General features: G+C 38.3%; 53 protein-coding genes (2 of these 53 only partly in view). 49 read left to right on the forward strand and 4 right to left on the reverse strand.

Going from position 1 to position 57,671, the window contains the following annotated elements; translation table 11 throughout:
• The 36 genes from flhB to MHB42_RS05345 form a co-directional block, all read left to right on the forward strand.
• A protein-coding gene (gene flhB, locus MHB42_RS05170) for a flagellar biosynthesis protein FlhB (protein ID WP_340804749.1) crosses the window boundary here: on the forward strand, positions 1–573 show its 3' portion. 516 nt of this gene lie to the left of the window's left edge; the window shows 573 of its 1,089 coding nt (coding positions 517–1,089); its start codon lies off the left edge, out of view; the stop codon is at positions 571–573.
• A gap of 24 nt (positions 574–597) precedes the next feature.
• Entirely contained in the window at positions 598–2,631 is a 2,034-nt protein-coding gene (gene flhA, locus MHB42_RS05175) for a flagellar biosynthesis protein FlhA (RefSeq protein ID WP_340804750.1), read from the forward strand.
• A complete protein-coding gene (flhF, locus tag MHB42_RS05180) occupies positions 2,628–3,803 on the forward strand; it encodes a flagellar biosynthesis protein FlhF (RefSeq protein ID WP_340804751.1) in 1,176 nt (391 codons plus the stop codon). The genes flhA and flhF overlap by 4 nt, the downstream gene beginning before the upstream one ends.
• Positions 3,800–4,675, forward strand: coding sequence for a MinD/ParA family protein (locus MHB42_RS05185; RefSeq protein WP_340804752.1), 876 nt, complete (start codon positions 3,800–3,802; stop codon positions 4,673–4,675). The genes flhF and MHB42_RS05185 overlap by 4 nt, the downstream gene beginning before the upstream one ends.
• On the forward strand, positions 4,676–5,827 hold the full coding sequence (locus tag MHB42_RS05190; RefSeq protein WP_340804753.1) for a protein-glutamate methylesterase/protein-glutamine glutaminase: 1,152 nt from the start codon (positions 4,676–4,678) through the stop codon (positions 5,825–5,827). It abuts the gene before it with no gap.
• Between the two features lie 15 nt (positions 5,828–5,842).
• Positions 5,843–7,891, forward strand: coding sequence for a chemotaxis protein CheA (locus tag MHB42_RS05195; protein WP_340804754.1), 2,049 nt, complete (start codon positions 5,843–5,845; stop codon positions 7,889–7,891).
• Between the two features lie 26 nt (positions 7,892–7,917).
• Positions 7,918–8,364, forward strand: coding sequence for a chemotaxis protein CheW (locus tag MHB42_RS05200; RefSeq protein WP_340804755.1), 447 nt, complete (start codon positions 7,918–7,920; stop codon positions 8,362–8,364).
• 9 nt (positions 8,365–8,373) lie between these two features.
• Positions 8,374–9,006 (forward strand): chemotaxis protein CheC, encoded by a 633-nt coding sequence (locus MHB42_RS05205; protein ID WP_340804756.1) that lies wholly within the window; start codon positions 8,374–8,376, stop codon positions 9,004–9,006.
• On the forward strand, positions 9,006–9,509 hold the full coding sequence (locus MHB42_RS05210) for a chemotaxis protein CheD (protein WP_340804757.1): 504 nt from the start codon (positions 9,006–9,008) through the stop codon (positions 9,507–9,509). Before MHB42_RS05205 ends, MHB42_RS05210 begins: the two co-directional genes overlap by 1 nt.
• Positions 9,509–9,877 (forward strand): hypothetical protein, encoded by a 369-nt coding sequence (locus MHB42_RS05215; protein WP_340804758.1) that lies wholly within the window; start codon positions 9,509–9,511, stop codon positions 9,875–9,877. Before MHB42_RS05210 ends, MHB42_RS05215 begins: the two co-directional genes overlap by 1 nt.
• 651 nt (positions 9,878–10,528) lie before the next feature.
• Complete coding sequence (locus MHB42_RS05220) at positions 10,529–11,305, forward strand: FliA/WhiG family RNA polymerase sigma factor (RefSeq protein WP_340804759.1); 777 nt, start codon at positions 10,529–10,531, stop codon at positions 11,303–11,305.
• Between the two features lie 23 nt (positions 11,306–11,328).
• Entirely contained in the window at positions 11,329–11,631 is a 303-nt protein-coding gene (locus MHB42_RS05225; protein ID WP_340804760.1) for an RNA polymerase subunit sigma, read from the forward strand.
• A gap of 9 nt (positions 11,632–11,640) precedes the next feature.
• Entirely contained in the window at positions 11,641–12,216 is a 576-nt protein-coding gene (locus MHB42_RS05230; protein ID WP_340804761.1) for a hypothetical protein, read from the forward strand.
• A gap of 159 nt (positions 12,217–12,375) precedes the next feature.
• On the forward strand, positions 12,376–13,098 hold the full coding sequence (gene rpsB / locus MHB42_RS05235; RefSeq protein ID WP_340804762.1) for a 30S ribosomal protein S2: 723 nt from the start codon (positions 12,376–12,378) through the stop codon (positions 13,096–13,098).
• A 103-nt stretch (positions 13,099–13,201) separates the two neighbouring features.
• On the forward strand, positions 13,202–14,089 hold the full coding sequence (tsf, locus tag MHB42_RS05240) for a translation elongation factor Ts (protein WP_340804763.1): 888 nt from the start codon (positions 13,202–13,204) through the stop codon (positions 14,087–14,089).
• 249 nt (positions 14,090–14,338) lie between these two features.
• The gene (pyrH, locus tag MHB42_RS05245; protein ID WP_340804764.1) at positions 14,339–15,064 is read left to right on the forward strand and encodes a UMP kinase; all 726 of its coding nucleotides are present in this window, start codon (positions 14,339–14,341) and stop codon (positions 15,062–15,064) included.
• Entirely contained in the window at positions 15,064–15,621 is a 558-nt protein-coding gene (frr, locus tag MHB42_RS05250) for a ribosome recycling factor (RefSeq protein WP_340804765.1), read from the forward strand. The genes pyrH and frr overlap by 1 nt, the downstream gene beginning before the upstream one ends.
• Positions 15,622–15,845: 224 nt before the next feature.
• Positions 15,846–16,640 (forward strand): isoprenyl transferase, encoded by a 795-nt coding sequence (locus MHB42_RS05255; protein WP_340804766.1) that lies wholly within the window; start codon positions 15,846–15,848, stop codon positions 16,638–16,640.
• Entirely contained in the window at positions 16,637–17,437 is an 801-nt protein-coding gene (locus tag MHB42_RS05260; RefSeq protein ID WP_340804767.1) for a phosphatidate cytidylyltransferase, read from the forward strand. The genes MHB42_RS05255 and MHB42_RS05260 overlap by 4 nt, the downstream gene beginning before the upstream one ends.
• A gap of 61 nt (positions 17,438–17,498) precedes the next feature.
• Positions 17,499–18,644, forward strand: a complete 1,146-nt coding sequence (gene dxr, locus MHB42_RS05265) for a 1-deoxy-D-xylulose-5-phosphate reductoisomerase (RefSeq protein ID WP_340804768.1) — start codon at positions 17,499–17,501, stop codon at positions 18,642–18,644.
• A gap of 46 nt (positions 18,645–18,690) precedes the next feature.
• Positions 18,691–19,953: an RIP metalloprotease RseP gene (rseP, locus tag MHB42_RS05270; protein WP_340804769.1), complete on the forward strand. Its 1,263-nt coding sequence runs from the start codon at positions 18,691–18,693 to the stop codon at positions 19,951–19,953.
• A gap of 121 nt (positions 19,954–20,074) precedes the next feature.
• Positions 20,075–21,781, forward strand: coding sequence for a proline--tRNA ligase (locus tag MHB42_RS05275; RefSeq protein WP_340804770.1), 1,707 nt, complete (start codon positions 20,075–20,077; stop codon positions 21,779–21,781).
• 258 nt (positions 21,782–22,039) lie between these two features.
• Positions 22,040–26,371: a PolC-type DNA polymerase III gene (locus MHB42_RS05280; protein WP_340804771.1), complete on the forward strand. Its 4,332-nt coding sequence runs from the start codon at positions 22,040–22,042 to the stop codon at positions 26,369–26,371.
• Positions 26,372–26,648: 277 nt separating this feature from the next.
• A complete protein-coding gene (gene rimP / locus MHB42_RS05285) occupies positions 26,649–27,125 on the forward strand; it encodes a ribosome maturation factor RimP (RefSeq protein ID WP_340804772.1) in 477 nt (158 codons plus the stop codon).
• Between the two features lie 24 nt (positions 27,126–27,149).
• On the forward strand, positions 27,150–28,289 hold the full coding sequence (gene nusA / locus MHB42_RS05290; RefSeq protein WP_340804773.1) for a transcription termination factor NusA: 1,140 nt from the start codon (positions 27,150–27,152) through the stop codon (positions 28,287–28,289).
• A gap of 136 nt (positions 28,290–28,425) precedes the next feature.
• The gene (gene rnpM / locus MHB42_RS05295) at positions 28,426–28,704 is read left to right on the forward strand and encodes an RNase P modulator RnpM (protein ID WP_340804774.1); all 279 of its coding nucleotides are present in this window, start codon (positions 28,426–28,428) and stop codon (positions 28,702–28,704) included.
• Positions 28,701–29,009, forward strand: a complete 309-nt coding sequence (locus MHB42_RS05300; RefSeq protein WP_340804775.1) for a YlxQ family RNA-binding protein — start codon at positions 28,701–28,703, stop codon at positions 29,007–29,009. The genes rnpM and MHB42_RS05300 overlap by 4 nt, the downstream gene beginning before the upstream one ends.
• A gap of 14 nt (positions 29,010–29,023) precedes the next feature.
• Entirely contained in the window at positions 29,024–31,285 is a 2,262-nt protein-coding gene (gene infB, locus MHB42_RS05305; RefSeq protein WP_340804776.1) for a translation initiation factor IF-2, read from the forward strand.
• Complete coding sequence (locus MHB42_RS05310) at positions 31,285–31,563, forward strand: DUF503 domain-containing protein (RefSeq protein WP_340804777.1); 279 nt, start codon at positions 31,285–31,287, stop codon at positions 31,561–31,563. Before infB ends, MHB42_RS05310 begins: the two co-directional genes overlap by 1 nt.
• A gap of 77 nt (positions 31,564–31,640) precedes the next feature.
• The gene (rbfA, locus tag MHB42_RS05315) at positions 31,641–31,982 is read left to right on the forward strand and encodes a 30S ribosome-binding factor RbfA (RefSeq protein ID WP_004225003.1); all 342 of its coding nucleotides are present in this window, start codon (positions 31,641–31,643) and stop codon (positions 31,980–31,982) included.
• Between the two features lie 77 nt (positions 31,983–32,059).
• Positions 32,060–32,971, forward strand: coding sequence for a tRNA pseudouridine(55) synthase TruB (gene truB / locus MHB42_RS05320; RefSeq protein ID WP_340804780.1), 912 nt, complete (start codon positions 32,060–32,062; stop codon positions 32,969–32,971).
• Positions 32,972–32,983: 12 nt separating this feature from the next.
• Positions 32,984–33,934 carry a riboflavin biosynthesis protein RibF gene (gene ribF / locus MHB42_RS05325; RefSeq protein WP_340804782.1) on the forward strand — a complete coding sequence of 317 codons (951 nt, stop codon included), beginning with the start codon at positions 32,984–32,986 and terminating at the stop codon, positions 33,932–33,934.
• A 159-nt stretch (positions 33,935–34,093) separates the two neighbouring features.
• Positions 34,094–34,363 (forward strand): 30S ribosomal protein S15, encoded by a 270-nt coding sequence (rpsO, locus tag MHB42_RS05330; protein ID WP_053993966.1) that lies wholly within the window; start codon positions 34,094–34,096, stop codon positions 34,361–34,363.
• 263 nt (positions 34,364–34,626) lie between these two features.
• On the forward strand, positions 34,627–35,157 hold the full coding sequence (locus tag MHB42_RS05335; protein ID WP_340804784.1) for a DoxX family protein: 531 nt from the start codon (positions 34,627–34,629) through the stop codon (positions 35,155–35,157).
• 455 nt (positions 35,158–35,612) lie between these two features.
• Complete coding sequence (gene pnp, locus MHB42_RS05340) at positions 35,613–37,727, forward strand: polyribonucleotide nucleotidyltransferase (protein WP_340804786.1); 2,115 nt, start codon at positions 35,613–35,615, stop codon at positions 37,725–37,727.
• Positions 37,728–37,826: 99 nt separating this feature from the next.
• Positions 37,827–39,050: a M16 family metallopeptidase gene (locus tag MHB42_RS05345; RefSeq protein ID WP_340804788.1), complete on the forward strand. Its 1,224-nt coding sequence runs from the start codon at positions 37,827–37,829 to the stop codon at positions 39,048–39,050.
• Positions 39,051–39,390: 340 nt separating this feature from the next.
• Here MHB42_RS05345 and MHB42_RS05350 read toward each other — a convergent pair whose 3' ends face one another.
• From MHB42_RS05350 to MHB42_RS05365, 4 genes are read right to left on the reverse strand one after another with little or no spacing between them, the layout of a single operon-like run.
• A complete protein-coding gene (locus MHB42_RS05350; RefSeq protein WP_340804790.1) occupies positions 39,391–40,005 on the reverse strand; it encodes an ABC-2 transporter permease in 615 nt (204 codons plus the stop codon).
• A gap of 10 nt (positions 40,006–40,015) precedes the next feature.
• Complete coding sequence (locus MHB42_RS05355; RefSeq protein WP_340804791.1) at positions 40,016–40,642, reverse strand: ABC-2 transporter permease; 627 nt, start codon at positions 40,640–40,642, stop codon at positions 40,016–40,018.
• Between the two features lie 2 nt (positions 40,643–40,644).
• The gene (locus MHB42_RS05360) at positions 40,645–41,487 is read right to left on the reverse strand and encodes an ABC transporter ATP-binding protein (RefSeq protein ID WP_340804793.1); all 843 of its coding nucleotides are present in this window, start codon (positions 41,485–41,487) and stop codon (positions 40,645–40,647) included.
• 1 nt (position 41,488) lies between these two features.
• Positions 41,489–41,866 (reverse strand): GntR family transcriptional regulator, encoded by a 378-nt coding sequence (locus MHB42_RS05365; RefSeq protein ID WP_004224968.1) that lies wholly within the window; start codon positions 41,864–41,866, stop codon positions 41,489–41,491.
• A gap of 142 nt (positions 41,867–42,008) precedes the next feature.
• Between MHB42_RS05365 and MHB42_RS05370 the strand changes: the two genes are divergently transcribed.
• The 13 genes from MHB42_RS05370 to yfmF form a co-directional block, all read left to right on the forward strand.
• Positions 42,009–42,272 carry a hypothetical protein gene (locus MHB42_RS05370; RefSeq protein WP_004224966.1) on the forward strand — a complete coding sequence of 88 codons (264 nt, stop codon included), beginning with the start codon at positions 42,009–42,011 and terminating at the stop codon, positions 42,270–42,272.
• 9 nt (positions 42,273–42,281) lie between these two features.
• On the forward strand, positions 42,282–43,061 hold the full coding sequence (locus tag MHB42_RS05375; protein WP_340804796.1) for a dipicolinate synthase: 780 nt from the start codon (positions 42,282–42,284) through the stop codon (positions 43,059–43,061).
• Positions 43,055–43,645: a dipicolinate synthase subunit B gene (locus tag MHB42_RS05380; protein ID WP_340804797.1), complete on the forward strand. Its 591-nt coding sequence runs from the start codon at positions 43,055–43,057 to the stop codon at positions 43,643–43,645. Before MHB42_RS05375 ends, MHB42_RS05380 begins: the two co-directional genes overlap by 7 nt.
• Before the next feature lie 82 nt (positions 43,646–43,727).
• Complete coding sequence (locus MHB42_RS05385) at positions 43,728–44,765, forward strand: aspartate-semialdehyde dehydrogenase (RefSeq protein WP_340804798.1); 1,038 nt, start codon at positions 43,728–43,730, stop codon at positions 44,763–44,765.
• A 20-nt stretch (positions 44,766–44,785) separates the two neighbouring features.
• Complete coding sequence (gene dapA, locus MHB42_RS05390) at positions 44,786–45,685, forward strand: 4-hydroxy-tetrahydrodipicolinate synthase (protein ID WP_340804799.1); 900 nt, start codon at positions 44,786–44,788, stop codon at positions 45,683–45,685.
• Positions 45,686–46,068: 383 nt separating this feature from the next.
• On the forward strand, positions 46,069–47,736 hold the full coding sequence (locus MHB42_RS05395) for a ribonuclease J (RefSeq protein ID WP_340804801.1): 1,668 nt from the start codon (positions 46,069–46,071) through the stop codon (positions 47,734–47,736).
• A 278-nt stretch (positions 47,737–48,014) separates the two neighbouring features.
• On the forward strand, positions 48,015–50,249 hold the full coding sequence (locus MHB42_RS05400) for an FtsK/SpoIIIE family DNA translocase (RefSeq protein ID WP_340808537.1): 2,235 nt from the start codon (positions 48,015–48,017) through the stop codon (positions 50,247–50,249).
• Positions 50,250–50,447: 198 nt separating this feature from the next.
• The gene (locus MHB42_RS05405; RefSeq protein WP_340804802.1) at positions 50,448–51,176 is read left to right on the forward strand and encodes a GntR family transcriptional regulator; all 729 of its coding nucleotides are present in this window, start codon (positions 50,448–50,450) and stop codon (positions 51,174–51,176) included.
• A 53-nt stretch (positions 51,177–51,229) separates the two neighbouring features.
• Positions 51,230–52,315, forward strand: a complete 1,086-nt coding sequence (locus MHB42_RS05410) for a BMP family lipoprotein (RefSeq protein WP_340804803.1) — start codon at positions 51,230–51,232, stop codon at positions 52,313–52,315.
• Positions 52,316–52,752: 437 nt separating this feature from the next.
• On the forward strand, positions 52,753–54,300 hold the full coding sequence (locus MHB42_RS05415) for an ABC transporter ATP-binding protein (protein ID WP_340808538.1): 1,548 nt from the start codon (positions 52,753–52,755) through the stop codon (positions 54,298–54,300).
• Positions 54,300–55,346, forward strand: a complete 1,047-nt coding sequence (locus MHB42_RS05420) for an ABC transporter permease (RefSeq protein WP_340804804.1) — start codon at positions 54,300–54,302, stop codon at positions 55,344–55,346. Before MHB42_RS05415 ends, MHB42_RS05420 begins: the two co-directional genes overlap by 1 nt.
• 1 nt (position 55,347) lies before the next feature.
• Positions 55,348–56,307, forward strand: coding sequence for an ABC transporter permease (locus MHB42_RS05425; RefSeq protein ID WP_340804806.1), 960 nt, complete (start codon positions 55,348–55,350; stop codon positions 56,305–56,307).
• Between the two features lie 179 nt (positions 56,308–56,486).
• Positions 56,487–57,671, forward strand: the 5' portion of a protein-coding gene (gene yfmF, locus MHB42_RS05430; protein WP_340804807.1) for an EF-P 5-aminopentanol modification-associated protein YfmF. Its footprint extends 87 nt past the window's final position; 1,185 of the gene's 1,272 nt are visible here — the first part of the coding sequence; it begins with the start codon at positions 56,487–56,489; its stop codon lies off the right edge, out of view.

Raw genomic sequence — 57,671 nt, forward strand, 5'->3', positions numbered from 1 at the left:
TGGACAAACTTGCCAGAGGTTTTAGCGCTTTCTTTTAAAAGTCCATGGATGACACTGCTAACAGTAGGGAAGCTTGTTGGTATTATGGGAATAGCGGCTTCGTTAGTGTTACTATGTGTTTCCGTTTTAGACTGGATGTATCAAAAACATGACTATGAAAAAAATCTTAAAATGTCTAAGCAGGATATTAAAGATGAATATAAAAATAGTGAGGGTGACCCACTGATTAAATCGAAAATCAAGCAGCGTCAACGTGAAATGGCAATGCGGCGTATGATGTCAGAGGTGCCAAATGCAGATGTTGTGATTACGAACCCTACTCACTATGCGATTGCTCTTAAATACGATGAGGACAGTATGGATGCTCCCCGTGTCGTTGCAAAGGGTACAGACTTTATCGCTCAAAAAATTAAACTGATTGCTAAAGAGCATGATGTCATTATGGTAGAAAATAGACCATTAGCGCGTGCTATGTATGATCAGGTAGAAATCGGCGATCAAGTACCAGAAGAATTTTTTAAAGCCGTAGCAGAGGTACTCGCTTATGTTTATCGCATGAAGCGAAAAATTTAAAGCTTTTAAGTAGGAGGGACACAAATGAAAGTTCGCGATATCGGGGTTTTAGGTGCGGTTATTTTAATCGTTGCGATGCTCATCATCCCTCTTCCTCCATGGATGTTAAGTTTCTTAATTGTCATGAATATTACATTTGGCATAATTGTACTGTTAACAGCAATGAGTATGAAGGAAGCATTGGATTTTTCCATTTTCCCTTCAGTAATTTTACTATTAACCTTGTTCCGATTAGGCTTAAGTGTTTCGACAACCCGTGCTATTTTGGCAAATGGCGATGCAGGAGCGGTTGTTGAAACCTTTGGTGACTTTGTAGTTGGAGGAAATGTTCTTGTTGGTCTAGTTGTCTTTTTAATTCTTGTACTCATTCAGTTTATTGTTATTACAAAAGGTTCGGAGCGTGTGGCTGAAGTAGCAGCTCGTTTCACGCTCGATGCGATGCCTGGTAAACAAATGAGTATTGATGCTGACTTAAATGCAGGAATTATTTCCGAAAAAGAAGCACGTGAACGACGTGAAAAAGTAGCAGGAGAAGCAGATTTTTATGGAGCAATGGATGGTGCCACAAAATTTGTAAAAGGAGATGCCATTGCTTCAATGGTAATGGTTATTATTAACTTACTCTTTGGTATTGTCATTGGTGTCGTGCAAATGGGGCTCCCATTTGCTGAGGCAGCAACGCACTTTTCAAAGCTAACAGTAGGAGATGGTATCGTTTCTCAAATTCCTGCACTACTAATTTCAACTGCAACAGGGATTGTTGTAACGCGTGCCTCTTCTAAAGGAAGTCTTGGTGAGGATATTACAGGACAGCTATTTGCTCAAGCGAAGCTGCTATATGTAGCTGGTGGTACAATTATTTTACTAGGATTATTTACGCCAATTCCAGATTGGATAACATTACCGATAGGAATAGCTCTTATTGCAGGAGCATATATGATGGGACGTAAGAAGCCTGAGGATGAAGAGGAATTACTGGAAATTGAGGAAGAAGTGGCAACAGACGGTATGAAAAGCCCTGAAAATGTTGTGAATTTATTAAATGTGGACCCGATTGAATTTGAATTTGGCTACGGATTAATTCCTTTAGTGGATGCTGCCCAAGGCGGAGATTTATTAGATCGTGTAATTATGATTCGTCGTCAGCTAGCATTGGAATTAGGAATAGTGATTCCAGTTGTTCGTATTCGTGACAATATTCAGCTTCAGCCAAATGAATATCGCATCAAAATTAAAGGCAATGAAATGGCACGAGGCGAGCTATTGCTGGATCATTATTTAGCAATGAGCCCTGGGGACGATGATTCGATTGAAGGCATTGATACAGTTGAACCTTCATTTGGATTACCTGCTAAATGGATTACAGAGCAGGTAAAGGAAGAGGCAGAGATGTTTGGCTACACAGTTGTAGACCCGCCAAGTGTAGTTTCAACACACTTAACAGAAGTCATTCGTGCAAATGCTCACGAATTGCTAGGTCGTCAAGAAACAAAGCAATTGATCGATCATTTACGCGAAACACATCCAATTTTAGTCGAAGAATTAACACCTACACCTTTATCTACGGGTGAAATTCAAAAGGTACTTGGCAAGCTGCTACGAGAAAATGTTTCAGTACGTAACCTACCAATTATTTTTGAAACATTGGCTGATTACGCTAAGCTAACAAGTGACACAGATATTTTAACGGAATATGTACGACAATCATTGGCTCGTCAAATTACTGCCCAGTATGTTGGAGATAGCCCAGCATTAAAGGTTATTACAGTGTCAGGGAAAGTAGAAAAAATGATTGCGGATAGTATTCAACAAACGGATCATGGCAATTATTTAGCAATGGACCCACAAGATTCTCAAACAATATTAGAAACGATTGCTGCAGAAGTAGAACGTGTTTCCTTTATGGAACAATCGGCTATTATTTTATGCTCGCCAGCGGTGCGAATGTACTTACGACAATTAACAGAACGTTATTTCCCGCAAATTCCAGTTCTTTCTTATAATGAATTGGATGCTTCGGTTGAAATTCAAAGTGTTGGGGTGGTGAATGTTCAATGAAAATGAAAAAATATTATGCATCTTCCATACCAGAAGCGATGAAGCAAGTGCGGGCAGAGTTAGGTGAGGACGCTGTTATATTAAACTCAAAAGTAATCATTACTAAAAAATTTTTTGGTATGATTAAAAAGAAAAGTTTTGAAGTAGTTGCAGGTGTTGATACAATTGAACCAACACTTGTAGCTCCAGCACCTCCAGCAACAAAAGACAATGCAAGGCTACAAGAGCTTACAAACGCTATTCAAGCAAAAATTCATCAGGATCAACCACAGCCTGATGCTGTAAACGAGGACACTGGTATTTCAGAAGAATTGAGGAAGGAAATTGCAGATTTAAAATCTTTAATGCAATCTATGCATAAAAAGACTACCCAAGCTCAATATCCCGATGAACTCTTACCCTTCATTGAATACTTAAGACAGCAAGAGCTAAGTGAAGAGCTCATCACAACGATTGGTGATGAGCTTTTTATGTATTTTAAAGAAGCGTCAGAAATAAACTTTTCACAATGCAAATTAATAACAAAAAATTTATTGCGTAAAAAGCTAGAAGGACTTCCAATGGGAGGATTGTCTTACGAACGAAAATATATTAATGTTTTAGGCCCAACGGGTGTTGGTAAAACGACAACAATTGCCAAAATGGCAGCGAGAGCAGTATTAGAAAAAAAGAAGAAAATTGGTTTTATTACGACTGATACTTACCGAATTGCTGCAATAGAGCAGCTAAAAACATATGCTGGGTTATTACAGGCTCCTGTTGAAATTGCCTATAATGCAACAGATTTTGAACAGTCTATTCAAAAATTATCCCATTTAGACTTAGTATTTATCGATACAGCTGGCCGAAATTATAAAGAAGTAAAATATGTAGATGATCTCCAACGTCTTATTAAATTTGATGATCAAGCAGAATCCTATCTAGTCCTTGCTATGACGACAAAAGAAAAAGATATGGTGAACATTGTAGACCAATTTAAGCAGTTACCAATTGAAAAATTCATTTTCACTAAAATTGATGAAACAAATTCTATTGGCACAATGGTCAATTTAATGATTAAATATAATAAAGGACTTGCTTACTATACAAATGGTCAAGAAGTACCAGAGGATATTGAGGAAGCTGATTTAGAAGCAGTGCTTAATTTGTTTTTTCAAGGTGAAGAAAAATGAGAGATCAAGCTGAAACACTGCGCTTGAAAATGATGAGGCAGCAAGGAGAGCTAGGCAGAGCAATTGCAGTTGTAAGCGGCAAAGGTGGAGTTGGTAAAAGTAACTTCACGATGAATTTTGCCATAACATTGGTCCATAAAGGAAAAAAAGTTGCCATTGTTGATATGGATATTGGTATGGGAAATATCAATATTTTAATTGGAAAAAATGCTTCTTATAGTTTAAAAGATTATTTGGAAGGAAATAAGTTACTAGATGAGGTAATATTTGAGGGACCCCATGGTTTACAATATATTGCAGGTGGGTCTGGTATGACAGGGGTTCTTGATTGGTCAGAGAGCATGTTTGAACGACTTATTCAGGCATTTGAACAACTTCAAAAGGATTTTGATTATATTCTATTTGATATGGGAGCAGGTGCGACAAATTGGTCGTTAGATTTACTAACCTCCATTGATGAAATTATTGTTATTTCAACTGCGGAGCCGACTTCTATAACAGATGCATACTCAATGATGAAGTATATTCATGTGCGCGATCCAGAGAAGCAGTTTTATATTCTTTGTAACCGTGCTTTTAGCAAAGAAGAAGGCATTGAAACAAATGAACGTTTACAGCTTACAATGAAGCGTTTTTTGGATAAAGATGTGACAATTCTAGGCTCATTACCCGAAGACCCTGTTGTGCGTAAGGCTGTGCGTGAGCAAGTACCATTTTCACTTGCTTATCCAGACGCACTTATTTCAAAGACATTACAGCTAATAGTCGTTCGTTTTATGGAGCATCGTGCAGAAGAAATACATGCACATGACCAGACAGCAAAGAGATTTTTAACAAAACTAAGAAGTATTTTTTCGAAAGGGCGTGATTAATTGGACTTTTTACATAAAAGCAAGCTATTAGTTGTGGATGATTCTGCTTTTATGAGAAAGCTAATTAGTGACTTTTTTGTTGGCAACTCGAAGGTGGAGGTAGTCGGTACAGCACGAAATGGCAAAGATGCAATAAAAAAGATTCAAACATTGAAACCAACAGTTGTAACAATGGATATTGAGATGCCTGAAATGAATGGGCTAGATGCTTTGAAGGAAATTATGGCACAATGCCCAGTTCCTGTTGTCATGCTTTCTAGCACCACACAGCGCGGGACAGAAAATGCCATAGCAGCAATTGAAAATGGAGCTATAGATTTTGTCGCCAAGCCAAGCGGAACGATCTCTCTTGATTTACATAAAGTCCAAAGTGAGCTTGTGCATAAAGTAGAACAAGCAGCATTGGTGCCAGTTTCCAAATTGAAAACCCCTTCTGGTAGTAAACGTCAACAAGAACCAGTACCAAAGGTGAACACTGTAATAAAGGAACCACAGCAGCAACGAATGTCGACTCCTGCAACTCCCATCCCAGCTAAATTAGAAGCGGTAAGATCACAGGCAGGGTGGAGCAGAACAGGAAGGAAAATTGTGCTAATTGGCACATCAACAGGAGGACCTCGCGCACTTCAGGAGGTTATTACTAAAATTCCAAAGTCCATTCAAGCGCCTATTTTAATTGTTCAACATATGCCAGCAGGATTTACCAAATCACTCGCCACACGTCTTGACCAGCTCAGTGAAATTAATGTAAAGGAAGCTGAGCAGGGTGATATTTTACAAAATGGCGTGGCTTATATTGCGCCTGGTGGCTATCATTTAAAGCTGAGAAAAGTAGGAACGACATTTGGCATTGTCCTTGATAATCAGGAGGCCCCTAGAGCTGGCCATCGACCTTCTGTAGATGTTATGTTCGAAGATATTAGCCAATATAATGATTTTGATAAAGTAGCCGTAATTATGACAGGCATGGGGCATGATGGCTCTAATGGCTTAAAAGTGCTGAAAAATACTGGAAATGTCATTGCCATTGCAGAATCAGCAGAAACTTGCATTGTCTATGGGATGCCAAAAGCAGCCGTAGAAACACAGCTTGTGGATGAGGTTGCAGATGTGGATGATATTGCACAAACAATAATGAAATATTTGCCTTAAAAGGGGTGTCCTCTTATGGAAGTCAATCAATATTTAGAGATGTTTATTGAAGAAAGTAAAGAGCATTTACAAGCATGTAGCGAGCATTTATTAGAATTAGAAAAAAGCCCAGATGATTTGGCGATTGTAGGGGAAATTTTCCGTTCTGCGCATACATTAAAAGGTATGTCTGCTACAATGGGCTTTGAAGATTTAGCCGATTTAACACATAAAATGGAAAACGTGTTAGATGCGATTCGTAATGAAAAAATTCATGTTACACCTGAAATTTTAGATGTTGTCTTTGAATCTGTTGATCATTTAGAAGAAATGGTAATGGATATTGCAAGCGGTGGAGATGGCAAGCGAGATGTATCGTCAACGGTTGCACAGCTGAAGCGTATCGAATTAGGAGAGGAAGCGGTGGTAGTACCTGAGGTGGCGCCAGCAGCTGTAGAAAGCACTTTACACTACGATGGCTTTGAGCAAACGGTTATTACGCAATCCTCCGAGCAAGGCTTCCATGCGTTTGAGATTTCAGTGAAATTACGTGAAGATTGTCTACTAAAGGCTGCACGCGTCTTTATGGTATTTGAGATTTTAGAAAAAGATGGGGATGTTATTAAAGCAAGTCCATCTGTTGAAAAGCTTGAGGATGAACAATTTGATCAACAGTTTTATGTAGCATTTGTCACAAAAGAGTCAGCCGAAGATATGCAGAAAAAGCTTATGAAAGTTTCTGAGGTTGAGGAAGTAATTGTAACACCGATCAATCAAAAAGCATTTAGTGAAAAAGAATTTGAAGCACAGCAAGAAGTAGTTGCGACAGCAACAGTAGAAGAAGCGGCTGTACCAGCAAAAGCTGAGCCTGTAGCAAAGCCTGAAAAAGCAGCAGCTCCTGCAAAGGCTGATAAAAATCACCATGCGCCTGTTGGGAATAAAACGATTCGTGTGAATATTGAACGTCTAGATATTTTAATGAATTTATTTGAAGAGCTGGTGATTGACCGTGGTCGATTACAGTCGATTTCATCAGAAGTGAACCATGGTGAGCTAAATGAAACAGTAGAGCGTATGAGCCGTGTAATGGGTGATTTACAAACAATCATTTTAACAATGCGCATGGTGCCAGTTGAAACGGTATTCAACCGCTTCCCAAAAATGATTCGTCAGCTATCGCGTGATTTAAATAAAAAAATAAACCTTGAAATTATTGGTGCTGAAACAGAGCTTGACCGTACCGTTATTGATGAAATTGGCGATCCACTTGTCCATTTAATCCGCAACTCTGTGGATCATGGTATTGAAAACCCAACGACTCGTCGTGCAAAAGGTAAGCCAGAAGAAGGAACGGTTGTACTGCGTGCCTACCATAGTGGCAACTATGTCTTTATTGAAATTGAAGATGACGGTGCAGGTATTAATCGTGATAAAGTATTAGCAAAGGCTATTGCTAAAGGTGTTGTTACACAAGAACAATCCTACTCCATGTCTGATAAGCAAATTAATGAGCTAATTTTAGCTTCAGGCTTCTCGACAGCAGATGTTATTTCTGATGTATCGGGTCGAGGTGTAGGGCTGGATGTTGTAAAAACAACAATTGAATCACTTGGTGGGAATATTTCCATTGAATCTACACAAGATGTAGGCTCAAAATTCTCTATTCAACTACCACTAACATTATCGATTATTTCAGTTATGCTTGTGGAAATTGAAAAAGAGATTTATGCAATTCCACTATCGTCTATTATCGAAACATCTATTATCCGTTCATCAGAGATTATGAATGCACATAATCAAAAAGTAATCGACTTCCGTGGCAAAGTTGTTCCATTGGTATTCTTAGAGGAAATCTTTGAAGTGCCTCGTAAAGAGCAACAGGATGAGGAATTCCATTCAGTTGTTATTGTTCGTAAAGGTGAAAAGCTTGCAGGTTTAGTGGTAGATTCCTTTATCGGTCAACAGGAGATTGTCTTGAAGTCACTAGGAAATTACTTAACAAATATCTTTGCTATTTCAGGTGCAACAATTTTAGGTAACGGGAAAGTAGCCTTAATTGTCGATTGCAATGCATTAATTAAATAAGGTGAATGAATAGAGAGGTGTAAAGTATGACAAATGCAGTGGAACAAGAAAGTATTAAAGTCATTGTTTTTCAATTAGCAGATAAAGAATATGCCATTCCTGTATCACATGTACAAGGAATCGAAAAATTAATGCATATTACGCGTGTGCCAAAAACAGCGAAATATGTAAAAGGTGTTATTAATCTACGTGGGGTTGTAACGCCGATTGTTGATTTACGTGAACGCTTTGAATTACCCGTTTCTGAGCATGAGGAAACAACGCGCATTATTATTATTTCATTAGAAGATATGGAAGTAGGCTTTGTTGTAGACTCTGCAAATGATGTTATTGATATTCCTGCAAGTGCTATTGAACCACAGCCTGAGGTTGTAGGTTCGTTGGAGGAAGAATTTATTTCAGGCGTTGCGAAAGTAGAAAAGCGATTATTAATTTTATTGCATTTAGAGAAAGTATTAAATCCACTAAAGTAGGGATCGATAATGACATTTAATCAAAAAATTACATCGCTACATTTAGATGTACTAAAAGAAATTGGAAATATTGGTGCTGCGCATGCTGCGACAGCACTTTCCAGTTTACTTGGGAAAAAAATTGATATGCGTGTCCCAAAGGTAGAGATGGTTTCCTTCAATGATATGATGGAGCTTGCTGGCGGCTCAGAAAACGTTGTTGTAGGTATTTATCTCCGCATTGAAGGAGATGCAGAAGGAAGTATGTTCTTCATCCTACCTATTGAGCAAGCAAATCGTTTTATTCGTCGCCTTATTTATGATGAAACATTTGATTTTAAAAAGCGACCTGTTTCTGAGCTAGGCTTATCGGCTATGCAGGAAATGGGAAATATTTTATCAGGCTCCTATTTATCTGCCTTATCTGACTTTACAAATTTAAAAATTTATCCAACTGTACCTGGGCTAAGCGTTGATATGTTTGGTGCGATTATTAGTATCGGCCTAATCGAATTATCACATGTTAGTGATAATGTCATTGTTATTAATACATCCATTTTTGAAGAAGGTGTAGAGGACCACGAAACAGTAAGAGGACATTTCTTCCTATTACCAGATCCAGATTCATTTGATGCTATTTTTACAGCATTAGGAGTTTCATAATGATGCTAAACAGTAGTGGACAGGTGATTAAAGTGGGAATTGCACAAATGGATGTAGTAAAGCTACCAAATACGATTCGAACTTCAGGTCTTGGCTCCTGTGTTGGTGTTATTTTATATGATGAGTCCAAAAAAATTGCTGGGTTAATCCATGTGATGTTACCAGACTCTAGCTTAGGAAGAACAGAGTCGCTGAATGTGGCTAAATTTGCAGATACAGGTATTGCAGCAATGATAGACCTTTTAAAATTAGAAGGCGTTCAAAAATTTAAACTAAAGGCAAAAATTGCAGGTGGAGCGCAAATGTTTCAGTTTACTTCAGATAAGGATTCGATGCGTATTGGTCCCCGTAATGTAGAAGCTGTTAAAAACGAATTGAAACGACATGGCATTCCTTTAGTAGCCGAGGATACTGGTGGAAATAGCGGGCGAACGATTGAATTTAATCCCGAAACGTCAATCTTACATATTCGAACGGTTAACCAAGGAGTGAGCGAAATCTAATGTTTGGTTCTATATTTTACAATCTCTGGGGAGCATTAATTGCCTTTTCGGTTTATTTTTTTAGCATCTTTCAAAAACCATATACACCCCTTCGCATTATTATCAGCTCTCTTGTTGCAGCCATCATTGTGTTTATTGCTATGTATATCGTGCGTTTTATTATAGCGTATATACTGTATACACCTGAAGATAATGAAGAAGCATTTGTAGGCGAACAAGATGAGGAAAAAGAGCGCCTTGAAGAGCACAGTCAAGAAACACCAATCGCTCAGTCAACTGTGGAATTTCAAGATGAAAATGCAGAGGAAATTGCACAAGTTGTACGTACAATGATGGATCGAGAAGAAAAGCAACAAGCAAATGCTTAATGTAAAGAGTCGCACAAAGCGGCTCTTTTTGTTTATACTACGGACAATTTGGCAATATATTTATAAGATTTTGACATTGTAGCAGCAGCTATTGAACAAGAATGCACCTAAATAATCTCCTTAGCTACATCAAGCAAAGGAATATTATAGAGAGGAAGAGAAACAAATGAAATTACAGTTGATTCTTGTTATAATATAGGAAAGATGGCAATAGCTTATAGAGGTTTTCGCTAAAATTGGAGATTTATGTTTTTTTAGTCGAAAATACACTTATCCGAGTTAATGAAAGTGAAAGGTGGCGAGTGCTCCTATGATTACTCGTTACAAAGTATTTATTTGGAATGGCGAGTCTAGTTTTCTAGGAAGAAGAGTAGTAAGTCAGCTCGCCTAATATACTATAGTGATAAATCCTTTTAGAGATATTTACTCAAAACGTACAACAACAATCGTAATTATTTCCATATAATAAATAAGAGCTTATAGCACTGTAGTAGTAAGCTTTTATAGATGAATAGCATGGAAATCATTGTTGCGAAATTTGTTGGCCGCAATAGAACAACCAAGAAATCCTTATATAGTAAGAAATTTTATAAGCGCAAGCAGTCAATGAACAACGGACGTATAGAGGCGTTTATTAGAGAGGTGGATTTCATGACACAACCACAACCGATTTCGAACGATGAGCAAAAACTGTGGAATCGCTGGATTAATGAGCGGGACCCAGATGCTGGTGATTTACTAATAAAAAAATATATTTCTTTAGTATCATATCATGTTCAGCGCATTGCTGCGGGTTTACCAAAGAGTGTATCGCGCGATGATTTAACAAGCCTAGGCATGGTAGGGCTTTTTGATGCACTAAATAAATTTGATATTAACAGAGATTTAAAATTTGATACATATGCTTCGTTCCGAGTAAGAGGAGCGATTATAGATGGTTTGCGCAAGGAAGATTGGCTACCACGTTCAGCGCGTGAAAAGGCGAAAAAGCTAGATGCTCAGATTGAACAACTAGAGCAAAAATATATGCGTCATGTAACGCCTGAAGAACTTGCGGAGCATATGCAGCTACCTGTTGAAGATGTTTACCAAACGGTGCAGGAGCATTTCTTTTCAAATGTCTTATCAATTAATGAGCAACAAGATCAAGAAGAAGCAGATGGCAAATCATTTGTTATTCGGGATGATACAATGCAAACACCTGAGCAAGCAATGATTAAATCAGAGCTATTGGATGATCTAGCTGACAATATTCAAAAGCTTAATGATAAAGAGCAGCTTGTCCTTAGTTTATTTTACACAGAAGAATTAACGCTGACGGAAATTGGTGAAATGCTCGAACTATCAACATCACGTATTTCACAAATTCATTCCAAAGCGCTGTTAAAGCTACGAAAGCTACTATCGAGCGAAATGATTAATGCGTAAATACTCTTAAGGGAGAGATTTCAATGAGTTTAAAAGGTGTCGAATTGCAAATTGCTATTCCTAAAACATTTGAAGCTGGTAAAATGGCGGATCAGGCACAACAGCAAGCATTAGCTCAACAAGCACATGCAAATGAAGCGCTAAAAAAAGAAGTAGAGCGTAAGCAAAAAATTGTCAATACATCAGAGGGTATGGATGAAATTAATGAGGAAGAAGAAGCTGGTGGCGAATATGTAGAAGGAGTTTATAAAAAGAAGAAAAAGAAACAGCATGAAAAACAGGCACAACATCCGTTTAAGGGAAACTTTGTGGATTTTAGTGGATAGGAGATTCCAATGACAACCATACTAATAGCGGTACTATTTTTTCTACAACTACTATCGTTTTACTTCCTTATTATTTTAAATACAAAGCTAGCAAAATTTAAGGATTTAGAAAAAAAACAAGAACGCTTAATGCGCGAAATGGATGATACGATTAGCGTATATTTAGCAGAAATGAAAGATGAAAATGATCGCCTTATTCAGGAGCTACAACATGTTTCACAGCCAGAGCTAGCACCAGCAACCGTTCAGGTGGCGGAACAGCCAGAGCAAAAGCAGCCATCTTTAGCAGCAGCACAACAGGAAAAGGCGGCTAGCTCTACTGCTACAACATTAGAAAATGATTCTCGTATTTATATTCCTAAAAATAAGGTAGCTAGCGCTTATTCACGTCACCAGCAAGCTAGCGCAAATGTTAGCCCTAAAGCTCCAGCAACGAACAATCAAGTGCAACAAGCCCCACAACAGCTAACATTAGAGCAGCAAGTGCTTGAATTGGCGAAACAAGGAAAATCATCAGAAGAAATAGCGAAACAACTGCAAAAAGGTCAAACAGAAATTGAGCTTTTATTGAAATTCCAACACTAAATTGTTGCGAATAGCTTAAAGCTATGGTATAGTTGCAAATGGTGTTATTACTACACACGCATTTTGATGTAGTAAGTGGTGCTCTTATGGTATAAGGGTAGCTTGTTGCAGATGATAAATGCGGAGGATTAAAACCAAACATACTAGGAGGAAATTCACATGTCAGTAATTTCTATGAAACAATTACTTGAAGCTGGTGTACATTTCGGTCACCAAACTCGTCGTTGGAACCCAAAAATGAAGAAATATATCTTCGTTGAGCGTAACGGGATTTATATCATCGACTTACAAAAAACTGTTAAAAAATTAGAGGAAGCTTATGACTTCATGCGTCAAGTTGGTCAAGACGGTGGTAAAGTTCTTTTCGTTGGTACGAAAAAACAAGCACAAGAAGCGATTAAAGATGAAGCTGAACGTTCAGGCAACTACTATATCAACCAACGTTGGTTAGGTGGTACTCTTACAAACTTCGGTACAATTCAAAAACGTGTTGCACGTATGAAACAAATCGAAAAAATGGAAGAAGAAGGAACTTTTGAAGTTCTACCTAAAAAAGAAGTAATTCAACTTAAAAAAGAACACGAACGTCTAACTAAATTCTTAGGCGGTATCCGTGATATGCATGAACTTCCAGACGTAATGTTCGTGGTTGACCCACGTAAAGAACGCATTGCGGTTGCTGAAGCTCGTAAATTAAACATCCCTCTAGTAGGTATTGTTGATACAAACTGTGATCCAGATGAAATTGACTACGTAATCCCTGCTAACGATGATGCTATTCGCGCTGTTAAACTTTTAACTGCTAAAATGGCTGACGCTTTAATCGAGTCAAAACAAGGTGAAGAGGAAGCTCCAACTGCTGAAGCTGTTGCTGCTGAGTAATTCACGTTTACAAAAAGGTGATAAGTGGCTCAAACCTCTTATCACCTTTTTTAGAACCTAGCTATTCAATTTTTGTTCAACCAATTTGAGGAGGAAACACTAAATGGCAAACATTACTGCACAATTAGTAAAAGAATTACGCGAAAAAACTGGCGCTGGTATGATGGATTGTAAAAAAGCGTTAGTACAAACAGAAGGTAACCTAGAAGCTGCAATCGATTTCCTACGTGAAAAAGGTCTTTCTTCAGCTGCTAAAAAGGCTGACCGTATCGCTGCAGAAGGTACAACTTACATTTTAGAACAAGGTAATGAAGCAATCATCCTAGAAGTAAACGCTGAAACAGACTTTGTTGCTAAAAACGAAAAATTCCAAGTATTAGTTGCATCTTTAGCAGAGCAATTACTTGCTGCTAAACCAGCATCAGTGGAAGCTGCATTAGAGCTTGCAAATGCTGAAGGCGTAAAAATTGAAGATCAAATTTCTACGGCTGTTGCAACGATTGGTGAAAAAATTACGCTTCGTCGTTTCGAAATTAAAACAAAATCTGATGCAGACGCATTCGGTTCTTATCTACACATGGGCGGCCGTATTGGTGTATTAGTAACTTTAGAAGGTTCTACTGATGCAGCAGCTGCTAAAGACGTTGCAATGCATATTGCAGCAATTAACCCAACTTATGTTTCTCGCGATGAAGTTTCTGCTGATGAGGTTGAACGTGAGCGTAAAGTATTAACAGAGCAAGCTCTTAACGAAGGTAAGCCAGAAAACATCGTTGCAAAAATGGTTGAAGGTCGTCTTGGTAAATACTTCGAAGAAATTTGCTTACTTGACCAAGCATTTGTTAAAAACTCAGATCAAAAAGTACGTGATTTCGTAGCTTCTACTGGTGGTTCAGTAAACGGCTTTGTACGTTATGCTGTTGGTGAAGGTATTGAAAAACGTGAAGATAACTTCGCAGAAGAAGTAATGAGCCAAGTTAAAGGTAACTAATTTAGCTCATATTTGATCCTAATCAAATAATTACTAGATTTTCTAGGCAAAAAATGGGGAACACAACATAGCGTGTTCCCTATTTTTCCGAAATAAATGAAAAATAAGCTTATGATGAATCAATATGATAAGCTAGAAAATAAGAGAATTTTCTATTTTGCCTTATTCACAGCTAGCAATTATTGTACTATATACTATAATGGAAAAGGGAATAGAGTGGTTTTAAATAAAGTCTTACGGAGGTTTATAATGAGTGTGCCGCAATATAAACGAGTTGTTATTAAATTAAGTGGTGAAGCGTTAGCTGGAGAAGCGGGCTTCGGTTTATCACCAAAAATAATCAAGGCTGTTGCAGAGGAAGTAAAACAAGTAGTAGACCTTGATGTGGAAGTTGCTGTTGTTGTAGGTGGCGGTAATATATGGCGTGGAAAAATAGGCAGCGAAATGGGCATGGATCGTGCCGCAGCTGACTATATGGGCATGCTTGCCACAGTGATGAATTCCCTTGCACTGCAAGATGCTCTTGAAAAATTAGGCATTGAAACACGCGTTCAATCTTCTATCGTGATGACGCAAGTAGCAGAGCCATATATTCGTCGTAAAGCAGTTCGACATTTAGAGAAAAAGCGTGTTGTTATCTTTGCAGCAGGGACAGGTAACCCGTTCTTCTCGACAGATACAACTGCCGCATTACGCGCAGCAGAAATTGACGCAGATGCGATTTTAATGGCGAAAAATAATGTTGATGGCGTTTATTCAGCAGACCCAAAAGTGGATGCAACAGCCATTAAATATGATACACTCACATACTTAGATGTTATCCAACAAGGCTTACAAGTAATGGATTCAACAGCTTCTACGCTATGTATGGATAACGATATTCCGCTAATTGTTTTCTCAATTATGGAACAAGGTAATATTAAACGTGCTGTACAAGGCGAAAAAATCGGAACAGTTGTTAGGAGGAATGTATAATGGCTAAACAAGTATTAGAACAAGCAAAAGAAAAAATGAACAAAACAATTGCGGCTTTTACACGTGAACTATCATCAATTCGTGCAGGTCGTGCAAATGCATCATTATTAGATCGCATTTCAGTTGATTACTATGGTGCACCAACACCCATCAATCAGCTTGCTGGGGTTTCTGTACCAGAGGCACGCTTACTCGTAATTACACCTTACGATAAAACGATTTTAGGCGAAATCGAAAAAGCAATTATGAAATCAGATATCGGTATTACACCAACAAATGATGGCTCTGTTATTCGTTTAACAATTCCTGCTCTAACAGAAGAGCGTCGTAAAGATTTAGTAAAGCAAGTGAAAAAAGAAGCAGAAGACGCAAAAATTGCTGTACGTAATGTTCGTCGTGATGCAAATGATGATTTGAAAAAGCTTGAAAAAGCTGGCGAAATCACAGAAGACGATCTACGTGGCTATGGTGAAGATATTCAAAAGTTAACAGATGAATTCATTGTAAAAGTAGATCAAGTAACGAAAGAAAAAGAAAAAGAAATTTTAGAGGTGTAAACAGACGTTTACATGTCTATGATGGAACTTTTTAAGGAGATGAAGGCGTCCTATACTTAACAGGACGTCTTTTCTCTTTACGATCTAGCAATCTCTTATGTGTATAGTTCTAAAATGTGCGAGTACATACATAATCAATTTTAAGGGAAAAAAAAGACAAAAAGCGCTTTTGTTTGTTATGATAGGTTAGTATACGTCCGATTAGTTGTAGTGGGGGAGTTAGCATGTTTAAAAAGCTATTAGGTAAACAAATAAATAAGGATACACTATCATTGGAGGAGCGTGTTGCCCTTACTAAAAGCGAGCCGATTCCTGCCCATGTAGCGATTATTATGGACGGAAATGGACGTTGGGCAAAGAAAAGAGCTATGCCACGTGTTGCTGGTCATCATGAAGGCATGAAGACCGTACGTAAGGTCACAAGGTTTGCATCTGACTTAGGTATTAAAGTATTAACAGTGTACGCATTTTCTACAGAGAATTGGAAACGACCAAAGCCTGAGGTCGATTTTTTGATGCGCCTACCTGTCGAATTTTTAGGTTCCTTTTTACCTGAAATGATGGAACGCAATGTACGTGTTGAAATGATTGGCGATCCATCTTTATTGCCTGCTCATACACAAAAGGCATTATATGAGGCAATGGAAGAAACGAAGCATAATACAGGGCTTATTTTAAATTTTGCGTTAAATTATGGCAGCCGTTCTGAAATGGTAAATGCGATGAAAATAATGCTTCAAAAGGTGCAGGATGGTCAATTAACAATGCAGGACATAACAGAAGAATGTTTAACATCTCATTTAATGACAGCCCATTTACCTGAGCCCGATTTATTAATTCGTACAAGTGGTGAAGTACGATTAAGTAATTTTATGCTATGGCAGCTTGCCTATACAGAGTTTTGGTTTACAGATACATTGTGGCCAGATTTTAGTGAGGAAAACTTACTGGAAGCGGTGGAAAACTATCAGAAACGTAATCGCCGTTACGGTGGGTTGAAGGGAGAAGAAACAACTTGAAACAACGAATTATTACCGCAATAATTGCAGCAGCACTTTTTATTCCATTTGTCATTTATGGAAAAGTACCATTTACAATACTTGTGCTAGCAATGGCTATTGTCGGTTTTTATGAAATACTTAAAATGAAAGGTATTTCAATCTTTTCTGTACCGGGCTTCCTAGGGCTTGTAACCTTAATGCTACTTGTCATACCACAGCATTGGAGTGACAAGGTAGTAGCGACTATAGGCTATTCATCTAATTTGATGGTTGTCTATGGACTTGTAATGTTGCTGCTTATTTATGTAGTGCTTGTCAAAAATAAAATAACTTTTGACGAAGTTGCTTTTATTTTATTAGGTGCATTTTATGTAGGCCTAGGATTCCATTATTTAATCGAAACAAGAAATATTGGGTTAGAATATGTTGTTTATTGCTTATTAGTTGTTTGGACAACAGATTCAGGCGCTTATTTTGTTGGAAGAAAATTAGGGAAACATAAGCTATGGCCAGAAATTTCACCAAAGAAAACGATTGAAGGCTTTATAGGTGGAATTGTCATTGCTGTTATTTTTGCTATTGCGATGCAGTTAATTTATCCATTTGCAAATGGCATAATTTCACTTATTTTTGTGACGATTTTTGCTTCGATTATTGGTCAAATGGGGGATTTAGTCGAATCCGCTATTAAACGTCATTTTGATGTAAAAGATTCAGGTAATATTTTACCAGGGCATGGTGGTATTTTAGATCGTTTTGATAGTCTATTATTTGTTGTGCCCCTTCTGCATTTTTTACATCTATTTGGTAATTAATGCATAGTCTAAAGATAGCTTGCTAAACATTTGCTTAGATAGAAAAAGGGGATAAGATATTGTGAAAAAAATTAGTTTATTGGGCGCAACTGGTTCAATCGGTTGGCAAACCTACGATATTTTAAAAGAGCAACGTGATGCTTTTCAATTAGTCGCTTTTTCTTCAGGGAAAAATATCGAGAAAACGCGAGAAATGATTGACACATTGCAGCCTGAACTTGTGTCTGTGCAATTAGAGGAAGATGCACAAATGCTTGCGAAAGACTATCCAGCTATTCAATTTACATTTGGTGCACAAGGGCTTGTAGAGGTTGCTACACATCCAGATTCAACTGTGCTTGTCAATGCTGTACTTGGCAGTGTTGGGCTTGAATCAACATTAGCAGCGATTCGTATGGGCAAAACAATTGCTATTGCTAATAAAGAAACACTTGTCACGGCTGGTCATTTAGTGATGGCAGAGGCAAAAAAACATCATGCAACGATTTTGCCTGTTGATAGTGAACACTCTGCTATATTCCAATCGATGAATGGTGAGAACCCTAAAAATATTGAGCGTCTAATTATTACCGCTTCAGGTGGTAGCTTCCGTGATCAAACACGTGAACAATTAAAGCATGTAACAGTAGCAGATGCACTGAATCATCCAAATTGGTCGATGGGCGCAAAAATTACGATAGATTCTGCTACTATGATGAATAAAGGGCTAGAAGTGATTGAAGCACATGTTTTATTTGATATGCCATATGATAAAATCGATGTACTTTTACATCGAGAAAGTATTATTCACTCCCTTGTTGAGTATCATGATACTAGTGTTATTGCACAGCTAGGCACGCCAGATATGCGTGTGCCGATTCAATATGCTTTAAGCTATCCAGATCGTATACCATTACAAAATAGTCAGCGTCTAAATTTAGCACAGATCGGTCAGCTCCATTTCTCAGAAATGGACTTTGAGCGATACCCTGCATTGCGCTTAGCTTATGAGGCAGGTCGTACAGGTGGCACAATTTTAACAGCAATGAATGCGGCTAATGAAGCGGCAGTTGCAGCCTTTTTACAAGGGAAAATCACATTCCTTGAAATTGATGAAACAATTGAACGCGTGATGCAAGCACATCAAAACATTGCAGTGCCAGATTTACAAACGATATTACATGTGGACAGTGAAACAAGAAAAATAGTGTTAGACATGGTAAAATAACGTAAGCAAGACATCGTTAACTAAACGCTTTTAAAGGTGGGGTATTATGCAAACAGCCATTGCATTTATATTAATATTTGGTATGCTCGTCTTCTTCCATGAACTTGGACACTTTTTATTTGCCAAACGTGCAGGTATTTTAGTGCGTGAATTTGCCATTGGAATGGGTCCTAAAATTTATGGGAAGACACATGGGGAAACCATGTATACCATTCGTTTATTGCCTATCGGTGGATATGTACGTATGGCAGGCGAGGACATGGATGGCACAGAATTACAGCCAGGCTATCGAATAGGGCTAATTGTCAATGAAGATAATATTGTTCAAAAGATTATTTTCAATCAAAATAATAAGCAATTACCAGATTTATTATTTTTAGAAGTTGAGCGTGCTGATTTAGAAAAGGATTTGTTTGTAGAAGGCTATGATGAAGAAGAGCGCTTAGTACGTTATCAAGTAGCAAGAGATTGTGTGCTTGTGGAAAATGGTCGAGAGCTTGTTATTGCGCCACAGGATCGTCAATTCAATGCAAAAACGGTGGGACAACGTGCCATGACGATTTTTGCAGGACCATTGTTTAACTTTATTCTTGCATTTGTCATTTATTTAGTAATTGGTTTAATCCATGGTGTGCCAACGTATGAGCCAATTATTACAGAGGTTGTCGAAAATGATCCAGCTGCACAGGCAGGCATGCTTGCAGGCGATAAAGTGACAGCGATTGATGGACAAGCCGTTGAAAAATGGCAAGATTTAGCCGCTATCGTGCAAGACCATCCAAATGAAGATATTACCGTAACAATTGAGCGAGATGGACAATCTGTCAACTTAAATATGACGGTGAAGGAAATTCAGCAGGATGGCGAAAAATATGGCCAAATCGGTGTGCGCTATGAGAGCCCAAGGGAATTTAATCCACTAAAGGCAATTGTCTATGGGGCACAAGAAACCTATAATATGACTGTAAAAATATTTGAGCTTTTAGGTATGCTAATTACAGGTAAGTTCACAATAGATGCACTTTCAGGTCCTGTTGGTATTTATAAAGTAACAGAGCAAGTAGCCCAGTATGGGATTATGAACTTAATGAATTGGGCAGCAATGCTAAGCATTAACTTAGGGATTATGAACCTATTGCCATTGCCAGCACTTGATGGAGGCCGCTTATTATTCTTTGGCTTTGAAGCTTTGCGTGGCAAGCCAATTGACCGCCAAAAAGAAGGACTTGTGCATTTTGTTGGTATTGTGCTACTAATGATCTTAATGGTTGTTGTGACATGGAACGATATACAACGATTTTTCTTTTAATCGATAACTAGATATTTTGCAAATAGCTTTGAGTGCATTTTCGATGAAACATTGCGCTCAAAGCTAAATTTGTTTATGCTATGGAGAGTATAACTTATCTATGAAAAAGGTGGAACACTGAATGAAGCAAAGTAAAACATTTATTCCAACGTTACGTGAAGTACCTGCTGATGCTGAGGTCAAATCACATAAGCAATTACTACGTGCGGGGTTTATTCGTCAAAATACAAGTGGGGTATACTCGTATTTACCGCTTGCCAAACGTGTATTAACGAAAATTGAAACAATTATTCGTGAAGAAATGGAAGCCATCAATTCCATTGAGCTATTAATGCCATCACTACAATCTGCTGAGCTTTGGCAGGAATCAGGCCGCTGGGAAAAATACGGCCCAGAATTAATGCGTTTAAAAGACCGTCATGAGCGTGATTTTGCATTAGGACCAACACACGAAGAAGTCATCACTACTTTAGTACGCGATGAAATTAAATCCTATAAAAAATTACCGTTAACATTGTATCAAATTCAAACGAAATTCCGTGATGAAAAACGTCCTCGCTTCGGCTTATTACGTGGCAGAGAATTTATTATGAAGGATGCATATTCCTTCCATGCTTCCCGTGAAAGCCTAGACGAAACATATGAGGATATGTATCGTGCTTATTCTAATATTTTCTCCCGCCTCGGCTTAAACTATCGTGCTGTTATTGCAGATGCAGGTTCGATTGGCGGTAAAGGAACACATGAATTTATGGTACTTTCTGAAATCGGGGAAGATACAATTGCGTACTCAGATACTTCTGATTATGCAGCAAATATTGAAATGGCTGAGGTTGTTGTTGAGTACCAACCATCTGATGAAGCTTTAAAAGAAATTGAAAAAGTAGCAACACCAGAGCAAAAAACAATCGAAGCAGTATCCACTTTCTTACATGTAGAGCCTGCTCAAGTTATTAAGTCGTTAATTTTTGATGTTGATGGTGAGCTAGTTGTTGTACTGGCACGTGGTGACCATGAAATTAATGATATTAAACTAAAAAATGCTCTTAATGCAGATTCTGTGGAGCTTGCTAGTGAAGCAGCAATTCGCGAGTTATTAGGCTGCGGTGTTGGCTCAATTGGTCCAGTGAAATTACCAGTGGATGTAAAGGTAGTAGCAGACAATGCCGTGAAGGCAATTCGCAATGGCGTTGCTGGCGCAAATGAGGATGGCTTCCATTTAGTCAATGTGAATCCAGAGCGTGATTTTGCTGTCAACGACTACTTAGATATTCGCTTTATTCAAGAGGGTGACCCTTCTCCAGATGGACAAGGTACAATTAAATTTGCAGAAGGTATTGAAGTTGGGCATATTTTTAAATTAGGTACAACTTACTCTGAAAAAATGAATGGTACCTTCTTAGATGAGCAAGGCAAAGCACAGCCATTTATTATGGGCTGTTACGGCATTGGTGTTTCACGTATTTTAGCTGCTGTAGCAGAGCAATTCCAGGATGATAACGGCTTTACTTGGCCAATACAATTAGCGCCATATGATATTCATGTTGTGCCTGTGAATACAAAAGATGAAACACAGGTAGCATTAGCGGATGAGCTATATGGTTTATTAAAATCATATCGTTATGATGTATTGCTGGATGATCGCGCTGAGCGTGCAGGTGTTAAATTTGCAGATGCTGATTTAATTGGCCTACCTGTTCGTGTAACCGTTGGTAAAAAAGCGACAGAAGGTATTGTAGAAGTGAAATTCCGACAAACAGGTGAAACGTTTGAATGGAAAAAGGAAGAAGTTATTGATCGTTTAAATGAATTTTTCCGTAAAAACTAATAAGTAAGCTTCGAGAAAGAGCAATGCTTCTAATAGAGGCTTTTCTAAAATTTTGATAAGATAGTAGTAAAGAATTCGCGACACTTCTGCGGGACGGTAAGCTAAGCAAGAAGCAACAGATTTGTATCTGTGAAGCTTGAAGAGCACCCGCAGTGAGGAAGCGAATTTTTTTCTTGAATGCTCATCATAGCTTTAAGATGAATAAAGAATAGAGGGCTTAGTAACATAATCTTTTTTCTGAAAGTAGGTGTTGATCGATTGGAACAGCAACAAGAGGCAAGATCGAGATTTCGAATGCTCTTGCAGCAACTAGAATTAACAGATGATGTTTATATGTCATTTTTTGAAGCAGGTGAATTATCACGCTTAACCGTTCATAAAAGGAATCGACTTTGGCATTTTACCATTTTATTGCAGGATATACTGCCATTTTCGTTATACCAGCTTTTCCGTACACGCTTAACAGAGAAATTTTCAGCGATTGCTCAAATTTATACAACATTTGAAACAATCGAGAAAAATGTGACAGAGGAGCTTGTACAAGCTTATTGGTTAAGTGTTGTTGAGCAAATTGATGAAATGGCTCCAACATTGAAAAGCTGTCTGACTGCGCAAGTGCCAACATGGAATGGTCAAAAAATTTCCTTATCCTGTATGCAGGAAATGGAATATATGATGCTAAAAACAAAGTACGCTGACAAGCTGGCAGAAAGCTATTGTCAATTTGGCTTTCCTCGTATGGCATTTGACTTTGTCCTGCAGGAGCAATCAGAAGAAATGCTTGCAGCACAGGAAGCATTTGTTGAACAGAAGCGTATGGAGGAAGCGGCTCTTGCACAGCAAGCGATGGAAGACTTCCAAAAACGTGAGAAAGAGAAGAAGGATAATCCAGCAGCGGCAAGCCTCGGTGATCGACCATTCCAGCTTGGGATGCATATTAAAGACGATGAAATTATGGAAATTAAACGAATTGTCGAGGAAGAGCGCCGTGTCGTTATTGAAGGATTTGTCTTTGATACAGAAATTAAAGAACTGAAAAGCGGACGCTCATTATTACAAATAAAAATTACCGACTATACAGATTCAATTATTGTCAAGATGTTCTCACGTGACAATGATGATGCAGAATTAATGCAGCATCTGAAAAAAGGCATGTGGGTTAAGGTGCGTGGCTCTGTCCAAACAGATACATTTATTCGTGATTTAATTGTGATGGCAAATGATATTAATGAGATTAAAAAGCAAACAAGACAGGATTTAGCACCAGAGGGTGAGAAGCGAGTAGAATTGCATTTGCATACGCCAATGAGTCAAATGGACGCTGTAACACCTATTGACAGACTCGTTGCACAGGCTGCCAAATGGGGCCATCCAGCAGTTGCTATTACCGACCATGCTGTTGTGCAGGCATTCCCTGAAGCATACGCGGCTGGGAAAAAGCATGGCATCAAGATTATTTATGGGATGGAAGCTAATTTAGTGGACGATGGTGTTCCAATTGCATATGCCCCAGAGCATCGTTTGTTAGCAGATGCAACCTATGTTGTCTTTGACGTAGAAACAACAGGGCTATCAACAGCTTATGATACCATTATAGAACTTGCTGCTGTCAAAATTAAGGATGGACATGTTATCGATAAATATGAAAGCTTTGCCAACCCACATCATCCACTGTCAGCAACAACTATTGAGCTAACAGGTATTACGGATGATATGGTACGCAATGCACCAGAGGTCGAGCAGGTCATTAAAGAGTTCCATGCGTTTATTGGAGATGCGATTGTTGTCGCCCATAATGCATCCTTTGATATAGGCTTTTTATATACAGGCTATAAAAAATATGGGCTTGAAGAAACCGTACATCCAGTTATTGATACGCTAGAGCTTGCTAGGCTGCTCTATCCAACAATGAAAAACCATCGTTTAAATACATTATGTAAGAAATTTAATATTGAATTAACACAGCATCACCGAGCTATTTATGATACAGAGGCAACAGGCTACCTACTTTTACAACTGCTAAAAGATGCAGAGCAGCTAGCCATTAAATATCATGATGATTTTAATAAGCATATTGGTGGTGGTGATGCCTATAAAAAGGGCAGACCAATGCATTGTACAATTTTAGCTGTCGATAATGCAGGCTTGAAAAATTTATTTAAAATTGTTTCACATGCTCATACAAAAACATTTTATCGTGTTCCTCGTGTGACAAGGGCTGTGCTTGAGCAATATCGGGAAGGGCTATTAGTCGGCTCAGGCTGTAGCAATGGCGAATTATTTGAAACAATGATGAATAAATCCCCTGAGGAAGCGGAGCAGATTGCTCGATTTTATGATTATATTGAGGTGCAGCCAAAAGCGGTCTATGCTCCGTTGATTGAACGCAATGTCGTGCGTGATGAATGGACATTAGAGGATATTATTCGAAAGCTTGTCAAGCTAGGGAAAAAGCTTAATAAACCTGTCGTGGCAACAGGCAATGTCCATTATTTGGACCCAACAGATGCTATGTTTAGGCAAATATTGATCGGCTCTCAAGGTGGCGCAAATATTTTAAATCGATCAAAGCTACCTGAGGTTCATTTTAGAACAACGGATGAAATGCTGAAGGAATTTGATTTCTTAGGACCTGATCTTGCCAAAGAAGTGGTTGTAACCAATGCACAAAAAATTGCTGATAGCATTGGCGATGTAAAGCCGATTAAAGATGATTTATATACACCAAAAATTGAAGGCTCAGATGATGAAGTAACGAACTTAACCTATGAAATGGCGCATCGTATTTATGGCGAGGAATTGCCTGAAATCGTTAAAGCCCGCATTGAAAAAGAGCTAAAGTCGATTTTAGGACATGGCTTTGGCGTAATTTATTTAATTTCTGCCAAGCTGGTAAAAAAATCGTTGGCGGACGGTTATTTAGTAGGTTCGCGTGGTTCTGTTGGTTCTTCCCTCGTCGCAACCTTTATGGAAATTACCGAGGTCAATCCATTACCACCTCATTATATTTGCCCAAACTGTAAGCATTCTGAGTTTTTTGATGATGGTTCGGTTAGCTCAGGCTTTGACTTACCTAATAAAGACTGTCCAGAGTGTGGCACACTTTATAAAAAGGATGGACAGGATATACCATTCGAAACCTTCCTTGGTTTTAAAGGTGACAAGGTGCCTGATATCGATTTGAATTTTTCTGGTGAATATCAACCACAGGCACATAACTATACAAAGGTGCTATTTGGTGAGGATTATGTGTATCGTGCGGGAACAATCGGTACGGTTGCAGAGAAAACAGCATATGGCTATGTGAAGGGCTATGCAGGTGATCATAATTTACATTTCCGTGGCGCGGAAGTTGATCGCTTAGTACAGGGCTGTACAGGTGTAAAACGAACAACAGGGCAGCATCCAGGGGGCATTATTGTTGTACCTGATTATATGGATATTTACGATTTCTCCCCAGTGCAATACCCTGCGGATGCACAGGATGCTGAATGGCGGACAACCCATTTCGACTTCCATTCCATTCATGATAATATTTTAAAGCTTGATATACTTGGACACGATGATCCGACCGTCATAAGGATGTTGCAGGATTTATCTGGCATTGATCCAAAAACAATTCCAACAGATGACCCTGTTGTGATGAAAATCTTTAGCTCTCCTGAATCTTTAGGGGTGACAGAAAAGCAAATTGGCTGTAAAACAGGCACATTAGGTATACCAGAGTTTGGGACTAAATTTGTCCGTCAAATGCTGGAGGATACAAAGCCATCTACATTCTCAGAGCTTGTGCAAATTTCAGGACTCTCACATGGTACAGACGTATGGCTTGGCAATGCGCAGGAATTAATTCAAAGCGGTACATGTGTGCTAAAAGAAGTAATTGGTTGTCGTGATGATATTATGGTGTATTTAATTTACCAAGGGCTAGAGCCATCACTGGCATTTAAAATAATGGAATCTGTACGAAAAGGAAAAGGCTTAACAGAGGAATTTGAAGCAGAGATGCTGGCGAATAAGGTACCTGGCTGGTATATCGAATCATGTAAAAAGATCAAGTACATGTTCCCAAAGGCGCACGCAGCAGCATATGTATTAATGGCGGTGCGTATTGCTTGGTTTAAGGTGCATTTCCCAATTCTTTATTATGCGGCGTACTTTACAGTGCGTGCAGATGATTTTGATTTAATTGCGATGGTGCAAGGCTCACAAATGATTCGTGCACGTATTGATGAAATCAATATGAAAGGCTTAGATGCCTCTACAAAAGAGAAAAACTTATTAACCGTGCTAGAGATTGCGCTAGAGATGTGTGAGCGTGGGATGAGCTTCCAAAAAGTTGATTTATATCGCTCACAGGCAAGTGAATTTATTATTGATGGTAATACATTAATTCCGCCATTCGATGCGATTCCAGGGCTTGGCACTAACGTAGCGAAGCAAATTGTAGAGGCACGCAAGGACGGGGAATTTTTATCGAAGGAAGATTTACAGCAGCGAGGTCGTGTATCTAAAACCTTGATTGAATATATGGATCAGCTTGGCTGTCTAGAAGGTATGCCAGATGCCAATCAGCTATCACTGTTCTAATGTGTAGAGGCGTTCTAGATTTTGTTCCTTCTACAAAGTTCTTCCTCTGCAATGAAGGAATTTGCATTGTGTAATGAATTGTGCTATTCTAATGGTAATAATTTGTTGATATTTTTCCAGCAAAAGAGTGGGACATTCCCGCTCTTTTCTGTTGTTATACCATAGCAAAACAAATTTTGACTAACAGCAGGTAAGACCGTAAAATTTCACCACAGCAACTGGTGGAATTTCTGTTTTATTATGGTTCAGTAGAATTTGATAGATACAGGAGGAAATAATGAGCAAAGTACCAGCTTTAATTGAAGAGCTCGCTAAACCAATTGTGGATGAGTTAAACCTTGAACTAGTGGATATTGAATTCGTAAAAGAGGGACGTAATTGGTTCTTACGTGTATATGTTGATACGCCTGAGGGTGGCATTGACATTGACCAATGTGCTCAAGTAAGTGAGCGACTCAGTTTACTATTGGATGAAAAAGACCCCATTACGCAAAACTATTATTTAGAAGTTTCTTCACCTGGAGCAGAGCGTCCATTAAAAAAAGATGCTGATTTTGAAAAGGCAATTGGCAAATTTATTTATGTAAAAACCTATGAGCCCGTTAAGGACATGAAGGAATTCCAAGGCTACTTAACATCATACGATAAGCATACATTGGTGATGGATGTGCGCATTAAAACGCGTAAAATAACAGTAACAATTGAACAGGAAAAAATTGCTTTGGCGCGATTAGCCATCGATTTTTCAGCATAATGCATATTTAGGAGTGAAAATAAAATGAGTAGTGATTTGTTAGATGCGCTAAATGCGCTAGAAGAGCAAAAAGGAATTTCAAGAGATGTGTTAATTGAAGCCATTGAAGCGGCATTAGTTACAGCTTACAAACGCAACTTTAACCAAGCACAAAATGTTCGAGTTGATTTAAATTTAGATAAAGGCTCTATTCGTGTATTCTCACGTAAGGACGTTGTAGAAGAAGTAGAGGATGATCGTTTACAAATTTCGTTAGAGGATGCCAAAGCTATCAATCCTGCTTATCAGCTAGAAGATATTGTCGAGCAAGAAGTAACACCACGCAACTTTGGACGTATTGCTGCACAAACGGCAAAGCAAGTTGTGACACAGCGTGTACGTGAAGCAGAGCGAGGTTTAATTTACGAGCAATATGTAGATCGTGAAGATGATATCGTAACAGGTGTTGTAGAGCGTCTAGATGCTCGCAATATTTATGTTGGCTTAGGTAAAGTAGAAGCAGCATTGCCAGTCAATGAACAAATCCAAGGTGAAACATATCAGCCACATGATCGTATTAAAGTATATATTACAAAAGTTGAACGTACGACACGTGGACCACAAGTAATAGTATCTCGTACACATCCAGGTTTACTACGCCGCTTATTTGAAATGGAAGTACCTGAGATTTATGAGGGCATTGTCGAAATTAAATCAATTGCTCGTGAAGCGGGTGATCGTTCTAAAATTTCAGTTTACGCACACAATGAAGAAGTTGATCCAGTTGGTTCATGTGTAGGTGCAAAAGGTGCGCGTGTACAAACAATTGTCAATGAGCTAAATGGTGAAAAAATTGATATTGTAGAATGGTCTGAGGACCCAGTTGTCTTTGTCGCAAATGCACTAAGCCCATCAAAAGTATTAGATGTGCAAGTGGACGAAGAAGAAAAATCAACAACAGTTGTTGTACCAGATTATCAATTATCACTAGCAATTGGTAAGCGTGGACAAAATGCACGTTTAGCTGCGAAGCTGACTGGCTGGAAAATTGATATTAAGAGTGAAACAGATGCTCGCGAATTAGGTATTTATCCTTCTGCTACAAGCACATTCATACCTGCTGAGGATGAAGACAGTGATTTTGATGAAGTAGCAGTAGACTTATATCAAGATGACGAAGAATAAGTAAGAAAGCCCGTGTGACAAGTTAGCTGGCAGTATTCAGTGGGCCCCCTACGCCGACTGAATACTGTCAGAGCGTCAAGTAGAGCACGACTTGTCCACCTCTTACGACAAGCTTCAGAGAGGAATGGTGATTCTTATGGCTGTAAATAGAAAAGTACCTCTTCGGAAATGTGTAGCGACTGGAGAAATGCTACCAAAGAAAGAGATGATACGTGTTGTTCGCTCAAAAGAGGGCGAAGTAAGTGTAGATGTTTCAGGGAAAAAGCCTGGGCGTGGTGCCTATGTTTCGAAATCTGAGGAAGCCGTTGACATCGCGCGTAAGAAAAATGTATTAGGGCACCAGCTTGATGTGAAAATTCCTGAAGAAATCTATGAGGAGCTTATTTTGCTTATTCGTAGGGAGTCAATTTTATGATGAATCAAGCAATATTTAATTTGCTTGGGATTGCGGCAAGAGCCCGTAAAGTGATTTCAGGAGAAGAGCTAGTTGTGAAGGAAGTCCGCAATGGCAATGCCAAGCTAGTGCTGCTTGCAAACGATGCTTCTAAAAACGCTAGTAAGAAAATTCAAGATAAGTGCACGTACTACAACGTTGAGTATCATGTATTTGGTGATCGATATGAGCTAGGACATGCTACAGGTAAGGAGGCCCGAGTGGCTTTAGCGATTACCGATAAAGGTTTTGCAAGTAAATTGTCTAGTCTACTCAACGAAAACTAATCGGGGGTGAGCAGATGACCAAAATCAGAGTTCATGAATATGCGAAACAAGTGAATAAAACGAGTAAAGAGGTTATTGAAGCACTAAATAAATTAAATGTGAGTGTAACAAATCATATGTCTATGTTAGAAAAGGACACTGTGACAAAGTTAGACAAATCATTTAAAGCAACACCTGAGAAAAATGTAGCAAAACAACAAACACAAAATATATCACAAAAATCTCAAGCAGCTGGTCAGTCAAAAACACAACATTCGGCAAAGAAGCAGGAAGGCCAAAAGCAACAATTTGCTGCTTCTAAGCCGAGAGCAAACAATCAACAACATTCAAATTCGTCTAACGAAAAATCTAAGAATACAAAAGGTAATCAAAATAGAAATATGACACAAAATAACAATAATAATCGCAGAGGTGGCGGTGGTTATAACCAACGTCCAAAACCAGGAATTCATGGAGGCAAACGTCGCCATCCAAAAACACATCAACCATCTATACCAGTGAAACAAAAGGAACTTCCAGAAAAAATTACGTTTGTGGAATCCTTATCAGTAGCAGAGCTAGCAAAAAAATTGCACCGTGAACCATCTGAAATTATTAAAAAACTATTTATGCTTGGTGTAATGGCAACGATTAACCAAGAATTAGATAAGGATGCAATCGAATTAATTTGCGCAGACTATGGTGTAGAAGTTGAAGAAGAAATCCGTGTGGATATTACGGATTTAGAAACACACTTCGAGCAAACAGAAGAAGTAAACGAGGCAGAATTATCAGAACGTCCGCCAGTTGTGACAATTATGGGACACGTTGACCATGGTAAAACAACATTGCTAGACTCTATTCGTCATACAAAAGTAACTGCTGGCGAAGCTGGCGGTATTACACAGCATATTGGTGCTTATCAAGTAACAGAAGGTGATAAAAAAATCACATTCCTTGATACACCAGGACACGCTGCATTTACAACAATGCGTGCACGTGGTGCAAAAGTAACCGATTTAACAATTTTAGTAGTAGCTGCTGATGATGGTGTGATGCCACAAACAGTAGAGGCTATTAATCATGCAAAAGCAGCGGAAGTACCAATTATCGTTGCTGTGAATAAAATGGATAAACCGTCAGCAAATCCAGACCGTGTGATGCAAGAGCTAACAGAGCATGGTTTAGTTCCTGAAGCTTGGGGCGGTGACACAATTTTCGTACCAATTTCTGCTTTAAAAGGTGAAGGCATTGATACATTATTAGAAATGATTTTACTTGTTGCAGAGGTTGGCGAGCTTAAAGCAAATCCAGAGCGTTTAGCAATTGGTACAGTGATTGAAGCTCAGCTTGATAAAGGGCGCGGCTCAGTGGCAACACTATTAGTACAAGACGGTACATTAAAAGTAGGTGATCCAATCGTTGTTGGTCATACGTACGGTCGTGTACGTGCAATGGTCAACGATAAAGGTCGTCGTGTCAAAGAAGCTGGACCATCTACACCAGTGGAAATTACAGGTTTAAATGATGTACCACAAGCTGGTGACCGTTTCGTTGTCTTTGAAGATGAAAAAACAGCACGCCAAGTTGGGGAAACACGTGCAATGTCAGTTATTCAAGCACAGCGCTCAGAAAAGCAACGCGTAACACTTGATAATTTATTTGAGCAAATGAGCCAAGGCGAAATGAAAGAGCTTAACTTAATTGTGAAAGCAGACGTTCAAGGTACTGTAGAAGCAATGGCAGCCTCATTAATGAAAATTGACGTAGAAGGTGTTAATGTGAAAATTATTCACACAGGTGCTGGTGCCATTACGGAATCTGATATTTCACTTGCAGCCGCTTCTAATGCGATTGTTATCGGCTTCAATGTACGTCCAGATGCAAATGCCAAACGTGCAGCAGAAGAAGAAGGCGTAGATATTCGTTTACACCGCATTATTTATAAAGTAATCGAAGAAATCGAACAAGCGATGAAAGGTATGCTTGATCCTGAGTTTGAAGAAAAAATTATCGGTCAAGCGGAAGTTCGCCAAACAATTAAAGTATCAAAAGTTGGTACGATTGCGGGTTCATATGTAACAGAAGGAAAAGTAACACGTGATTCTGGTGTACGTGTAATCCGTGATAATGTTGTTATTTTCGAAGGTGAATTAGATACACTAAAACGCTTTAAAGATGAAGTAAAAGAAGTAGCAAAAGGATACGAATGTGGTATTACCATTACAAACTTCAACGATATTAAAGAAGGCGACATTATTGAAGCCTATATTATGGAAGAAGTTAAACGCGTATAATGATTGTTTATGCAGAGGTTGAATTTATCATTCAAACTGCCCATTCGTTAAAGGAAAAACGAGCTGTCCTACAGCGTATGCTTACTCGCACAAAGCAAAAATTTAATGTTTCCATTGCGGAAATTGACCATCAAAATGTATGGCAGCGCACAAAGTTAGCACTTGTTGCTGTTTCTTCATCGAAAGAGGCGGCTGAACGAGAAATTAATCATGCGCTCCACTACTTAGAGTCAAATCCGTCATGGGAACAGCTAAATGTCTGGCGAGATTATTTATAAGGTATAGTAGATAGTTGTGGTAGCAATCAAAGAATGAATATACAACTATCTGTACATCGAAATAGAGGTGACAAATTATGTCTCTACGTTCAAACCGTGTTGCCGAGCAAATGAAAAAGGAGCTTGGTGATATTCTTGGCCGTAAAATCAAAGACCCACGTGTTGGCTTTGTGACTGTTACAGGTGTTGAAGTAACAGGTGATTTACAGCAAGCAACAATTTATATAACATCTTTAGGCAATGAACGTGAACGTGAGGAAACACTGAAAGCTTTAGTGAAAGCCTCTGGTTTTATTCGCTCAGAAATTGGTTCACGCATTCGTCTACGACGTACACCAGAATTAATCTTTGAATTTGATTCATCGATTGAATATGGTAATCGTATTGATTCATTGTTAAGAGATTTACACAAAGAATAAGCTGATTAAAAGTCTGCCACATGCATCGTCATGCAGGCAGACTTTTTCTTGTAAAGAAAGCGATGGGGAGGAGCTATATGAACGGTATTTTACCGCTTTGGAAAGAAAGAGGCATGACGAGCCATGATTGTGTCTTTAAATTACGCAAAATTTTGCGGACAAAAAAAGTTGGGCATACAGGTACACTTGATCCAGGTGTTGAGGGCGTACTACCAATTTGTATTGGCCAAGCAACTCGAATAGCAGAATATTTAACGGACGCAGGGAAAACCTATGAAGCAATTATTTCAATCGGTCGTACCACGACAACCGAGGATGCAGAAGGTGAAACTGTTGAAGAAAATCTTACGATAAAAAAATTTTCTCGTGAACAGTTGCTAGAGGTTTTAGCTTCATTAACTGGAGTTATTGAACAAACACCACCCATGTTTTCAGCAGTAAAAGTAAATGGGAAGCGCCTCTATGAATATGCGCGAAAAGGCGAAAGTGTTGAAAGACCAACCCGCCAAGTCACAATTTATGATTTAGAGCTTCTTGATGAGCTAGCACAATATGAGGGGCAAGAGATTACATTTCCTGTCCGTATCGCTTGCAGTAAAGGGACCTATATACGAACATTAGCTGTACAAATTGGTGAGGCGCTTGGCTATCCAGCACATATGAAGGAACTCGTACGAACTGCCTCAGGTACCTTTACACAGGATAACTGTTTTACATTAGCACAGGTTGCTGAGCTAATGGAGGCTGAGCAAGGGGCTACCTGTATTTTACCTGTCGAGTATGCATTAGCAGACTATCCATATATTGAGATTACGAACGCCAATGAAAAAGAAATTTTCAATGGACAAGTGCTTCCAGCAGATGCATTATTAAAGAGTCATGATAAAATTGTGTTTGGAATCAATGGAAAGGCAGTTGCGGTTTATCAAGCTCATCCGACAAAGGAAGGGCTGATGAAACCACACAAGATGTTTCCGATGATAGAGTAGGAGGATTTTTGCATGGAGGTCATTCATTTAAAATACCCTCATCAATTACAACAGCGAGAAAGCAAGCAACCATATTCATTAGCACTAGGCTTTTTCGATGGTGTACATAGAGGGCATCAAGCAGTGATTAAGACAGCGAAGGAAGAGGGGGACAAGCGGCACATTCCAACTGCGGTAATGACATTCGATCCACATCCTTCACTAGTCCTTGGTGGACGTAATGAAAAGGTTTTCTATATTACACTTTTACAGCAGAAATTACAGCTTTTCAAGGAGCTAGGTGTGAATGCCGTATTTGTTGTTCATTTTACATCTGACTTTGCCAAGCTTTCACCCGCTGCATTTATTGATACATTTATTCGCGAATTAAATATTCAGCATGTGACAGCTGGATTTGATTTTTCTTTTGGCGCATTTGGAAAAGGTACAATGGAGGATATGCGCGCATTAAGTAATGGCGATTACGGTGTAACGATTGTTGATAAAAAAACAGATGATATTGAAAAAATTAGCTCTACTCGTATTCGTAAGCTTTTACAGGAAGGCGAGATGGAAGCTGCAAGAACATTATTAGGAAGACCATTTGAAATTAGTGGTATTGTTGTGCATGGCGATAAGCGTGGGCGTACAATAGGCTTCCCAACCGCAAATATTCAAGCATTGGAAGGAACGTATATTCCAGCAAGTGGTGTCTATGCGGTGCGTTTGCTTGTGCAAAATAATTGGTATGATGCTGTTTGTAATGTAGGCTATAAACCTACTTTCAAAGACCCAAGCAATAAGCAGCTCTCCATTGAAGTCCATATTTTAAACTTTGATAAAAATATCTATGGTGAGGAAGTTCATGTCACGTGGTATAAACGTATTCGCAGTGAACGAAAATTTGATGGCATTGAAGCATTAAAAACCCAAATCGAAAAGGATAAACAAGAAACTATTCGCTATTTTAATGAGCTTCAATAGCTTGTTCCATTCGCTAAGTCAGTGTTTTTACTTGCTTGACCAATTGTTTTATGGTAACATTCATAAGTGCATAAATGCTTAACCTTAGCTCGGTATATCGATGACTCCAACGTTTACTGTGCTAATGGGGATACATTATTATTTAGGAGGTCCATATAAATGGCTATTTCAAAAGAACGTAAAAACGAAATTATCGCTGAGTATCGCACTCACGAAAGTGACACTGGTTCACCAGAAGTACAAGTTGCAGTATTAACAGCAGAAATCAATGCTTTAAACACTCACTTACGTACACACAAAAAAGATTTCCACTCTGAGCGTGGTCTTCTTAAAATGGTAGGTCGTCGTCGTCACTTATTAAAATATCTTCGTGAAACTGACGTACAACGCTACCGTGAATTAATCAACCGTTTAGGCTTACGTCGCTAATTAATAGCAAGATTTAAGACTATAGACATGTTTACATGTCTATAGTCTTTTTTTATCTTGCGTCTTTGTTCATCAGAAAGTCACAACTTTTTTACACAACCATGAACGATCGCTAAAAAAGATTTATACGAAATACAACGGTGATATATTTTAATCACATCGTATTGTTTAGACAAAAGTCATGCGACGATTGATCTAAAACAATGATTGAGTATAAAAGAAGTTGCTTTCAATAACATTGTCAAGAGAAAAGGGTGAGTTGTATGTTTAATAAACTGTTACGAGAAAACACAATTGTTGCTGGCGTATTAACAGTTATTCGTATTTACTTAGGATGGCATTGGCTAACAGCAGGGTGGGGAAAGGTAGTCAATGATTTTGATGCAACTGGCTTTTTGATAAATGCGGTGGAAAATCCCGTAACAAGTGGTAGCAGTGGCGAATTAATGTATCCGTTATATGTAAAATTTATTGAGGCATTTGCTGTACCTAATGCACAGCTTATTAATATTTTAATTCCTTGGGGAGAGGTTTTAGTAGGGCTAGGGCTGATTCTTGGCTGTTTAACAACATATGCAGCATTTTTCGGCATGGTTATGAACTTTGCATTTTTACTAGCAGGCACAATATCCAGTAATCCTTGGGATATTTTATTAGCTATCTTTATTGCAGCTGCAGGCTATAATGCAGGTAAATTTGGACTAGACCGCTTCGTGATACCATTATTTAGAGAAGAACTAAAAATAGCAAATATAAATGACACTTCAACAAAAGCTATCTCTAAAAATACATAGCATAGCTCAACTCAAACCCCTCTGTCAAAATAATGACAGGGGGATTTTTATCGTGTATAGGATTTTTAAGCGTGGATGCCCCTTGCTCTTACTGTTTTGCAAGACGCTAAAATCAAATTATTGAGGCAGGTTGTATTTGCACTCCCAATGTGCAACAGTAAAATATATGCATCACTATAAATATTCTTTGGACGATTAAGTGAGTATCCGTGGTATAATGATAGTATTGGATAAATTTGCACTTGAAAAATAATGGAGTAAAAAAGGTTATTGCTAGGGTAAAAATGTTTTCGATAAAATGTCGAAATAAATCTTAAATAAATTGGCAATAACTGAATTTAACTGTATGATTAGTTTATAAAATATTTTTTAGCATAGAACAAGCATTTTTGGTACACTTACTATTAGTACATACAGACGAAGTAAGTGTTTTATAATAGAGAGGGGTTCATTAAATGAACGAAAAGAAAGTCTATTCCTACGAATGGGCTGGCCGTCCACTTGTTATTGAAGTTGGACAGTTAGCAAAACAAGCAAATGGAGCCGTATTAGTCCGTTATGGCGATACTTCTGTACTTGCTACAGCAACAATGTCAAAATCACCAAAACCACTTGATTTCTTCCCATTAACAGTTAACTATGAAGAACGTCTATATGCTGCAGGTAAAATTCCTGGCGGCTTTATTAAACGTGAAGGACGCCCTTCTGAAAAGGCAATTTTAGCAAGCCGCTTAATTGACCGTCCAATTCGCCCGATGTTCCCAGATGGCTTCCGTAATGAAGTACAAGTCATTTCGATGGTCATGTCAAATGACCCTAATTGTACTTCTGAAATGGCAGCAATGGTTGGTTCATCATTAGCATTAGCAATTTCAGATATTCCATTTAACGGGCCAATAGCAGGTGTACAAGTTGGCTATATTGATGGGGAGTTTATTGTAAACCCAACAGTGGAGCAATCTAACCAATCAACAATTCACTTATCTGTAGCAGGTAACAAAGATGCGATTAACATGGTTGAGGCTGGTGCGCTTGAAGTGCCAGAAGAAACAATGTTAGAGGCAATTATGTTTGGTCATGAGGAAATTAAAAAAATCATTGCCTTCCAAGAGCAAATTGCAGCAGAGGTAGGTAAAGAAAAGCTACCAGTGACATTATTTGAAATTGATGAAGCGATTCAAGCAGATATAAAAGCAGTTTGTGAAGCGGATATGCATGATGCAATTCAAACGGCTGAGAAGCATGCACGTGATGAGGCGATTCAAGCAGTAAAAGATCGTGTGGTTGCTTCCTATGAAGAGCAAGAAGCAGACGAAGAAACAATGAAGCAAGTGTATACGATTCTCGATAAGATGGTAAAAGACGAGGTACGTCGTCAAATTACAGAGGACAAAATTCGTCCTGATGGTCGTAAGCTCGATGAAATTCGACCACTTTCATCTGAAACTGGCTTATTACAACGTACGCATGGTTCGGCACTATTTACACGTGGACAAACACAAGCATTATCAATTTGTACACTAGGGGCACTTGGTGATGTACAAATTATTGATGGTTTAGGTGTAGAAGAATCAAAACGCTTTATGCACCATTATAACTTCCCGCAATTTTCTGTAGGGGAAACAGGCCCAATCCGTGGACCAGGTCGTCGTGAAATTGGTCACGGTGCTTTAGGTGAGCGTGCGCTTGAAGCGGTTATTCCAGATGAATCTGAGTTCCCATATACAATCCGCTGTGTATCAGAGGTATTGGAATCAAACGGTTCTACATCTCAGGCTTCCATCTGTGCATCAACATTAGCGATGATGGATGCAGGTGTTCCATTAAAAGCACCAGTAGCAGGTATCGCAATGGGTCTTATTAAAAAAGGTGAGCATTACTCCATTTTAACGGATATTCAAGGAATGGAAGACCATTTAGGTGATATGGACTTTAAAGTTGCCGGTACAGCTAAAGGTGTAACAGCTCTACAAATGGATATTAAAATTGATGGGTTATCTCGCAATATTTTAGAAGAAGCACTAACACAGGCTAAAGTAGGACGTATGCATATTTTAGAGTCAATGCTTGCAACACTATCAGAACCACGTCAAAAATTATCTGAGTTTGCGCCAAAAATCGTTATTGTAAAAATTAATCCAGATAAAATCCGCGATGTAATCGGACCTGGCGGTAAACAAATTAATAAAATTATTGAAGAAACAGGCGTAAAGATAGATACAGAACAAGATGGTACAATCTATATTTCTTCTGCTGATGAAGCAATGAATGCACGCGCAAAACAAATTATTGAAGATATTGTACGTGAAGCAAAAGAAGGCGAATACTACCTAGCAACAGTGAAGCGTATTGAAAAATTCGGTGCGTTTTGTGAAATCTTCCCAGGCAAAGATGGCTTGCTACACATTTCTGAAATCCAAGAGGAACGTACAAAGCAAGTTGAGGATGTTTTAAAGCTTGGTGATGAATTACTTGTCAAAGTGATTGAAATTGATAAGCAAGGTCGTGTGAATTTATCTCGTAAAGTAGTTGTACAAGAGGAAAAAGAGCGCGCTGCACAAGGCAAATAATAATAATGGAAAGGCTGCGTATAGTGCGCAGTCTTTTTCAATCCTATAAAATACTTATGTTTACAAGAAAGAGAGAAAGATAGAAGTGGGGGAGATTTTTTGGTTCAAGTACATACATGCCCAAATGGTGTGCGAATTGTGTCGGAGCAAATTGATTATGTAAGGTCTGTAGCTTTAGGTATTTTTGTCAATGCAGGCTCTCGCTATGAGCTGCCTGAAGAGAATGGTATTACACATTTTATTGAACATATGCTGTTTAAAGGAACAGCAACTCGCTCAGCACGGCAAATTGCAGAAGAGTTTGATCGAATTGGCGGAGAGCTTAATGCTTTTACCTCGAAAGAAAATACATGTTATTATGCCAAGGTTTTAGACCATCATGCAGAGCTTGCGATGACGATATTAGCAGATATGTTTTTTAACTCTACATTTGCCGAAGAAGAATTGGAAAAAGAGCGACAAGTTGTATTAGAGGAAATATTAATGAGCGAAGATGCCCCTGATGACGATGTGCATGAAAAGCTATGGAGCGTGATGTATCCAAATGATGCACTTGGTCGTCCAATTTTAGGTACAGCTGCTACATTAAAAACATTTACAGCAGCAACAATACGACAGTATATGGCAAAGCATTATGGTCCTGAGTCTGTTGTTATTTCTGTTGCAGGCAATATCTCACCACAGCTTCTTGCAACGATTGAACAGCTCTTTGGGCACTACAAGCCTTCACCGCTTGCTATTGAGCCAGTATTAACATATCCGACGTTTCATGCAGGGGAAATTATGAAAATACGTGATACAGAGCAAGCACACCTAGCGATTTCCTATCCAGCAATTGGTGTAAAGGACCCTGACATGTATAGCTTTATTGCGCTAAATAGCATTATCGGTGGTAATATGAGCTCACGACTGTTTCAAGAGGTGCGTGAGGAACGAGGGCTAGCCTATTCTATTTTTTCCTATCAATCATGTTATGCCGATGTAGGTGCTTTTACGATTTATGGTAGTACGAGTCGACAGCAATTAGCACAGCTTCAGCATACCATTGATGCCACTTTACTAGATATTGTAGCAGGTGGTGTTACAGAGGAGGAGCTTGATAATGCAAAAGAGCAGCTTAAAGGCAGCTTTGTCCTTGGCTTAGAGGGGACAGGTGCTCGTATGAATCGCAATGGAACAAGTGAACTTGTCCATCGCAAGCATCGAACTGTAGACGAGGTTCTTAAATCGATAGATGCCGTATCGATGGAGTCTGTAGATCGGCTGATTGCCAAAATTTTAAAAGCAGAACCAGCTATCTCAATCATAGGTCCTAGCGAATAAAGATATTTTAATAAGATAGCATTTGTTCAAGCTATTATTAGATAGGAGATTGGCATTTATTTTCAATGTGGATAAGTGACAACAGCCCTCCATAAAACCTTTACCCAAAAGGTAACACTTTATTAAACTGGCGAGGAAGGTACTTGATTCCCGGGGATAGCGAGACATGTCACCCTCTCTAAATGGAGAGGTAGCGAAGGAAGCCGCTCTGCACATGCTCATAGGAAAGCAAGTAGCCTGCAATGAAATCCATTTCCTTTTAATTGACTGTTTTGCTATTCAACACAATTAAAAATAGGCTGCCAAATAAGGCAGCCTATTTTTTGATGAATATTTAGCTTTAGCAAATTTCCTTTGCCAAATATAAATAAAGACATTTGTGAAACACAAGAAAAGTGATGAGGATACTAACCAGTGTTGGTATGAATAAGATAATTAAATTTGCAGCTACTAGTGATAAATAATAATGAATAACAAAATTTAGCAGAATGATAAGCACAATAGCTGTAAGCATTCTAACCGTTCTCATTCTCTCTGTTTCATCAAGATGCTGAATATAAAATTGACTACAGATAAGTAAAGAGGCGCTACTTATATAAGCAAAGTACATAGCAAGATGCTCGATAAAATTTTCAGATGCATCAGGTTGTGTGAAATACATAGGCGCAAGGATAGTAAAGAGCAATGCAATAAGGCCATAGCAAAATAAAAAATCGGATTGCAATTGTGTTTTCTTTAATAGAGGTAGCGTATTGACATACATTGTCCACTTTACTTGACGGTCGCCTTTATATAAATTATCTACGATGTTGGCAGAAATAACGACAACAAATAATCCGATAGAAGGACTATCTACAAAAGGTAAATGTACAAAATGAAGAAGTAAACATATCGTCATTGTAAAAAGAATAGTCCATTTTTGTACGACAATTCTTTGTAACAACAGTGCTCGCATGAGATCCCTCCTAAAACTCTTTTCTTTTATAAATAGCAGTAGAAACTAGAGAGGAGAGGCAGAGCAGTATTAGCCCGCCCAAAGGTGCTAAATAGACGTATTGCTTTAAATATAGAAACGTTTGAGTCATATCAGGGATATATTCTTTAAATATCCCCGTTAAGAAACCAGGGATAAAACAAAACGCAATGAGGACTATTCTTCCTTTAATAGAGCCAAATTTAATATAGATAGGTAGTAATACGGCTAATAAACAGAGCGCCGATGTTATGATCAAATTAAACGTTAGGAAAAATTCTAAAGTGATGTCGTTTTTGGTAAAAAAATTGATAAAAAATAGGATAGGTAATGCCATAACAAGTCCGAAAATCATTAACATCACACTAAGTATATATTTACTAAAAACGATATCTGCTTTAGAAATTGGTAAAGTATTAGCGTATTTATCCCACTTACTTTGTTCATCGTAGCTAAGCGCAGTTATCGCTTGTATCGTAACAATAAAAACAATAACAGCTAGAAGCATTGCGCTTTGCTGCATAAAAATAGCCATCATAAGAAGAAATATAAGAACAAATGCTTGTGCTTTCATTTGTCGTTGAATGGTCATTAAATCTTTTAGGATAAGTCCTACCATATTTAAACACTACCTTTCACGAAAAATAGCATGATATCTTCTATAGAAGGCCTTTCAAGTCTGAAAGCCTCATTTACTTCATTTTTCAGAACTAATGCTTCTATTCCAAACGCACCAGGACGGGTTCTTAGAATAGCATGCTCTGGCAAGTCGTTTACTTCCTCACTGTTACCTTTGAAAATACCATATTCATATAATAGAGCATCTTTACTCTCGCTCAATAAAATCTCACCATTATGAATTAACGTAATATAGTCAGCAATTTTTTCTAAATCGCTTGTAATATGCGAAGAAAATAAAATGCTGTGCGTTTCATCCTGCATAAATGCTAAAAATAAATCCAGAATTTCATCCCGAATAATAGGGTCTAATCCACTTGTTGGCTCATCTAAAATCAATAATTTTGGATGATGTGCCAATGCTAAGGCAATTGATAGCTTCATCCTCATTCCTCGTGATAGTTCCTTTATCTTCTTCCTCTTTGGCACCTTAAATTGAGCTAATCTTTCAAAATAATAGTCTGAATCCCATGTTTGAAATACTTTTCTCATGATTTTGTCGAGTTGCGTCGCATTTAGCGTTTCTGGTACATGTAAATCGTCAAATACAACGCCGATGTCGTTTTTTATCGATAGTTCGTTTTCGACATGATCTTTGCCAAATAGCAAAATTTCGCCATATTCTTTTTTTATTAAATTCAGCATGCATTTTATCGTTGTTGATTTGCCAGCCCCGTTTTCTCCAACAAAACCCATTACCGTGCCTTGAGGGACGGAAAAACTTATATCTTTAAGAAAAAAGCCTTCAAAGCCCTTATGTAGATCATGAATTTCAATGGCATTCATATTACTTATCCTCCTCTAACATTAAAGATAGTAGTTCTTGTAATTCTTCACTAGAAAGTCCAGCGGTTTTCGCTATTTTTGCTGCCTTTTGCAAATGCCCCTCTACTTGCCGTAATAGCTCCTCACGTAGAAAGTCTTGATTTCGTTCTGTGACAAAGCTCCCTTTACCAGCGACAGTTTCAATGAAACCATCTCGCTCTAAATCAGCATAGGCACGTTTAGTGGTCATCACACTTATTTTTAAATCCTTTGCTAAAGCGCGGATAGACGGTAGTGCATCACCAGCCTGTAATTTATTAGCTAAAATAGCCTCTTTGAGCTGTATGGTGATTTGCTCATAAATAGGTTTTTCACTCGCATTACTTAAATGGATATGCACAAATCATCACCTCTTATAACTGTATATATACACTATATACAGAAGGCGATGGAAATGCAACATATTCGTACTTTAGGTAGGGGTCACGATTTGCAAAAAGTCCGCATATATTGAGGTAACGGCTCAAGGAGGGAGATGAGGCATGCTACTATCTGAGATGGTGGATAAGGAGTTAATTCAAATTGAGGGTGGCGTACATTTTGGCATCCTGGCACATACAGAATGCCTATTAGATGTGCAAACAGGAAAAATACATGGTTTTGAAATTGTGAAAGATAAACTACCATTCCAAAAAAAGAAAATGAAAGTTAGTGAAATGATACCTTGGCACGAAATTATTTTAATTGGTGAAGATCGTATTTTATTTAATAAGACATCTACAGTACAGTCAGAATATTTACAGTGAGGTGAGCTTTTGGAAAACGAAAAATGGCTTGTTATCGGTGAGGACTCCCGATTAAAGGAACTAGCTACAATGCTAAGAAGTCCATCGAGAACAGTATTTTATAAAAGAACAACCGTATGGAACGAAGAGTTAAATAAACTTGTTTTAGAATTCCAGCCTAATAAAATCGTATTACCTATTCTTCCATTAAAAATAGAAGTTGAGCAGCTCTATGGTATATCACAAGTGAAATTTTATACAGGTCGATTAACAATGCATTGGAAGCAATTACTAGAGAAAAATGAATCTATTTGCTATTTACAACAAGAATCATTTATTTGGCAGAATGCGCGGTTAACAGCGGAGGGATTTATCGCCACGTTTTACGGACTCGAGCAAAAATGTATTTACGGACAAAATTTTACAATCGCAGGCTTTGGACGCATCGCCAAAATGCTCGCCTCTTTACTTGTTAAAATGGGAGCCGATGTGCATATTGTTGCACGCTCTGTTGTGCAAATAAGTGAAGCAAAAGCATATGGTTATAAAGCAACAAACATAGATGACCGCCAATGGTCGATTCATAATAGTATTTTTATTAATACCATTCCAGCTAAATGGATTACAGAGTCCTTTAAGGAGCATGTTCCAGCCGTTTTATATGATTTAGCATCAGAGCCAGGCTGTTTAGATATAGATGCCGAACAACTGCAAACGTATGTACTATTACCATCATTGCCTGGGAAATACTTTGCACATGATGCTGCTAAAATATTGTGCAAAGCGATAGAGGAGGAAGAAAATTGTTAACGGGAAAACGAATTGGGCTAGGTATTACAGCCTCCCATTGTACGTATGAAGATGTTATACCTAAAATTCAAAATTTTATTGATGTAGGAGCGAGCGTTATTCCCATTATTACACACTCCGTTTTACATGCTGCTACACGCTTCGGTACTGGAGAGGAATGGGTGGCAAAAATAGAGGCATTAACAGGAGAAAAGGTCGTTTCCTCTATCAAAGAGGCAGAGCCATTTGGACCATCCAATCCATTAGATGCAATGGTCATTGCACCAATGACAGGAAATAGCATTAGTAAATTTGCCAATGCAGCAACAGATAGCCCTGTATTAATGGCTGCAAAAGCAACATTACGTAATGGCTCACCTGTTGTATTAGGCATTTCAACAAATGATGCTCTTGGGTTAAATGGCATTAATATTATGAAATTATTAAATGCCAAAAATATTTATTTTATCCCATTTGGTCAGGATGCCCCACACTCCAAACCGAATTCATTAATTGCTGATTTTGACCAAATGGTAGCAACTGTTCATGCAGCAATTACGCAAAAAAAGCAATTACAGCCACTCTTGATACAATATTTTAAATAAATTATAGATTACACACAATTTTCAGTATTTTTATGATACAATAGCACACATTATGGAACTTGTATTCAAGGAGAGATGATAGATGACAAAGCAGTTAACAGTTGCTGTTGTTGGAGCAACAGGGGCAGTAGGCTCAAAAATGATGGAGCAATTAATTAAACGTAAATTTCCAATAGGGACAATTAAATTTTTAGCTTCTGCACGTTCAGCAGGCAAACCAATCGAATTTAATGGTCAAACATATACAATTGAAGAAGCGACACCTGAAGCTTTTGAAGGCGTCAATGTCGCTTTATTCTCAGCAGGTGGTTCCGTATCAGCTGCACTTGCACCAGAGGCAGCTAAGCGTGGGGCAGTTGTGATTGATAATACGAGTCATTTCCGTATGGACCCAGAAGTACCGCTTGTTGTACCTGAAGTGAACCGTGGCGACCTTGCCAAACATAAAGGCATTATCGCTAATCCAAACTGTTCAACAATTCAAATGGTAGCTGCACTTGAACCAATTCGCGCTGCATTTGGTTTAACAAAAGTACTTGTTTCAACATATCAAGCTGTTTCAGGTGCAGGTATTTCTGCTATTCAAGAATTAAAAACACAAAGTGCTAATTGGGAAGCTGGCAAGAATGTAGAAGCAAGTATTTTACCAGCTGCTAGTGATCAACGCCATTACCCAATCGCTCGTAATGTCATCCCACAAATCGATAAATTCACAGATAACGGATTTACATACGAAGAAATGAAAATGATTAATGAAACAAAAAAAATTATGCATGCACCAGAACTAAATGTAGCTGCTACTTGTGTTCGTGTGCCAGTTGTTTCAGGTCACTCTGAATCTGTTTATATTGAAGTAGAAAAAGACGCATCAGTGCAAGATATTTTTGACGTACTACGTCATGCACCAGGAATAGTATTGCAGGATGATATTGCAACACAAACTTACCCAATGCCAATTTATGCAGAAGGGGAGGACGCTACTTTTGTAGGACGTATCCGTCAAGATTTAGATAACAGCAAAGGATTCCATTTATGGATTGTTTCCGACAATTTATTAAAAGGTGCTGCATTAAACTCTATCCAAATTGCAGAAGCAATGCTTGAGGATAACTTACTATAAGCTATAAGAGGGGTGTAAGGATGAATTTAGGTCGAATTGGAACGGCTATGATTACGCCGTTTAAAGATGATGGCACAATTAATTACCCAGAATTAGAACGCATTATTAATCATTTAATTGACAATGGTACAGATTGTATCGTTGCTTGTGGTACGACCTCTGAAAACCCAACAATGTCAACTGAAGAAAAAATCGAGGTTGTACGTTTTACTGTAGAGAAAGTAGCAGGTCGAGTACCTGTTATTGCAGGGACAGGAGATAATGAAACAGCTTATTCCATTATGATGACACATAAGGCAGAGGAAAATGGTGCAGATGGTATTATGCTTGTAGCACCATATTACAATAAGCCAAATCAACGAGGTATTTATGCCCACTTTGAAACAATTGCTAAGCAAACAAATTTACCTGTGATGCTTTATAATGTTCCTGGGCGCACAGGTGTGAATGTTGCCTATGAAACTTCTGTTGCCTTAAGTAAGATTCCTAATATTGCTTGGATTAAGGAAGCAAGTGGCAATTTAGATCAGATGGGCGACATTATTGAAAATGTTGATCCTGCTGATGATTTCTTAGTGTATAGCGGAGATGATGGTTTAACATTACCGCTGATGGCGATTGGCGGCGCTGGTGTTATTTCAGTAGCAGCCCATGTTGTTGGCAATGATATGCAGTTAATGATTAAAGCGTTTGAAGAAGGCAATCATGAGCTAGCAGCCAAAATTCATCGAGCATTATTACCTCTAGTACGTGCGCTGTTTGCTCAACCAAACCCATCGCCAATTAAATATGCGATGACAAAGTTAGGCTTTGATACGCTCAATGTTCGTCTGCCAATGATGGAAATGACAGATGAAGAAAAGGCAAACTTTGACCGCATTTGGGATACGTATCAAGAAAAAGCGAAAAATTTTAGATAACCCACGCAATAAGGCTAGTAGAAAAATCAGCTTATAACGCTGATTTTCTGCTAGCTTTTTATATATAGAAGGCTGACCTAGCAACAGGTTTGGAAAAGTGAACGAATTCAGCTTTTAACAAAGGGCATTGAGAAGCTCAATGTCTTTTGTTATTCAATCAATGAACTTTACATAATGAAAATAAGCACAAGCTTATAACAGTAATGCGAAACTTTAAAGTAGATGCCTGTCAATCTGTGTTTTTCCAGCTACCAGCAATCAAAATTAACAGGAAAATCTATTTTCACTGTGAAACATGTATTTTTAATTTGTGCAAAAGCTGTGCAAACCGTATAATAAATGTTAAGTGGTTGCTGTTCGGGATATTTTTAGGAGGAAATAAATTGACAAAAAAGAAAAATGAATTAATTCGCATCATCCCTCTTGGAGGCGTAGGCGAAATTGGGAAAGCCATGTACGTAGTAGAAATTGATGAAGAGCTATTTGTGGTGGATAGCGGTTTAATGTTCCCAGAAGACGAAATGCTTGGGATTGATATCGTAATTCCTGATATTGCGTATTTGGAAGAAAATAAAGAGCGTGTAAAAGGTATTTTCTTAACACATGGTCATGAAGATGCAATTGGCTCTATTGCCTATGTATTACAAAAAATAAAGGCTCCTGTGTACGGATCGAAACTAACAATTGCTTTAGCAAAGGAACATTTAAAAGAATTGCCTGCACCACATCAGGTCAAGTTTTTTGAAGTAACAAACCGCAGTCGTATGAATTTTAACTCAACGTATGTAACATTCTTCCACACAACACATAGTATTCCCGATTCGTTAGGGGTAGTGTTCCATACATCTGAAGGCGCGATTGTTCATACAGGAGAGTTTAAATTCGATCAATCAGCGACAGGTAAATTTAAACCAGATTTAGCGAAAATGGCACAATTAGGGGAGGACGGCGTTTTTATTTTATTATCTGAGTCGTGTGAAGCAGAGCGACCAGGTTATACGACATCGGAGATTGTGATTGAAGAACAATTATCAAAAACATTCCACTCAGCACCAGGTCGTATTTTAGTAGCTGTCTATGCATCCAACTTTATTCGTATTCAACAAGTGTTTGCCCAAGCACAGAAATCATTCCGTAAAGTAGTGATTGTTGGTAAACCTTTAGAAAAAGCTGTAGATTTAGGTGTGCAGCTTGGTTATTTAACGGTTGATGAGGAAACAATTATTCCGATTTCGGAAATGCAGAAATACCAAGATGATGAAATTATTATTATTACAACGGGTAATAGAGGAGAGCCACTGGATGCGTTAGAAAAAATCGTCCGCAAGCATCACCGTGATATTAAAATTAAGCAGGGCGATACAGTATTGATTACATTTACACCTTCTCCAAATATGGAGGTGCAAATGGCTAATACAATGAATGCTCTCTCAAAAGCAGGCGCTGAAATTTTAACTTCCAGCAAAAATGTCCATGTATCAGGACATGGTAGTCAGGAAGATTTAAAGCTAATGCTTAACTTAATGCAACCGAAGTATTTTATTCCTGTTCAAGGTGAGTACCGTATGTTAATTGCTCACTCTAAGCTAGCACAGCAGCTAGGCATGCATAAATCCCAAATATTTATCGCCGATAAAGGGGATATTGTTGAATATAAAAATAATAAAATGCGTATGAGCGGTCGTGTACAAGCTGGCAATGTTTTAATTGATGGGATTGGTGTAGGCGATGTAGGCAATATTGTGCTACGTGATCGTAAGCTATTATCACAAGATGGTATTTTTATTGTCGTTGTGACATTAAACCGAGCGCAAAAGAAAATTGCATCTGGTCCAGAAATCTTATCACGCGGCTTTGTTTATGTGCGTGAATCAGAAGAATTAATGGTTGAGGCTTCAGATATTGCTAAAAATGTTATTGAAAAATATGTTGGCAAAGATACATTCGAGTGGACAAATATTAAGCAAGAAATTCGAGATACATTAAATACGTATTTATTCCAAAAAACAAAGCGTCGTCCAATGATTATCCCAATTATTATGGAGTATTAATGTAGATAATCATCACAGCTTTGCAAAAAAGGATTTTCTCCCAATTACGGTGGAAAATCCTTTTTTTGAAATCAAGAAGTTCTACATGTTATGATTGGTTGCATATATAAAGTGAACCTGCAATCGGTGGAAATCTTCCAGCTTGTACCTGATGCTACGCTTTTGGTACAAAAAAGAGTGTGAATACGGAGTAAAATGGATTGCAAAAGAAGGTGAAATAGGTGGTAGTAAGGAAGAAAAAAACAACGAAAAGTAAGGCAACAACTGAAAAAAAAGAAATGCATCCGCTTATGTATGAAATTCTAGGTGTACTCTTTATTGCGTTAGCCATCATCATGATTTTTGAGTATGGTGTGATTGGACGTACACTACAAACAATAGCTATGTTTTTTTTAGGAAATTTACACTTCGCTGTGCCATTTATGCTTATCTTTATTGCGCTATTATTGATGATTGGCCGTAAAAAGGTAGGCATAAAGGATCGTTTAATAATGGGGCTAGTGCTGATTATTATGAGCTTAACAATTTTTAGTCATGGCATATTATTTGAGCAATTGTCAAAATCAGGTGGTTTATTATCTGATTCTGTTTTACGTGAATCATGGCGAATTTTAATAAGTACAGATGGTATTATCCATCGTAGTGATGCTTTAGGTGGAGGTATGATTGGTGCATTGCTCTATAGTGGGCTACACGTATTATTTGATGCATCAGGCGCAAAAGTAGTAGCATGGGTTATTTTCTTTATTGGCTTAATTCTTGTAACAGGCAAAGCATTAGTACCTTATTTAGCAGAGAAAATGCCTGATTTATTTGGAAAATGGAAAAAGAAGCGCCATGAAAAGAAGAAAAATATACCTAAAAAGCCAAGCAATCGACGCTCAAGAGTAGAAAATACGGATGAAATAGCAGCGGTGGAGCAGGATGCTGATATACCAGTATATGAAGAAGAAGAGCCCGCTCATGAGCCAATTATTTCTGCTTTTACACAAAATGTATCACATGAAAGTGATGGGTTTGATGTGACACATACGGTGGAAAATGAACTAGAAGAAGCGGTAGAGGATGTTCATATCCAAGGTACAGATGCTGTAGAAAATGCAGATTATCAACTGCCATCCTATCATTTATTACAATTACCACCACAGCATGACCAAAGTGGGGAATATTCGGTTATCCAAGCAAATGCTAAAAAGCTTGAACAAACATTACAAAGCTTTGGCGTCAAGGCAAAGGTGACTCAGGTGCATTTAGGGCCAGCTGTGACAAAATATGAAATTTTACCTGATATTGGTGTGAAAGTAAGCAAAATCGTTAATCTGCAGGATGATCTTGCGCTAGCGCTTGCTGCAAAAGATATTCGGATGGAAGCGCCAATACCCGGAAAATCTGCGATTGGCATTGAAGTACCAAATAGTGAGGTAGCGATTGTGACATTGCGTGAAGTATTAGAGTCAAAGGATGGTGCAAAGCCAGAAGCTTTATTGCAAGTTGCATTTGGGCGTGACATTACGGGACAAGCTGTGTTAGCAGAGTTAAATAAAATGCCACATTTACTTGTAGCAGGTTCGACAGGTAGCGGGAAAAGTGTCTGTATCAATGGCATTATTGTATCGATATTAATGCGTACAAAGCCACATGAAGTGAAATTAATGATGATTGATCCAAAAATGGTAGAGTTAAATGTTTATAATGGCATTCCACATTTATTAGCGCCTGTTGTAACAGATGCACGCAAAGCTTCGCAAGCCTTGAAAAAGGTAGTTTCTGAGATGGAACGTCGCTATGATCTATTTTCACATACAGGTACGCGAAATATTGAAGGCTATAATGCACATGTTCAAAGAATGAATGACCAAACAGATGAAAAGCATCCAAAGCTACCATATATTGTTGTGATTGTGGATGAGCTAGCAGATTTAATGATGGTGGCGTCCAATGATGTGGAGGATTCCATTACACGCTTAGCACAAATGGCGCGGGCAGCAGGCATTCATTTGATTATTGCAACGCAAAGACCAAGTGTAGATGTGTTAACAGGTGTTATTAAGGCAAATATTCCTTCAAGAATTGCCTTTGCTGTATCCTCCGCAATTGACTCCAGAACGATTTTAGATATGGGTGGAGCAGAGCGTTTACTTGGTCGTGGTGATATGCTGTTTTTACCTGCTGGTGCCTCCAAGCCAAAGCGAGTACAGGGTGCTTTTTTATCCGACCAAGAGGTTGAATCAGTCGTTAATTTTGTTATAGAACAGCAAAAGGCACAGTATCAGGAGGAAATGATTCCTACTGAGGAGGAAACCATTTTAGAGGAAACAGACGAATTATATGATGAAGCTGTACAATTAGTCGTTAATATGCAAACAGCCTCTGTTTCAATGCTTCAGCGCCGCTTCCGTATAGGCTATTCAAGGGCTGCACGCATTGTCGATCAAATGGAGCAGCGTGGGGTTGTTGGGCCACCAGAGGGCAGTAAGCCTCGCCAAGTGCTTATCCATCAATATGAAAGCTAAACAAAAAATAGGCTATAAATAATGGGTCGTTTTGTCTGGTTGTCCAATTATTTGTAATGGAAATAAATAAACAATGAATTCTATAACAGATTTTAATCAAAACTATTTATTTCATTCTTCAAAAATGTTATATTTATGAACGATTAGTAGGAATGTTGTACATCAGATGTCTGATCTCTGATTTTGGTGGTGATATATGTGACTATTAAAGCAGATCATCGTCATCTCTATCTTCAAGTAATTGATCGTTTAAAATCTGATATTGAGGCTGGTATTTTTAAAGAAAATGAAAAGCTGCCTTCAGAGTTTGAATTATCGAAATCACTAGGAGTCAGTCGAGCAACACTTAGAGAAGCACTTCGACTGTTGGAAGAAGAAAATGTAATTGTGCGTCGACATGGGGTTGGGACTTTTGTTAATCCTAAGCCGTTGTTTACATCAGGTATTGAGCAGTTATCAAGCATTTCTTCTATGATCGAGGCAGTAGGTATGGAGCCAGGCTCGCGTTTTTTAAAGGCGACTGAGCACATACCTTCTGAGGAAGATTTAAAACGCTTCCAATGTGATGGCGAAGATAAAATACTCACAATTGAACGTGTCAGAACAGCGGATGGCGACCCAGTAGTTTACTGTATAGATAGACTACCAGCAAGCTTTTTGCCTACTGACTTTGTTGAAAAAAAAGAAGTTTCACTGTTCTCTGCTCTTGAACAATCTGGGAAAATTCATGTTGCTTATGCGATTACCTATATTGATCCAGTCGGCTATCATGAACAAGCTTCACCGATTTTAAACTGTGGACGTGAAACAGCTCTTTTAGTGTTAAAGCAATTGCATTACGATGACCATGATCAAGTAGTGCTCTATTCAAAAAATTATTTCCGGGCTGATAAATTCAGCTTCCATGTAGTTCGTAAACGGGTGTAGAACATTTCTAAATTTTTTCCTGCTAATTACAATACCTTTGGGGGGTTAAAAACATGAAAAAACGTAAATTTGGTTTAGTATTAACATCAGTATTAGCGGCAAGTGCTATTTTAGGTGCATGTGGTGCAAAAGACGACGATAACGCTGCAAAAGACAATGACAATGCTTCAGGTGGTGGCAACACAGAAGAGGCTTTCTCAGTAGCGATGGTTACGGACGTAGGTGGCGTTGATGATAAATCATTCAACCAATCTGCATGGGAAGGTGTTCAAGCTTATGGTAAAGAGCACGGTTTAGAAAAGGGTGACGGTGGTTTCGACTACTTACAATCAAAATCAGATGCAGACTATGATGCAAACTTAAACTCATTAGTACGTCGTGACTTTAATTTAATTTTTGGTATTGGTTATATGATGGAAGATGCGATGGCTGCTATTGCGGATGAAAATCCAGATGGTCAATTCGCGATTATTGATGCAGAAGTACCAGCAGATAACGTTGTATCAGTATTGTTCAAAGAGCAAGAAGGTGCTTTCTTAGCTGGTGTTGCAGCTGCTAAAATGTCACAATCAGGTAAAATCGGTTTCGTAGGTGGCGTAGATATTCCAGTTATTAATCGCTTTGAAGCTGGTTTTATTGAAGGGGCAAAAGCTGTAAACCCTGATATCATTATTGAAGATAAATATACAGGTGCGTTCGATAAAGCCGATGTTGGTAAAATTACAGCAAGCAGTATGTATTCTTCAGGTGTTGATGTAATCTTCCACGCTGCTGGTGGAACTGGTAATGGTGTATTCTCTGAAGCAAAAGAGCGTAAGAAAAAAGACCCTGATGCAAATATTTGGGTAATTGGTGTAGATGCTGACCAATACGAAGAAGGTAAAGTAGATGAGGAAACAAACGTTACTTTAACTTCTATGTTAAAAGGTGTTAATACAGCAGTAGTAGATATTTCAAATAGAGCAAAAAATGGTGATTTCCCAGGTGGAGAAACACTTGTATACGGTTTAGCTGAAGATGGCGTTAAACTTGCAGATTCTCGTGGTGCGATTCCAGAAGATGTACAAGCTGTAATCGATGAATATAAAGAAAAAATTGCTAAGGGTGAAATTGTCGTTCCAGAAAAAGTGGAAAAATAATTCATCTGTTAATCATCATAAGGGACTTGTCGAAGGACCTTATGATGATTTTTCAATCTATCGTTATATTTAGATTATTTGCAATTCTCTATTTGATTTAGATGAACCGTATAGAGGTAGTCATAATGAAAACATATTGATGGTAACAAGTTAATAGAAGAAAGGTTTCTAACGATGACCTTTCCTGTATTAATTTAGCAAAACACCTACCTCTATAGGTGGGCTTAAATCAGTGAATAAAGTATAGCCTCAAGTAATGAAAGGAGGCACAGGAGTTTGTTAGCTAGTGCTGCATCTATGCAACGATCTTGCTAAGCCTTATCCATTTCAAGCACTGGACGTATTGCTAATCTGTACCATCAGTCATTGTAGCGGCAGATACTATACGCTAAGGCAAAAATACTTACTATATAGTGCCTATTAAGGGAGTGACAAAATTGGAATATGTGATTGAAATGCTAGGAATCCGTAAAGAATTCGGTCAGTTCGTGGCGAATAATAACATCACCCTCCAACTGAAACAAGGCGAAATCCATGCATTGCTAGGTGAAAATGGTGCAGGTAAATCGACTTTAATGAACGTTCTTTTTGGTTTGTATCAACCAGAAGGTGGCGAAATCCGTGTTCGTGGGAAGGCTGTTAAAATTACAAACCCGAATATTGCCAATGACTTAGGAATTGGTATGGTGCACCAACACTTTATGTTGGTAGAGAATTTTACGGTAACAGAGAATATTATTTTAGGTTCTGAACCTACTAAAATGGGCATTGTTAATATTAAAGATGCGGCAAAGAAAGTACAGGCACTTTCTGAAAAATATGGCTTAGATGTTGATCCATATGCCAAAATTGAAGATATTACAGTTGGGATGCAGCAACGCGTTGAAATTTTAAAGACATTATATCGTGGTGCTGAAATTTTAATTTTTGATGAACCAACAGCATCTTTAACACCACAAGAAATTACAGAATTAATTCAAATTATGCGTCGCCTTATTGCAGAGGGGAAATCTATTATTTTAATTACCCATAAGCTAAAGGAAATTATGGAAGTATCCGATCGCGTCACAATTATCCGTAAGGGTGAAGGAATCGGTACAGTTGTAACCGCTAACACAAACCCTAATCAGCTTGCTGAAATGATGGTTGGTCGTCAGGTTGAATTTAAAACAGAAAAAACAGATGCAAGCCCAACAAAAGAAGTATTGTCCGTTGAGAATTTAGTTGTAACGGATTATCGTAATATCGATAAAGTAAAAGGTCTTAACTTAAACGTTCGCAGAGGCGAAATCGTTGGTATTGCGGGTATTGATGGTAACGGTCAATCTGAATTAATCGAGGCTATTACAGGTTTACGCAAAGTGAAAAGCGGTACTGTGAAGTTAAATGGTCAGGATATTACAAATTTAAAGCCTCGTAAAATTACAGAGGAGGGCGTTGGACATATTCCACAAGACCGTCATAAGCATGGCTTAGTATTAGACTTCCCGATTGGCCATAATATTGCACTGCAAACATATTATCAGCCTCCTATCGCCAAAGGCTTTGTCATGGATTATAAAAAGGTATCGGAAAAAGCTCGCCAAATTATTAAAGAATACGATGTGCGTACAGGGAATGGTGAAATGACTCCAGCACGTGCGCTATCTGGTGGTAACCAGCAAAAGGCAATTATTGGGCGTGAAATCGATCGTAATCCAGACTTATTAATTGCAGCTTTACCAACTCGTGGTCTTGATGTAGGAGCTATCGAGTTTATTCACTCTCGCCTTATTGAGCAACGTGATAAAGGCAAGGCTGTTCTATTAATCTCGTTTGAATTAGATGAGGTTATGAATGTATCAGATCGTATTGCTGTTATTTATGATGGTCAAATTGTGGATGAGTTAAATCCAAAAGAAACAACCGAACAAGAGCTTGGCTTACTGATGGCTGGGCAAAGTAAAAAAAATAACAAGCATGGTGCGAAGGAGGGGAACGACTAATGTCAAATCGTGTCATTAATATTCTCGTTCCTATCATCTCTATTATTATCGGTTTAATCGTAGGTGCTATCGTTATGGTAGTGAGTGGCTATGACCCAGTACAAGGTTATATTGCTCTTTGGACAGGTATATTTGGAGATTCATATTCAATTGGGAACACAATTCGTCAAATTACACCGTATATATTGGCAGGTCTTGCAGTAGCATTTGCTTTCCGTACAGGGCTGTTCAATATTGGGGTTGAAGGGCAGCTTATTTTAGGCTGGCTAGCAGCAGCTTGGGTAGGATATGCATTTGAACTACCTAAAGTGATTCATTTACCATTAGCATTATTAGCAGCAGCAGCTGCAGGTGCATTTTGGGCCTTTATTGCAGGCTTCTTAAAAGCGAAATTTAAAGTCCATGAAGTAATTGCGACAATTATGCTGAACTATACTGCGCTTTATATTGCGAACGCAGTCATTAAAAAATTGTCGGATGGTGGCTTTAAAACAGAACGTGTTCTTGAGTCAGCTTCATTGCGTTCTCCGTTTTTAAGAGAGCTTACAGACAACTCAAGCCTTCACTATGGGATCATTGTTGCACTTTTAATGGTCGTAGTGATGTGGTTTATTTTAGAAAAAACAACGCGCGGGTATGAGCTAAAGGCGGTAGGCTTTAATAAAAATGCTGCTGATTATGCAGGTATGAGTGTTAATAAAAATATTATTTTAGCCATGACAATTTCAGGTATGTTTGCGGGTCTTGGTGGTGCAATGGAGGCGCTAGGTACTTTCCAAAATGCATCGATTAAACCAGGCTTTACAGGAATCGGTTTTGACGGAATCGCTGTTGCCTTGCTTGGTGCGAATACACCACTAGGGGTAATATTCGGAGCTTCTCTTTTCGGTTCATTGAAATATGGTGCTCTTAATATGCCAAATGCTGCGGGTATTCCAGAAGAAATTGTATCCATTATTATTGCATTAATTATCTTCTTTGTGGCATCAGGCTATATTATTCGAGTAGGCTTACAAAAGCTGAGCAAGAAAAAGGAGGGACAATAACATGAGCTTTTTAGAAATGTTATATTTCATCATCCCTTCAGCGATTCTTTATGCAACACCTTTGATATTTACTGCTATCGGTGGTGTATTCTCTGAACGCTCTGGTGTTGTCAACATCGGGCTAGAAGGCTTAATGATTATCGGTGCTTTTATTGGTATTTATGTTAATTTAGAATATGCTTCATCACTAGGTGCAGCAACAACTTGGATAGCAATGCTAGCAGCTGTTGTAATCGGTGGGATTTTCTCACTTTTCCATGCGGTTGCTTCCATCTCCTTCCGTGCCGATCAAACGGTATCTGGGGTAGCTATCAACCTATTGGGCTTAGCTGTTTCAGTCTTTTTAGTAAAAATGATTTATGATAAAGGTCAAACAGATATGATTACGCGACCAATCGGCCGTTTTGGTATCCCTTATTTAGAGGATATTCCATTCTTCGGTCCGCTATTGTTCCGCGATGTATATAGTACATCTATTTTAGCCTTTGCAGTAGCAATTGGTGCATGGTTTATTATTTATAAAACACCATTTGGTTTACGTCTTCGCGCAGTTGGTGAGCATCCAATGGCAGCAGATACAATGGGGATTAATGTTAATAAAATGCGCTATATTGCTGTTGTGATTTCTGGGGCATTAGGTGGACTTGGCGGTGCAGTCTATGCACAAACAATTACACATGACTTTTCACACGCAACAATTGCTGGGCAAGGCTTTATGGCAATTGCAGCAATGATTTTCGGGAAATGGCATCCAATTGGTGCATTAGGTGCAGCTCTATTCTTTGGATTGGCACAAACATTAAGTATTGCAGGAAGTCAAATTCCAATTATCGAAAATGTACCAGCTGTCTATCTGCAAATTTTACCATATGTACTAACAATCCTTGCGTTAGCAGGCTTTATTGGTAAAGCGAATGCGCCAAAGGCAAGTGGACAACCCTATATTAAAGGGAAACGCTAAGAAATTATAAGAAAGGCTGAGCGAACAATGCTCAGTCTTTTTGCCATGTCAACTTAGCCAATTACATATATTTTTTAATTTTTCCATACATACTTTGGATTCTTTTTGCAATTATAGACAATAGACATGTATAGTATGTGTAGTACATCGTTATATTAAGAAGGATAGGAGGGTTTTATATGTTTAAAACAATACCTTTTGCAAAAGGTGTCAATTTGCATATCCGACAAACGACCCAATTTAAAACTGTAAACTTTTCAATTAAATGGAGAAGAGCATTAACAGCTAAAAGTGCCTCAGAGCGTACAGTATTAACAAATGTATTACAGCATAGTAATGCTAAATATAAGACAACGGCTGCTTTTCGAAGCTTTTTAGATGACTTGTATGGCACTGTGCTATATTTTGATACATCAAAGCGTGGCAATGAACATACAGTGCTGATGAATGTAGAAACGGTGAACGAGCATTATTTAGCAAACGCAAGTGTGTTAAACAATGTACTTGATTTATTGCACACAGCCATTTTTGAGCCAAATTTAGAAAATGGCGTTTTTAAGGCATCGATTGTAGAGCGTGAAAAGCAAACCGTTATTCAACGCATTGAATCCATTTTTGATGATAAATCTCGTTTTGCACAGTTTCGTTTACAGCAAATTTTAAGACCAAATGAGCCAGCCTCTATTTCAGCCAATGGTAGTGTAGAGGAAATTCAAAAAATCACACCTGCCTCGTTATTTGAAGCATATCAATCAATGCTTGCTAATGATAAAATCGATATTTATGTCGCTGGCGATATTAATGAAGCAGAAATTGTAGCAAAATTACAGCAAGCGCTACCATTTAAAGATCGTACGCCAGAGGAAGTGCCAGCAGTGCTTCCACAAAAGCATCCCGAGCAAGACTATGTTCGAGAGCAGCATGAGATGAAGCAAGGGAAATTGCATATTGGCTTTAGTACATCCGTTAAATTTGGCGATCCAGATTTCGCTAAAATGCAAATTTTTAATGGTATCTTTGGTGGTTATCCACATGCTAAATTATTTATGAATGTTCGTGAAAAAGAGAGCCTTGCTTATTATGCATCAAGTGCCTATGCCTCACATTATGGCTTAATTTTCGTTGTTTCTGGCATTGAGCCGAAAAATGAAGAAAAAGCATTGACATTAATTAAAGAACAATTAGCAGCTATACAGGCAGGAGATATTTCCAATTTAGAGCTGGAGCAAACAAAGGCAATGCTCACAAATCAATTAAAAGAGTCTTTAGATTCTGCGCGTGGACAAATTGAAATTTTCGATCAATATAAAAATTTACCTGAGGAGTTCTCTGTGGAAGCTTGGGCAAATAAGTGGAAAGCTGTG

Origin of the sequence: Lysinibacillus sp. FSL K6-0232 (genome assembly GCF_038008325.1) — a bacterium.
GTDB lineage: Bacteria > Bacillota > Bacilli > Bacillales_A > Planococcaceae > Lysinibacillus.

Bases quoted from the DNA above. Each gene is read 5' to 3' on its own strand.
- MHB42_RS05215 (WP_340804758.1), top strand. From the start codon at position 9,509: ATGTTTGGTTCTATATTTTACAATCTCTGGGGAGCATTAATTGCCTTT.
- MHB42_RS05335 (WP_340804784.1), top strand. From the start codon at position 34,627: ATGTTTAATAAACTGTTACGAGAAAACACAATTGTTGCTGGCGTATTA.
- MHB42_RS05185 (WP_340804752.1), top strand. From the start codon at position 3,800: ATGAGAGATCAAGCTGAAACACTGCGCTTGAAAATGATGAGGCAGCAA.
- flhA (WP_340804750.1), top strand. From the start codon at position 598: ATGAAAGTTCGCGATATCGGGGTTTTAGGTGCGGTTATTTTAATCGTT.
- MHB42_RS05350 (WP_340804790.1), bottom strand. From the start codon at position 40,005: ATGCGAGCACTGTTGTTACAAAGAATTGTCGTACAAAAATGGACTATT.
- MHB42_RS05205 (WP_340804756.1), top strand. From the start codon at position 8,374: ATGACATTTAATCAAAAAATTACATCGCTACATTTAGATGTACTAAAA.
- MHB42_RS05385 (WP_340804798.1), top strand. From the start codon at position 43,728: ATGACAAAGCAGTTAACAGTTGCTGTTGTTGGAGCAACAGGGGCAGTA.
- dapA (WP_340804799.1), top strand. From the start codon at position 44,786: ATGAATTTAGGTCGAATTGGAACGGCTATGATTACGCCGTTTAAAGAT.
- frr (WP_340804765.1), top strand. From the start codon at position 15,064: ATGGCTAAACAAGTATTAGAACAAGCAAAAGAAAAAATGAACAAAACA.
- rimP (WP_340804772.1), top strand. From the start codon at position 26,649: ATGAGCAAAGTACCAGCTTTAATTGAAGAGCTCGCTAAACCAATTGTG.
- MHB42_RS05230 (WP_340804761.1), top strand. From the start codon at position 11,641: ATGACAACCATACTAATAGCGGTACTATTTTTTCTACAACTACTATCG.
- MHB42_RS05225 (WP_340804760.1), top strand. From the start codon at position 11,329: ATGAGTTTAAAAGGTGTCGAATTGCAAATTGCTATTCCTAAAACATTT.
- rbfA (WP_004225003.1), top strand. From the start codon at position 31,641: ATGTCTCTACGTTCAAACCGTGTTGCCGAGCAAATGAAAAAGGAGCTT.
- truB (WP_340804780.1), top strand. From the start codon at position 32,060: ATGAACGGTATTTTACCGCTTTGGAAAGAAAGAGGCATGACGAGCCAT.
- MHB42_RS05410 (WP_340804803.1), top strand. From the start codon at position 51,230: ATGAAAAAACGTAAATTTGGTTTAGTATTAACATCAGTATTAGCGGCA.
- rpsB (WP_340804762.1), top strand. From the start codon at position 12,376: ATGTCAGTAATTTCTATGAAACAATTACTTGAAGCTGGTGTACATTTC.
- MHB42_RS05355 (WP_340804791.1), bottom strand. From the start codon at position 40,642: ATGGTAGGACTTATCCTAAAAGATTTAATGACCATTCAACGACAAATG.
- MHB42_RS05200 (WP_340804755.1), top strand. From the start codon at position 7,918: ATGACAAATGCAGTGGAACAAGAAAGTATTAAAGTCATTGTTTTTCAA.
- MHB42_RS05420 (WP_340804804.1), top strand. From the start codon at position 54,300: ATGTCAAATCGTGTCATTAATATTCTCGTTCCTATCATCTCTATTATT.
- MHB42_RS05255 (WP_340804766.1), top strand. From the start codon at position 15,846: ATGTTTAAAAAGCTATTAGGTAAACAAATAAATAAGGATACACTATCA.
- nusA (WP_340804773.1), top strand. From the start codon at position 27,150: ATGAGTAGTGATTTGTTAGATGCGCTAAATGCGCTAGAAGAGCAAAAA.
- rpsO (WP_053993966.1), top strand. From the start codon at position 34,094: ATGGCTATTTCAAAAGAACGTAAAAACGAAATTATCGCTGAGTATCGC.
- MHB42_RS05220 (WP_340804759.1), top strand. From the start codon at position 10,529: ATGACACAACCACAACCGATTTCGAACGATGAGCAAAAACTGTGGAAT.
- MHB42_RS05310 (WP_340804777.1), top strand. From the start codon at position 31,285: ATGATTGTTTATGCAGAGGTTGAATTTATCATTCAAACTGCCCATTCG.
- MHB42_RS05360 (WP_340804793.1), bottom strand. From the start codon at position 41,487: ATGAATGCCATTGAAATTCATGATCTACATAAGGGCTTTGAAGGCTTT.
- ribF (WP_340804782.1), top strand. From the start codon at position 32,984: ATGGAGGTCATTCATTTAAAATACCCTCATCAATTACAACAGCGAGAA.
- MHB42_RS05300 (WP_340804775.1), top strand. From the start codon at position 28,701: ATGATGAATCAAGCAATATTTAATTTGCTTGGGATTGCGGCAAGAGCC.
- rnpM (WP_340804774.1), top strand. From the start codon at position 28,426: ATGGCTGTAAATAGAAAAGTACCTCTTCGGAAATGTGTAGCGACTGGA.
- MHB42_RS05195 (WP_340804754.1), top strand. From the start codon at position 5,843: ATGGAAGTCAATCAATATTTAGAGATGTTTATTGAAGAAAGTAAAGAG.
- tsf (WP_340804763.1), top strand. From the start codon at position 13,202: ATGGCAAACATTACTGCACAATTAGTAAAAGAATTACGCGAAAAAACT.
- pyrH (WP_340804764.1), top strand. From the start codon at position 14,339: ATGAGTGTGCCGCAATATAAACGAGTTGTTATTAAATTAAGTGGTGAA.
- pnp (WP_340804786.1), top strand. From the start codon at position 35,613: ATGAACGAAAAGAAAGTCTATTCCTACGAATGGGCTGGCCGTCCACTT.
- infB (WP_340804776.1), top strand. From the start codon at position 29,024: ATGACCAAAATCAGAGTTCATGAATATGCGAAACAAGTGAATAAAACG.
- MHB42_RS05425 (WP_340804806.1), top strand. From the start codon at position 55,348: ATGAGCTTTTTAGAAATGTTATATTTCATCATCCCTTCAGCGATTCTT.
- flhF (WP_340804751.1), top strand. From the start codon at position 2,628: ATGAAAATGAAAAAATATTATGCATCTTCCATACCAGAAGCGATGAAG.
- rseP (WP_340804769.1), top strand. From the start codon at position 18,691: ATGCAAACAGCCATTGCATTTATATTAATATTTGGTATGCTCGTCTTC.
- MHB42_RS05370 (WP_004224966.1), top strand. From the start codon at position 42,009: ATGCTACTATCTGAGATGGTGGATAAGGAGTTAATTCAAATTGAGGGT.
- MHB42_RS05400 (WP_340808537.1), top strand. From the start codon at position 48,015: ATGCATCCGCTTATGTATGAAATTCTAGGTGTACTCTTTATTGCGTTA.
- MHB42_RS05275 (WP_340804770.1), top strand. From the start codon at position 20,075: ATGAAGCAAAGTAAAACATTTATTCCAACGTTACGTGAAGTACCTGCT.
- MHB42_RS05210 (WP_340804757.1), top strand. From the start codon at position 9,006: ATGATGCTAAACAGTAGTGGACAGGTGATTAAAGTGGGAATTGCACAA.